The organism is Actinoplanes hulinensis (assembly GCF_019429605.1).
GTDB classification, from domain to species: Bacteria; Actinomycetota; Actinomycetes; order Mycobacteriales; family Micromonosporaceae; genus Actinoplanes; species Actinoplanes campanulatus.
Window position 1 is genome coordinate 1 of record NZ_JAHXZI010000018.1, and the last position, 57,671, is coordinate 57,671.

Consider the following 57,671-nt stretch of genomic DNA (forward strand, 5'->3'; position numbering starts at 1 on the left):
GCCGCCCGCGCTGTCCGGTCCGGTGGGCGCTCACGTCGCGCCGTCCGTGTGCCCGGCCTGCCGCTATGACGCGGGCGGGCGACCACGGGAACCGTAACGTGTGCGCTGGCCGGCGCAAACGAGCCGGCGGAACGGACAGCGGACCGATTGACCAGCAGGGTCAGCTCTGTCTCGAGGCCGTTGAAACAGCTCTGGGAGCCAGCCGGACAAGATCGATCACGGCGCCACGGGCCACCCTGGAATGAACACGCCCCATCACCCAGCTCGGTCCGGCTTGGGCTGCCTGGGTAATGGGGGTGCCTCGTTGTGAGGGTTGTGCCACGGTGTGGGTCATGTCTGGTGATCGGCCGGTGGATGTGGCGGCGCGGCTGGTGCGGGAGCGGTTCCCGGGGGTGCTTGCGGCCTTTCTCGGGGGGAGTGCTCCGACCGGGCGACGGACGCCGTGGTCGGATCTGGACATCGTCGTGGTTCTGGACGGGCCGCCCGCCCCGTTTCGGGAGACGCTGCGGTTCGAGGGCTGGGTCGTCGAGCTGTTCGTGCAGACGGGCACCTCGATCGAGTACTACTGGGGTGTCGACGCCGAGCGGCGACGCACTCCGCTGCTGCGGATGGTGGCCGACGGCGTGATCCTGGCCGGTGGTGACGGCGCGGCGACGGCCTTCCAGAAGCGGGCCGCCGCACTGCTGGCGGCCGGCCCGGCGGCGCCGGACGCCGAGACGGTCGACTACCAGCGGTACCTGCTGACCGATCTGGTGGACGATCTGCGCGGCTGTACCGAGCCGGTGGAACTCGCCTATCTGGCGGCGACCCTGATGCTGGCGGCCTCCGACTTCCTTCTCCTGGCCGGGAATCGGTGGTCGGCGCGCGGCAAATGGCTGCCCCGGCGCGTCGGCGAGATGGACCCGGACCTTCCCGGACGGCTCGTGGCCGGCCAGCGGGCGGTGGTCGTGGACGGCGACCGGGAGCCGCTCATCGCCGCCGTGCTGGCTGCCCTCGACTCCGCGGGCGGACCTCTTCAAGAAGGTTTCGTGCTGTCCGGCAAAGATCCCGCCCGAAACTCAGAGTGACGGCTCCGAAGCCCCACGGCTCCAGAATGCACGTTTTGCCCGGCAAGAACTCGTCGATTTTTGCTCGCTGAATTGTCAACAGGGTGGCGTTCATCACTCTTAGTAATTACCAGACGAAGTCATATCACTACTTAAGAGTGAACTATTTCGATAGGCGTCTCTTTTCGTGTGCGTTACGAAGTTGCTGGAATACGCAACGTCGCGGATCTTGGGTATTGTCTCCTCGCCCCCCACCGTCGCGGCGAACGGAGGAAGAACCGTGACTGGAACCACCGATCACTCCCTGCGGAACGACCTGGAAGACGTCTACGGCCAGTATGAGGAGATGCGTTCCGGAGTGAACGAACTCCAGCGCAGCCTGGCCACCATGCAGGTGAGCGCCGAATCCGAGGACGGCGTCGTCCACGCCACCGTCGATGCGGACGGCCGTCTCGTCGACCTTCGCCTCGACCAGCAGGCCTGCCGGGAATGGAACGTGGAAACCCTGGCTCGCGTCATCGTGGAAACGGTCCAGCACGCCTCTGCTGGCAAATCCCGCGAGATCGAAAGTCTGGTGACCAATCACCGCAGCCCGGACAGCGAGGACCAATAGACCACGTGTCCGTAGAAGCGCGGCGCACGTCCCCACCCCGGACGAATTACGCGCCGCGCCCGGCCACTTTCTTCTTCGGGCGGCCCTACGCCCGTACCGATGAAGATGTCGTTTTCAGATCGCCATGTCGATGAAGCGCGACAGGTGCAGCTGAGCGGCCACCGTCACGGTGTCGGTGGGGCCGTTACGGTGCTTGGCCACGATGAAGTCGGCCTCGCCCGCGCGTGGCGACTCCTTGTCGTAGTAGTCGTCACGGTGCAGCAGGATGACCACGTCGGCGTCCTGCTCGATGGAGCCGGACTCACGCAGGTCGGAGAGCTGGGGCCGCTTGTCGGTGCGCTGCTCGGGGCCACGGTTCAGCTGGCTGACCGCGATCACCGGGCACTCGATCTCCTTGGCCAGCAGCTTCAGGCCACGGGAGAGCTCCGAGACCTCCTGCTGACGGCTCTCGGTCTTCTTCGGCGAGGACATCAGCTGGAGATAGTCGATCACCAGGAGCCGCAGGTTGTGGCGCTGCTTGAGGCGGCGCGCCTTGGCCCGGATCTCCATGAGGTTCATGTTCGGCGTGTCGTCCACGAAGATCGGCGCCTGACTGATCTCGCCCATCCGGCGGGCCAGCTTGGTCCAGTCGTCGTCGGAGAGCTGGCCGGAACGCAGCGTGTGCAGCGGCACCCGCGCCTCGGCGGAGAGCAGACGCATCACCATCTCGATCTTGCTCATTTCAAGCGAGAAGATGGCGCTGGCGTGACCGTGCTGGATCGCGGCGTTGCGGGCGAAGTCCATGCTCGCGGTCGACTTACCGAGACCGGGACGGCCGGCCACGATGATCAGCTGACCGGCGTGCAGGCCGTTGAGGAGGCGGTCGAGGTCCTGGAAGCCGGTGGGCACACCGGTCATCACGCCACCGGAGGCGCCGACCGCCTCGATCTCGTCGAGGGTGGGCTGGAGCATGTCGCCGAGGGCCGCGAAGTCCTCGCTGACCCGTTTCTCGGTCACGTCGTAGATGGCCTGCTGGGCCAGGTCGACGATGTCGTCCACATCGCGACCGCCGTGGCCGTTCGCGCCGTAGCCCAGCTGGACGATCTTGGTGCCGGCCTCGACGAGGCGGCGGAGGATGGCCCGCTCGGAGACGATCCGGGCGTAATAGGCCGCGTTCGCCGCGGTGGGGACGCTCTCGATCAGGGTGTGCAGGTACGGCACACCGCCGATGCGCTGGAGGTCACCGGAGTCGGCGAGGGCCGCCGCGACGGTCAGGGCGTCGGCCGGCTCGCCCCGCCCGTACAGATCGAGGATGACGTCGTAGATCGTCGCGTGGACCGGGCGGTAGAAGTCGGTGACCTTGAGGATCTCCACGACGTCCGCGATCGCGTCCTTGGAGAGCAACATGCCACCGAGGACGCCCTGCTCAGCCGCCACATCCTGGGGTGGGGCCTTGTCGTAGTTGCCGCCGCCACCGTCCTGTGGGCCCTTGCCGTTCCCGCCGCCGCCCCCGTTGAAGGAGCCGCCACCGCCCTGGGACGGCGGCCGCGACTCCGGCCTCGCGTCGTCGGTGATCGACACCCCGGACTCCCCCTCCACTCGGCCATGGCCGCTCGCACGATCGAACCGCCTCGGTACATCTCTTTCGACTGATCCGGCACCGGATCCAGTGGTTCGCTCCGACCAAAGTCCGCACGTGAGGCTGGACCACTGTACGAATCACCAACCCACCCGCCAACTGCACCGGTGGACGAGTCTCTGGACAACCTGTGGACAGCACCGGCGACTCCTGTGGGTAGCCCTGTGCACACCATGTGGATAACTCTCGGAGGCGACGAACCCGAGCAGGGGATTTGCAGTTTTGACCTGTGGAGGGCAGAAAAGGTTCTGGATCTGCGGAAATACCGGCTCGGGTGAGCAAGCCGTCGCACTGAGGCGTTGCGGTTCCGTCTCAGGCACGTCACCCTTTCCAGGTGGACCAACGGGAGTGGGACTACGGCACCCGCATGTCGCGCAGTCGGCGCGCTGCGGGGTCTTGGCCCACCCGGGAACCGGAGATCGCGGAGCCGGAGCCCCGTTGGGCCTCTCTGACCGACACCGGCAGCATGGCTCCCAGCGATGAGGCGCTGACCTGGCAGCGGCGCGCCGACGACTGGGCGCAGCAGGCCGAGATCGAGCCCTACCAGGGTGGCGGCGGCCAGGCCGTGGAGCCGGCCAACCGCTGGTCCTCCGAGGTGACCTCCACCGGGCGGCCGACCTTCCCGGCCGACGGCGTCGGCTGGCGCACCGAGACCGCCGAGTGGCGGGCCACCGGGGCGCGCTGGCGGCAGACCACCGAGTGGCGGTCGTCCACCGGGTCCCACGTGTGGCGTTCCACCACCGAGGCCTGGGAGGACGAGGAGGAGCAGCGGGCCGCCGCGGAGCGGGAGAAACCCTCCATACCCGGTACGGCGTGGCCCACCCCCGAGTTGGAGGCCGAGACGCCGTCATGGCGCCGGAGCGACCCCGACACGTCGTCGTCCTGGCGCCAGAGCGATCCGGACGCGTCGTCGTCCTGGCGGCGCACCGACGGCCCGGCCGTGACCAGCCCGGTCGAGCAGACCTGGTCGAAGAGCAACCCGTCGTGGCAGCAGCCGTCGGCGCAGACACCGAGCCGGCAGCAGCCGCAACAACCGCAGACGCCGAACCGGCAGCAGCCCTCCGCTCCGGCGCCGTCGTGGCAGCAATCCTCCGCCCCGGCACCGTCGTGGCAGCAGCCTTCCGCCCCGGCACCGTCGTGGCAGCAGCCTTCCGCCCCCGCACCGTCCTGGCAGCAGCCGCAGCAGACCCCGTCCTGGCAGCAGCCGTCCACGCAGACGCCCTCCTGGCAGGAACCCCAGCAGACCCCGTCGTGGCAGCAGCCCTCCGCCCAACTGCCGTCCCGTCGGCGGGGCGCGGAGCCCGGGGCCCCGTCCTGGAACCGTTCCGACACCCCGCCGCCGGGGGAGAACACCACTGGCATACCGCGCTGGGAGCGGACCGAGGCGCCCGGCTGGCAGCGTTCGGCCGCCGAGGACGCCCGTCACCTGGTGCGTGAGGACGACCGGGCGGCCTGGCGCCAGGAGGCGGACTACACCGAGCGGCCCACCCGGGTCGGCCGCCGCCGTGCCGCCGAGACCGGCGGCGCCCCGGCCGGTGGCACCGGCTGGACGAACGGCGCCGACGCCGACAACTGGGCCGGCCACACCGACACCGGCAGCATCCCGGCCGTCTCCGACCAGGCGCTCTCCCCGGACGCGACCACCTGGGGCGCCCGGTCCGCACCGCCGTCGCGCCGTGAGCGCGGCCGGTATGCCGAGCCCCCACCGCCACCGCCGGAGCAGCCGCCGGCACAGCGCGCCCAGCCGGAGCCCCGGCCGGGCAAGCAGCGCTACAACGCCAACCCGACGAACTGGCGCGAGGACACCGCCTCCTGGGACGCGGAACAGGACACCAGCAACTGGACCCGGGATCCGGACACCGGCCAGTGGAGCCGTGCGGAGGACGACCCACGCGTCCTCGCCTGGCGCGCCGAGGCGGCTCGTCGCGAGTCGACGAAGGAGGACGAGCCGCGCGGTGACGGCGGGCGTCCCGCACGGCGTGCGGAACCGACCGGTGGGGTGCCCGGCGGGCCGTTGCCGAGCAGCTCCGTCCCCGGCCCCTCCGAGGCCGGTGCGACCTGGCCGACGAGCGCCATGCCCGGCAGCCGTCCACGGAGCGCCCTGCCCGGGCCGATCAGCCCGGTCGACGACACTCAGGCGGGTCGGCGGCGACGCTCCGAGGAGCCGTACCCCACCGGCAGCGGCGGCCGCCGGCGTGCGCCCGAGACGTCCATGAACGAGCCGATCGGCCCGGAGGCGCGGCGGGCCCCGCAGGAGCCCTGGCGCGAACCCGACGACTATCCACCGCCCGGTGGCCGGCCGGGCCCACGGCCGCCGCAGTGGTCGGATCCCGGTGGCCAGGCGCCACGCCGGTCCGCGTACCGGGACGAGCCCTACGGTGGCGGCCGGCGTGAGCTTCCGGCCGGCAGCTCGGGTCCGTCCTACCCACAGCCGGGGCCGGGTTATCCACAGCGCTCGGAGCCGTCGTACCCGCAGCAGTCCGGGCCGTCCTGGTCCGAGCCGTCGCGCCCGGAGCCTCCGTCCTGGTCCGACCCGTCGTGGTCGGTGCAGGAACAACCACAGCGTGGCGCTCCGCCGCGCGGCGGAGCGCCGCAGCAACGGCCCTACGGCACCCCGGCGGGTGCGCTTCCGGCCGGACCGTCCGCCCCGGAGCAGCCCACCTACGGGGGTGGTCCCCGTGAGCTGCCGCCCGGCCGTTCCGGCTACGGCAGCCCGGCCGCTGAGCCGACGTCGAGCGGGCTGTCCTGGCTCGAACAGGAACGTCAGCGGCTCCAGGAACCCCAGGGCCCGGCGTACGGCGGTGCCGGCGGCCCGTCCTGGCTGGACCAGGAACGGCAGCAGCGGTCAGCCAGCGCCCCGACCTCGAGCGGCCCGTCCTGGCTGGACCAGGAACGGCAGCAGCGGTCAGCCAGCGCCCCGACCTCGAGCGGCCCGTCCTGGCTGGACCAGGAACGGCAGCAGCGGTCAGCCAGCGCCCCGACGTCCAGCGGCCCCGCCTGGCTGGAGCAGGAGCGGCAGCGGCCGGCCCAGCAGGGACCGGCCTACGGCAGCGCCCGCGCCCTGCCCGCCGGCAGTGACGCCGGGTCACGCTGGACAGATCCCGCCGGGAGCGGCGGCCCCCGGGCGCTGCCCGCCGGCGGCGGCACGCCGTCCTGGTCGGAGCAGCAGAAGCCGGCGTACGGCGGCGGCGACCTGTCCGGTCGCTGGCCGGACCCGCTGGCGGACCAGTCCGGCCGGGGTGGCTACGGCGACCAGGGCACCGGTGGTGGTTTCGGTGAGCGCCCGCCCATGGCGGACTGGCTCGCCGCCGAACGCGCCAACCGGCGCGGGGCCGACTATCGAGGGAGCGCCGGGCAGGACGGTGAGACCGACTGGCGCCAGGAGCTGTCCCGCCAGAATGATCTCGCCGAGGGCGAGTCTCGCCGTTACGACACGTCGGACTTTCCTCCCTTTCGGCCAAGCGGCTCGGCCACGGTTGCCGGAGCGTCGAATCTGGCCCTGAGCGCCACGTCAGTGATCTCAACCACCCCGGAGGGGGGCTCCCCTACCGGGGACGACACTTCGTGGCCGCCACGGCGTTCCACGGGCGCTTTCCAGGGCACCGGATCGTACGAGCGGCGGCCGATGAGCGGCGATCTCCTCGCCGGCCGCTCACCCGACCTGCTGGACCCGAATGACGACGAGGAAGAGCAGAAGGTCAGCAGCCCGCTGGCCGCGGTCGGCTACACCGTCGTGTGGTATGGCGTACCGGTCGTGCTCTTCGTCCTGGCGATGTTCCTGCTGAACAGCGGGCAGCGTTCGACCGCGCTGGACACGCTGGCCGGCGCCGCGCCCGAGTTCGGCATCGCGCTCGTGCTGAGCATGCTGGTGGCCTTCGGCCTGCGGTCGGCGACGACGGCCTGGAAGTCGCCGAGCATCGGCCTGGCGGCGGCCGTGGTGGGTGGCGGTCTGGCCACCGTGCTGAGTTCCGCCATCACCGGCAACAGCCTCAGCTAGCCGGCTGACGGCCGGGGAACACGAAAGGCGCCCCGGGCGAGCCCGGAGCGCCTTTCCGCGTAGTGCGGAGACTACTTGGCGGCCACCACGTTCACGGGGAACGTCGCGGTCACCTCGGGGTGCAGCTTGACCTGCACGTTGTACGAGCCGGTGGTCTTGATGTGACCCGGGAGCTCGAGACGACGCCGGTCGAGAGCCGGACCGCCGGCGGCCTTGACCGCGTCGACGATCTCGGCCGGGGTGATCGAGCCGAAGAGGCGGCCACCGTTGCCGGAGCGCGCCTTCAGCGTGACCTTGAGGCCGGCGAGCTGGCCCTTGACCTCGTTGGCCTGGCCCAGGTCACGGATCTCACGAGCCTCGCGGGCCCGCTTGATCACGACGACCTGCTTCTCGGCGCCCTTGGTCCACTGGATCGCGAACCCCTGCGGGAGCAGGTAGTTGCGGCCGTAGCCGTTCTTCACCTCGACGATGTCGCCGGGGGTGCCGAGGCCGGACACTTCCTGAGTGAGGATGATCTTCATCTCGGTGCCCCCTCTCAGCGCGCCGTGGCCGTGTACGGCAGGAGCGCCATCTCACGGGCGTTCTTGACCGCGCGGGCGATCTGCCGCTGCTGCTGGGAGGTCACACCGGTGACGCGGCGGGCACGAATCTTGCCGCGGTCGGAGATGAACTTCCGCAGGAGCGCGGTGTCCTTGTAGTCGATGTAGGTGATCCCGTCCTTGTCGAGCGGGTTCACCTTCTTCTTCGGCTTGCGAAGCGCCGCAGCCTTAGCCATTGCTCAAACTCCTGTTAGTGATCCTGGAAAGCCCGGAGGCTCAGAAGGGAGGCTCGTCGTCGAACGAGGAGTTGCCGCCGCCACCGCCGGAGCGGCCGCCGCCGGCCGGAGCAGCCGTGGCCCAGGGGTCGTCGAAGTCGTTGCTGTTGCCACGACCGCCGCCACTGTTGCCGCCGAACTGCCGGTTGCCGCCACCACCGCCGGAGGAGCCGAAACCGCCCCCTCCGCCGCCGCCGGACCTGCTCGCCTTCTGCACCTTCGCCGTGGCGTAGCGCAGGGACGGGCCGATCTCGTCGACCTCGAGCTCGTAGACGGTGCGCTTCTCGCCCTCTTTGGTCTCGTAGGACCGCTGGCGCAGCCGACCCTGCACGATCACCCGAGCGCCACGTGTCAGCGACTCGGCGACGTGCTCGGCGGCGTCACGCCAGATGTTGCACGCGAGGAAGAGTGGCTCGCCGTCTTTCCATTCGCCCGTTTGCCGATCCAAGGTCCGCGGCGTCGAAGCGATGCGGAACTTGGCGACCGCCGCACCCGAAGGGGTGAAACGGAGCTCCGGGTCGTCGGTCAGGTTGCCGACGACCGTGATGGTGGTTTCTCCTGCCATGAACTTCTCCTCGCCGCTTCAGTCGTTGCCGCAAAGGGTCTCAGGACCCTCTGACAAAAACGCCTCAGCGGGTCTCGGGACGGATGACCTTGGTACGCAGGATGGACTCGTTCAGCCGCAGCTGACGGTCCAGCTCGGCCACGGCCTCGGGCGTCGCCTGCAGGTCGACGACCGCGTAGATGCCTTCAGCCTTCTTGTTGATCTCGAACGAGAGCCGGCGACGGCCCCAGATGTCGAGCTTCTCCACCGAGCCACCCGCGGTCCTGATCACGTTCAGGTACTGGTCGAGCGACGGGGCGACGGTGCGCTCCTCGAGCGAAGGGTCGAGGATCACCATGAGTTCGTAATGACGCAAGACGTTCTCACCTCCTGTGGGCTATGCGGCCACGGTATTTCCGTGGCAGGAGGTCTTGTGTCGAACGCAGAAGGAAAGCCGTGGGAGAGAAGCGCCCACGGCGGACACACTGCGAACCGAGCCAGCATACCCACGCAGGCCGCCATGCCAAAAACGACGGCCCCGTCCGGGTGGACGGGGCCGTCGACGGGAGCCGCGGGGCGCCCGTCCCGATTCGTTGGGTGGGACCTGGGGAGGAACGACCACACCGATGAGGTTGGGCGCGCACGCCCCGCGGAGCTTGCAAGGACGAGCTTAGACCATATTTGTACGAGATGCACGTTGTGACGCGATTGCCCGAATCGCGGCAGTCGCCACGCCCAGAACGCAGACCAGTGCGGTCAGGCCCAGCAGGCCGAGCGGGTGTCCCTCGTCGATCCGGCCCACCGCGGCGATCGGCTCGGCGGCCGCGAAACTGCCCGTCCCGGCCGTATCGGTGGCCGGCGCCCCCGCCCCGGCCATCGTGGGCGGGGCGACGTCCTCCCGGGCCGGGGGCCGCGGCGCGGTGACGGCGTCGGGCAGGATCGTCCTCCGGTCTCCGGGCGGCATGCCGGCGAACGCGGGCGCGCCGATCCCCGTACCCCTGATGATCTTGTCTTTGATCCGCGGTGCGACGCCGCCCTGCGGCAGGGCCTGCGCCGCGATGTTCACGTTCCGCATCGCGGTGGCCGGCCTCGGGTCGGAGGGGTGACGGTCCCCCGGGCGCGCGGACTTCGGCGAGGTCCGGTCCGGGCGCGAATGCGGCGCCAGCCCATCGGGCAGGGTCGAGCCGAAGGTACGGGAGTGCGCCGGTGATCCCGGTCCGGCCGGTTTCGCCATCGTCACCCCGGCGCCGTTCCCGTCGGTGGGGGCCGGAGCCGGGTCGGACTGGGCCGTGGAGTCCGCCGGCGTGGTGGCCGTGACCAGCATCGGAACCGGATTCTCATCGAGTGGGCAGTCCGGCGTGAGCAGCACCTCGGTGGTGCCGCGCCGGAACACTACCTCGGCCGTGCCGTCCGCCGGAATGGTGCCCTTCGGTGAGCCGGCGAGCTTGAGCTGGGCGTCGTGCCCGGTCTGGTTGACGACCCGGACGACGCTGCTGGCCGGCACCGTCATCGACTCGACGCTCGGCTTCGACCCGCAGGACAGGCCGAGCATCCCACCGCCGCCGAAACTGACCTGGCGATCGTTCCCTTCGAGCTGTTCGGCACTCGCCGTCCCGTTCGTGAGCAGCGGCACGCCGAAGATCAACGCGCTCAACCCCAGCGCCGCCATCCGGTATCGGAACTGCCGCGACATGCACCATCCCCTAGTCCACCGCCGGGCGGGCCCGGCAATTCGTCAAGCGTGATCAATGAGCTAACGAGGGGCGGCGGAGGCCGGTGACGCGGCGGGAGAGCGTCGTACCCGCGTCGTAGGCTCGTTCCATGCGCATCGGAGCCCATGTCGATTCCGCCGACCCGCTGGCCGAGGCCGCCGCCCGCGGGGCCGACGCCGTCCAGTTCTTCCTGACCGACCCGCAGAAATACAACTCGCCCAAACCACGCGAGGACGCGGAGCGGATCCGGGCTTCCGAGGTGGAGGTGTTCGTGCATGCGCCGTACATCGTGAATGTCGCCTCGCCGAACAACCGGATCCGCATCCCCAGCCGCAAACTGCTGATGGCGCACGCCCGCGCCGCCGCCGAGCTGGGCGCGAAGGGCCTGATCGTGCACGGCGGGCACGTCGGCGCGGGCGCCGATCTCACCGCCGGCTTCACGAACTGGCGAAAGGCCTTCGAGTATGCGGAGAGCGAAGGCGGCCTCCCGCTCCCGGTGCTGATCGAGAACACCGCGGGTGGGGACAACGCGTGCGCCCGCCGTTTCGATGATCTGGCCCGTCTGTGGGACGAGGTCGGTCGCTTCGGGGCCGGGTTCTGCCTGGACACCTGCCATGCGTTCGCGGGCGGGGAGGATCTGACCGGCATCGTCGACCGGATCAAGTCGATCACCGGGCGGATCGACCTGATCCACGCCAACGATTCGAAGGGTGGATTCGACTCCGGCCAGGACCGCCACGACAACATCGGCAGTGGGAAGATCGATCCCGAGTTGGTGGTGGCCGCGATCCGGGCTTCCGGTGCTCCCGCCATTGTGGAGACGCCGGGCGGGGTGGAGGGGCAGACCGCCGACATCGCCCTTCTGCGGGAGCGGGCGGGCAGCTGACGTAGGGCCACCGGGAGGGTCATGACCGAGCAGCCGCAACCGAAGTCGTCCGTGGCCGCCGCGGAGACTTCCGCGCGCCGTGGGCCGCGGCGGTTGCTCGGGCTCCTGCCGTCGCGGCGCGCGACCACGCCGGTGAACACGAAGAACAAACCCGGCGACGGTAGGGCGGAGTCGCCCGGCGACAAGGTCGGCCGCTCGGAGAAGACCACACCCGAAGCGAAGACCGGGACTTCCGAGAAGGCCGCACCCGCCGCCAAGGCCGGGACACTGGAGAAGAAGGCGGGCACGCCGGCGACGGAGAAGTCGCCGACGGCGAAGGACGCCCGCCCGCCCGGCGCGCCACCGGATCCGTGGAGCGTCTTCGCCGCGATCCCGCAGCAGCCACCCGGCCTCCTCCGGCGGGCGCTGCGGGCGCTGAGCCGGTCGGTGGTCCACGAGTACGCGCTCGTCGTCTACGCCGGCTGCCTGCTCGCCGTGATGATGACCTGGCCCACCCTGCGCTATCCGATGCACACCCTGCCGCAGGACCTCGGCGACCCGACCCGCCAGGCGTGGCGCGTCGCCTGGGCCGGGCACGCGGTGATCGACGACCCGGCCCGGCTGTGGCAGTCGAACGCCTACTACCCGCAGAAGGACAGCTTCGCCTTCGGCGACAGCCTGTTCGGGTATGCGTTCGCCGGGATGCTCGGCGACGGCCCGAGTGCCGCGATCCTGCGGTACAACATCCTGTTCGTACTGGCCCACGCACTACTGCTGATCGGCGCCTACGCCCTGGTCCGCCAGCTCGGCGCCCGGCCCACCGGTGCGGCGGTGGCGGCGGTCGCGTTCGCCTACGCGCCGTGGCGGCTGGCCCAGGAGGGGCATCTCAACATCATCTCGGCGGGCGCCATCCCGCTGGCGCTGGCCATGCTCGCGCGGGGGCACGGCTATTCACTCCGCTACGGCTTCCGGTCCGGGCGCCGGCGCGCCGCCTGGGCCGTCACCGGGTGGCTGGTGGCGATCTGGCAACTCACGCTCGGCTTCTCCCTGGGCATTCCTTTCGCGTACGCACTGGGCCTGATCCTGATCACGCTGGTCGTCACCGGGTTGATCAGCGGTTTCCGCCAGTCCCGGCGGAAGAAGCGCGCCGCGGCGGTGCCCGGACGGCGCTGGAGCCTGCGGCGTGGCCGGCGCGCGGCACCGGCCGGCCCGGTCGAGGCGGCAAAGTCGGCTGTGCCGGCGGCCCCGGCCGGCGCCTCCGTGAAAGCGGCGTCCAAGGCTGACGGACCCGAGCCGGAGGTGCGGCCGGTGGCGGCTCCGCTGAAGCCGGGCGTGACCGGGCCGGAGACGCCGCCGGTGACCGATCCGCCGGCGCTCGGCGGGCCGAGGTCCGAGGTTCAGGTGGCCGCGTCGATGGAGGTGGGCAAGGCCACGTCACCGGCACCGCGTACCGATGTGCTGGAGAGCCCACCCCGGCGACGGTGGATCAGTCTGGGCCGTTACCTGGCGGGCCCGCCCAGACCGGAGCGGAAACCGGCCATCGGCTGGCTGCTCACCAACATCAACATCCTGGGCGCGACGATCTTCCTGTCCGTCGGCATCCTGATGGCCGTGCCGTACATCCGGCTCAAGGACACCGGCTCACGGATCGAGGAGATCACCTTCTTCTCGCCACCGTTGCGGAGTCTGCTGATCGGCCCGGCCGAGTCCCGCGTCTGGGGTGCCGCACACGCCACCCCACGGGCCTCGCTCGGCTGGGCCGCCGAGATGTCCCTGCTTCCCGGTTTCGCGCTGTACGCCCTGGCCCTGGCCGGCCTGTTCCTCTCGGTGTGGCGGCTGCGGCACCGCGCGCTGCTGATCCTCGGTCTCGCGGTCACGGTGATCCTCACCCTGGGGACCAACTTCTTCGGCGGCCACTGGACGTACCTTCCGGTGTTCGGCCACTTCCCGGCCGCGTTCGACCTGCGCATCCCGGGCCGCCTGATGCTCTGGGTGACCCTGCTGCTGGCGATCCTGGCGGCGGGCGCCGTGGACGATTTCGTCCGCCGGATCGAGCACTGGGCCGCTCAGCGGATCCCACCGTGGCCCGGCCCATGGCTGCGCCTGGCCACCCTTGTCCCACTGATCCTGGTGGCGCTGGAGGGCTGGAACACCACGGCACACCCGCAGGTGGCCGCGCAACCGCCCGCCCTGCGTACCGTCCCCGGCCCGATGCTGGTCCTGCCCACCGCCGACCTGACCGATCAGACCGTGCAGCTGTGGACCACCTCGCGGTTCCAGCAGATCGCCAACGGCGGCGGCGGTTTCAACGCGGCCCAGCAGAACGAGTTGCGCGCCAAGGCGGCCGGCTTCCCGGACGCGACCAGCATCGAGTACCTGGAGTCGATCGGCGTCCGGAAGGTTCTGCTCCTGCGTGACCAGGTGGCCGGCACCTCCTGGGAGGACGCCGTCGACCTGCCGGTGGACGCGTTGCAGATCCGCCGGGAGGATCTCCCGGACGCCGTGGTCTTCTACCTCAACTGAACGGCCGGGCTGGGCTCGTCCGGCAGGACCGGCGCCTCCTGGGACGGGCCCACCCGGAAGTAGCCGCGGAACCCGGTGAGCCAGGAGGCCTCCGGGCCGTCGAGTGGGCCGGCGTCCGGGTCCGCGCCGCCGTAGGAGCGCCGGACGTCGTCCAGTTCCGGCCGCCAGATCTCGCGGGCCACCAGGAAGAACAGCACCGCCACGGTGACCAGGCGGAAGGTGGAGGCCAGGACGAAGGTGCCCTCCGGGATGACGGTCTTGCCGCCGGCGCCCATCAGCTCGGCGTAGAAGGCGGCCAGATAGCCGATCTCGGCGATGGTCCACGCGATGACGGCACCCCACTTGGGACGGGCCAGTGCGATCAGCGGGAGCAGCCAGAGCACGTACTGCTGGGACCAGACCTTGCTGAAGATCAGGAAGGCGGCGACCACGAGGAAGGCGAGCTGGCTGATCCGCGGACGGCGCGGGGCGAGCAGGCCCAGCAGCAGAATGCCCACACAGGAGAGACCGAAGAGCGCGTACGAAAGGTAGTTGAGGGTCGGGATGTGGTCGCTGAGCCACTGGAACGGGCCCTGGTCGCCCACCGTGCCCGCGTTCCACTTCCCGTCCAGGTAACGCCCGATGTACCAGAACGTGCCCCAGTCGACCGGCCGCTCGGAGTTGAGCCGGAAGAACCGCAGCCAGCTCTCGTGCCAGAAGACCATGACCGGCAGGTTGACCAGCAGCCAGGTCACGCCGGTGGCGAAGAACGCACTGAAGAACGGACGCAACCGCCCGGTACGCAGCGCCACGATGAGGATCGGCCCGAGGATGAACAGCGGCCACAGTTTGGCCGCCGCGCCCAGCCCGAAGAGCACCCCGGCCCCGACCGGATACCGTCGGGCCCAGAGGAACAGGCCGAGAGCGAACAGTCCGATGGCCAGGAAGTCCCAGTTGATCGTGGCGGTGACCAGCACGATCGGGGAGACAGCGAGGATCGCCGCGTCCCATGGCCGACGCCGGCGCAATGCCAGGACCACGGCGACGCTGAGGACCGCGAACAGGCAGAGCACCAGCGCGTTGACGTTGTAGAACCAGCTGCCCTGGTTGATGTTCGGGTGGCTCGCCCCGTAGGCGTGCACCGGCAGCCCCAGCGCGCCCATGAAGTAGCCGGTGACCACCGGGTACTCGACCGGATGGTCGACGTAGGGCACCTTGCCCTCGTTCAGGCCCTCGGCGTAGTACAGCGCCAGCACGTCGGTGTAGCAGTACCGGGTGTACTGGACGTTGTTCTGCCAGTTGCCGTCCATGCAGGGTGACTTCTGCACCCAGGAGAGCGCCAGGACCAGGCAGGCCAGCGCCATCACGATGCGCGGCGCGGTCCAGAACCGGCCGGGCCGGGAGCCCGGTGGCACGGCGTGCGCGCCGAGTGGGCCGCCGATGGCTTGGGAGAGTCCCCGCACGAAACCGTCGGAGGTGGCATTCGCGACGTCAGGCCGATCGGTGGGCGGTTGGGCGCTCATGTCTTGGCATCATGCCGCATCAACCGCCGCGAGGGGTGACAGGCCACCGCGGCGTCCCGATCTTCACAGGTGCCCCATACGAAACGGCGCCCACCTCGACGAGGTGGGCGCCGTTGTCAACGATCCGGGGCGTCAATCGCCGTCTTCGTTGCCGTCTTGGTTGCCGTTTCCGGTGTTGTTGCCACCGTTCGGGCCACCGTTGTTCCCGCCGGGGCCGGCGGGACCGCCGTTGATCTGGCACAGCGGGTTGTTCGGGAAGGTCTGACAGAACTGGCTGTTCTGGTCGGTCGTGGGCACCTCGACCGGGGCGACACCGTTGGCGTACTCGCTTTCCGGGTTACCGGTCGGGATGCGCTCGGGGAAGTCCTTCTCCTCCCACTTCATCGCCTCGGCCGTGGTCTCGATGAACTCTTCCCAGATGGCGGCGGGGGTGCCGGAGCCGAACATCGGACCGCCGTCGGCCTCCTTCAGCGAGACACGGTTGCCGGAGCCACCGACCCAGACGGTCGCGGCCAACTGCGGGATGCCACCGACGAACCAGGTGTCGCCGTTCAGGCTCTCGCCTTTGACCTCGACCTCCCAGGTGCCACTCTTGCCGACCGACTCACGGCCGCTGATGGTGTTGTTGGCCGCCTTCGGGATCTCGGAGAGGACACCGAGCAGGTCGGACATCTTGTCGGCGGCGAAGACCCGGTTGCCGCCCTTGTCCGCGCTGTGGATGACCTTCTCGATGCCGGTCTTCCCGTCGCGCTGCTTGATCGTCTTGATGAAGTGCGCCTCGTGGTGCACACCCTCGTTCACGATGGTGGCGACACCCTCGGCGTGCTCCAGCGGAACCACCCGGTACTGCCCGAACGCGACCTCGTTGTCGAAGTTGTTCTTCCACGTGGCGGCCTTGGTGTTGTCCAGGTCGATCTTCTTGCCGTCGTCGTTCCACATGGTGCCGACACCGGCGGCGTTGGCGGCCGCGATGACCTTGTCCTGGCCGATGCCTTCCGCGATCCAGTAGAACGGGAAGTTGTACGACTTGATGGTCGCCGTCTCCAGGTCACAGTGGGTCTTCTTGCCCCCACAGATCTGACCGATGTCCGCGCCGGCGTTGCTGATCTCGCCGCCGCCGACCTTCTCCTTCGTACCGTCCCAGATCGTCTTGAAGGAGATGTCCTCCTTCAGGCCGGCCGCCAGGGTGTAGATCTTGAAGGTCGAGCCCGGGGACTGACCACCGTTCGCCGGAACGCCACTGCCGTCACCGGACATGTAGCCGGCGTAGTCGATGCCGTTCGGGTCGTCACCGCCGTAGTACCCGAGCACCTCGCCGTTGGTCGGGTCGATACCGATCACCGCGGCCTGGTAGGTCTTCGGCCGCTTGTACATCGGCGAGGTCTTGCTCAGCCTCGACCCGGCCGCCTCCGCGGCCTTCTGCACCTTCGGGTTGATCGTGGTGGTGATGGTGAAGCCGCCCTTCTGGAGCGCCTCCTCCTTGATGCCGAGCTTGTTCAGCTCGTACTTCACGTGCCGCAGAACCATGCCGACCGGCTTCTGGTCGGGGGTCTTCTTAGAGCCGGCTTTCACAATCGGATTGACCTTCGGGTACTTCCGGGCGTCGTACTCGGCCTTCGAGATCTTGCCCATCTCGTACATGTTGGCCAGGGTGTATTCCCACCGCTCCTTGGCGGCTTCCGGGTTGTGGTTCGGGTCGTAGCCGCGGTGTGCGTCGTTCGGGTAGGGCTGCTTGATGATCGACGCAAGCACCGCCGCCTCGTATACGTTGATCGCCTTTTCCTTGGGGGTGCCCGTCTTCACCGACTTGTTGAAGTAACCCTGGGCCGCCGCCTCGACGCCGTACCGTCCCTCACCGAGATCGATGTAGTTCAGGTACATGCCCATGATCTCTTTTTTGTCGTAATCCGACTCGAGCTTGCGGGCGAGCACCGCCTCGCGCAGCTTGCGGCTGTAGCTGATGTCCTTCTCGTCAGCGACGTGCCGTGCGTACTGCTGGGTGATGGTCGAAGCGCCCTGCCGGTCGCCGCCGGTGAAGTTGTTCCACGCGGCGCGGGCGATGCCCTTCATGTCGATGCCGTTGTGCGTCCAGAAGTTCTTGTCCTCGGCGGCCGCCACAGCGTTCATCATGACTTCGCTGATCTGCTGGTACGGCACGTTGATCCGGGGTTCGCCCTCTTTCGCGAGGACGTTCCTGCCGGTGGCGTCGTAGATGATGTTCATCTGCGACTCCGCCTCCGGCGTCTTCAGCTTGACGTCGTCGAAGAAGTAGGTGCCGCCGACGATGCCGACGCCGAGCATGATGACCAGCACGGCGGCGGCCGCGGTCAGGATGTTGGCGCGCCGGTACTTCTTGTCGGCCTTGCTGCGGGGCCTCTTGCCGCCGGACCCACTGGAGCCGCCGGATCCACCACCACCGCCAGGAGGCCCACCGCCGCCCGGTGGCACGGAGGCACGGCCACCGATGGACGCACCGCCCACCGAGGCACGGCCGCCGACCGGAGCGGCGCCTACCGAGGCGCGGCCACCGACCGCGGCACGGCCGGGGGCGGCCGAGCCCACCGGCGCCCGCCCCGGCTGACCGCCTACCGGGGCGGCACCGGATGGACGCCGGTAAGCGTCCGGGCGGGGCCGGGCCTCGTCGGCTGGCTGGTCGTCAGGCGTGGAAGCAGCGGACGGCCCGGGCACTCTGACCCGGGCTCGTGCGGACTGCGGATCGCCGTACGCGTTCATTCCCTCACACCTACCGGTCGCGGGGGCGCGGTCAGGAGGCCCGGACGAGCCGTCCCCACACTGCGCCTCGAGCGGGCGTTATGGGCTGCGGTCCCGGCAGCCCCCTTGTCTTGTGTCTGCGCGGACCGTACGCCGGTCCCAAACCCGTACACGTTAACCAGATCGGTCCGGTTCATCTCCGTCCCTCCCCGTTGTGTGACGAGTCACCTGTCCGGCGGGATCCCCCACCGCCGGACGAGACCATAGCGCCGGAATGCAACGTCTCCTCAGCGGCGAGGCCGTCGCGACCGAGCACGAACCTCTCGACCAGGTGATTCCACGCACAAGCGCGGCACACCTCCACGACGAAGACCTGAAACTCACGCAGCGTCATCGCCATGACGGGCAGTTCGGCCAGTTTGCGGGCCTGCCCGGCGGACTGCTTGAGCTCGTCGCCATAGACGTAGTGCACGAGCGTCAGGTTTTCCCGTCGGCAGATCGGGCAACGCTCGTCGATGGGCTCACCATGGTACGTAGCCGCGTTTCTCAAGTAAGGAGACGCGTCGCAGACTTCGAGCGTGCCTACACGGCCGCTCCGAACGTCACGCAGGACTGCCCGCTTCTGTAGCGAGTAGTCGACCACCTGCCGCTGCGTGCGCATGGCGAAGAGAGTACGCGGTCGTCGCATTCCCGGCGAACGCCATCACGCTGCGTGGCACGGCGACTGCACACGATGCCCGAGTTGCGCCCATGGCCGTCCCGATCTACGGTGACGATGTATCGAGCCGATACATCGGAGCACACATGTGGGGAGGGGCCAATGCTGGAGATGGCGATCCTCGGCCTCCTGCAGGAGGCTCCGATGCACGGTTACGAGCTCCGCAAGGAACTCGCCACCAAACTCGGCACACTCCGCGCCGCGATCAGTTACGGCACCCTTTACCCCACGTTGAAGCGGCTGAAGCTCGCCGGCTGGATCGGTGAGGCAGAGGCCAACAACGACATCATCCCCCCGATGACCAGCAAGCGGGGGCGGGTTGTCTACAAGATCACGGCCGAGGGCAAGGAGCATTTCGCCGATCTCCTCACCCAGGCCGGCCCGGAGACGTACGACGACGCGGGTTTCGGGGTCCACTTCACCTTCTTCTCCAGGACCGATCGCGCCACCCGGCTGCGCATCCTGGAGGGCCGCCGGCGCCGCATCGAGGAGCGCCGCGAGGGGCTGCGGGAGGTGCTCGCCCGCGCCGCCGACCGCCTCGACGCGTACACGCTCGAGTTGCAGCGGCACGGGCTGGACGCGTGCGAGCGCGAGGTCCGCTGGCTGGAGGAGCTGATCACCAACGAGCGCTCCGGCCGTACCCCCGCTTTTCGAAATCGTGCCGGTCTCGCCGGCGCTCTCAACCCCGATCCCCCGGAAACACCGAGTCCGCAACCGGACCGGCCGTGATGAACAACAAGGAGGCAAACGCGATGGGTTCCGTCCGCGTCGCCATCGTCGGTGTGGGTAACTGCGCCTCGTCCCTCGTGCAGGGCGTGGAGTACTACAAGAACGCCGACCCCAACGACCGCGTCCCGGGTCTCATGCACGTGACCTTCGGCGACTATCACGTCTCGGATGTGAAGTTCGTCGCGGCGTTCGATGTGGACGCCAAGAAGGTCGGCATGGACCTCAGCGAGGCGATCGTCGCCAGCGAGAACAACACCATCAAGCTGACCGACGTGCCGCCGAGCGGCGTGACCGTTCAGCGTGGTCCGACCTTCGACGGTCTCGGCACCTACTACCGCGAGATCATCGAGGAGTCCTCGGCCGAGCCGGTCGACGTCGTGCGGGCTCTGCGTGACGCCGAGGTCGACGTCGTCGTCTCCTACCTGCCGGTGGGCTCCGAGGAGGCCGACAAGTTCTACGCGCAGGCCGCGATCGACGCCGGTTGCGCGTTCGTGAACGCTCTGCCCGTCTTCATCGCGTCCGACCCGGTCTGGGCGAAGAAGTTCGAGGACGCGGGCCTGCCGATCGTCGGTGACGACATCAAGAGCCAGGTCGGCGCCACCATCGTGCACCGCGCGCTGGCGAAGCTGTTCGAAGACCGCGGTGTCGAGCTGCTGCGCACGTACCAGCTCAACTTCGGCGGCAACATGGACTTCATGAACATGCTGGAGCGCAACCGCCTGGTCTCGAAGAAGATCTCGAAGACCCAGTCGGTGACCTCGCAGATCCCGCACGAGATGTCGAAGAGCGACGTGCACATCGGCCCGTCCGACCACGTGCCGTGGCTCGACGACCGGAAGTGGGCCTACATCCGCCTGGAGGGCCGCTCCTTCGGTGACACCCCGCTGAACGCCGAGCTCAAGCTCGAGGTGTGGGACTCGCCGAACTCGGCCGGTGTGATCATCGACGCGGTCCGCGCTGCGAAGATCGCCAAGGACCGCGGCATCGGTGGCCCGATCCTCTCGGCGTCCTCCTACTTCATGAAGTCCCCGCCGGTGCAGTACAGCGACCACGACGCCCACGCGGCCGTCGAGGCCTTCATCAAGGGCGACATCGAGCGCTGAAAAGCATCACCCGAGCGAAGCGCAAGCTGAGCGGCAAAGGCCGGCCCACATCGTGGGCCGGCCTTTCGCACACCCGGATTCGGTACGCCGTCAGCTCCAGGCCTTCTGCAGCGCGACCCGGGCCTCGATCTCGAGCAGGATCCGTTTGCGGTCGAGGCCGCCGCCGAAGCCGACCATCTTGCCGCCCGCTCCGACCACCCGGTGGCAGGGGACGATCACCGGGATCGGATTGCGGTTGCAGGCCGTGCCGACCGCCCGGGCCGCACCCGGATCACCCAGCGCCGTGGCGATCGCCCCATAGGTGATCATTTCGCCGTAGGGAATCTTCGCGATCTCGCCCCAGACGGCCCGCTCGAACTCCGACCCGCCGCGCAGCTCGAACGGAACGGTGAAGTCGGTCAGCGCGCCGGAGAAATAGTCTCGCAGCTGCTCGACCGCCGGATGCTCCGTGGACGGGCCCGGCCGGGCGGCGAAACGCACACCCACAACGGCCGGGCCGTCGACGGTCACACCGAGCGGACCGATCGGCGTCTCGATGACGAACATGCCCCAAGTCTGCCCCGGGGGTACGACAGGCTACTTGACCTTGACGCCGTCGACGGCCGTCGCGCCGTTGCGGGCGGTGCTACCGGCGTAGACGACCTGCCACACGCCGCTCTTGGTGGCGGTGAACTTTTTGCTGTAGACGCCCTTGCCGTTGGTGGTGGCGGTGCCCTTGTAGGTGAAGGTGGTGGCACCGGCCGGCTTGAAGTAGACCTTGACCTTGGCGCCGCCGAGCACCTTGCCGTTGACCTTGAGGACACCCTTGGCGGTCAGCTTCTTGCCCTTGACGACCGGCTCGGGAGCGGCGTTCAGGGTCAGCTTGGACGGCCGCTTCAGGTAGATCTTCTTGCTCACGACGTTGGTGAGCTCGGGCTCGTCGTCGCCCGCCCCAAGCTGGGCGCCGTAGACGTTCACCGTATAGCGGCCGGCCGCGTCGGTGCCGCACATCTTGAACGTGCCCTTGTAGGTGGCCGTCGAGCCGACCTGGGCGAATTGGCCGCCGTTGACGGTCTTGCCGCTCGGGGCGTTGATGTCGGCGCCCACACCGGCGATCTTGTAGCCGGCGGTCGGGATCGGCTCGCTGGTGACGGCGGTGATGGTGAACTTCTGGCAGCCGGCCTTGGAGCCGAGCACGAAGACGCTCTTGCTGATCGAGACCGACTTGACGGTGATGTCGAGGGTGGCGGCCTGCGCGGGCGACGCGACGGCCAGCAGACCGGCGGTGGGAACGGCGGCCAGCAGGGCGGCGAAGACGCGGGTGCGAACGGAGGTCATGGTTTGTCCCTGGGGTTCGGAGGGGCCGTTCAGGGGGATGATCACTGCGGTTCAGAACGCTACCGTATCGACGCAACCCCGTTTCCACAGGACATGCAAAGATTCCGATTCTTCCGGCGTCTGTCCTGGTGGAGGTGACCGGTGAAGCAGTCACTGGAAGACGAGTTCACCGCGTTCGTCGCGGCGCGGGGGCAGGCCCTGCTCCGGATCGCGCACGCGCTGACCGGTGATCAGCACGCCGCGCAGGATCTGGTCCAGGGCGCGCTGGCCAAGGCGTACGCCCGCTGGCCGCGCATTCACGGCGACGCCGAGGCGTACGTCCGGAAGATCATCTACAACGACCGGGTCTCCGCCTGGCGCCGTCCCGCGCGCCGCAACGAGGTGCCCGTCGCCGACGTGCCGGACCGGGCCGACGAAGCCCGCCACGACCAGGCCGTCGCCGACCAGATCACGGTGCGCGAGGCGCTCCTGTCGCTGCCTGCCCGGCAGCGGGCCGTCCTGGTGATGCGCTATCTGGAGGACCGTTCGCTGGAGGAGACCGCCGAGGTGCTCGGCTGCCGGCCCGGCACGGTGGCCAGTCAGGCGTCGCGGGCGCTGAGCAAACTTCGGGAACTGGTCGGCGACCAGCCGCTGTCGATGGGAGGGGCCCGATGACGAGGCTGGAGGACATCGTGGGCGAAGCCGTACGGGATCTGGCGGGGAACGCGCCCGCGCCACACGATCTGGCCGCGGTTGCCCGTACCCGTGGCCGTCGTCTGCGCCGCCGTCGCCGGGCCGCGATCGGCACCGCCACGCTGGCTCTCGCCGTGGTCGCGGCCGTTCCGTTCGTACTGTTCCAGCCGGAGCGGAAGGCCCTGCCGACGACGCCGACACCCGCGCCGTCGATGTCGGTGACCGTCTCCCAGCCGCCACGAACCGGCCACTGGTCGGAACAGCCGTACCTACTACCGGGCGGGGTCGTCGTCACGGCGCTCAGCCACAAGGACGTGGGCGGTGACCTGCCCTACGGCAAGACGCTGAAAGACGGCGACGTGGTGCTGGACCGGACCACCGGCCGGTACCGGGTGGTGCCCGGTCAGCACTGGACCGTCTACGGCGCTCCGGCCGGCCCGCACGCCGTCGTCTCCGACGACCACGAGGATCTGATCTCGGTGAACACCGGGCAGCGGTTCTTCACCGGCGGATACCTGCTCAGTCCGATGTGGTCACCGGACGGGACGCGCATGGTGGTCACGACCCAGGCCGGCGGTTACGTGATCTGGGACGCCACGACCGGCGCCGTCATCGAGCAGCCGAACCATCCGGGCATGAAGACCTGCTCGTCACTCTGTTACTACACCTGGCTGCCGAACGGCCAGGAGATCGCGCTGCCGCGGGCCGAGCAGCCGGGCGTACGCGATAGCAAGGTCAAGGACGTGGTCGTCTACTCCGCGGACACCGGCGCTCAGCTGCGGGTCCTCCCGATAACCGGGATCCCGGACAGCTGGTCCCAGGACGGGCGGTACGTGCTGGTCATGGACCCACAGCTCTGGATCAACCCGGTACAGGTGGTCGACGTGCGAACCGGAGCGGCCGTCGCCACGCTGCGCGGCCGTAACCCGAGCTTCCTGCCGGACGGCCGGATCCTCTCCGTCACGGACCGGAAGGCGGAACTCTACGACGTCAGCGGCAAACGGCTCGGAAGCCAGAAACTGCCCGCCGACTTCACCGGCCGGGACCTGAGCATCGGCATGCCGTAGATCAGGAGATGTGGCCCTGGTCCCGGGCCCACTTGAAGAGCTCCGCCTCGGCTTCGTCCCGGTCGAGCGGCCCGTGGTCGAGGCGGAGCTCTTTCAGGAAGCGCCACGCCTGGCCGACGATCGGGCCCGGCGGCACCCCGAGCAGCTCCATGATCGCGTTGCCGTCCAGGTCGGGGCGGACCTTGGCGAGGTCCTCCTCGGCCGCGATCCGGTCGATCCGCACCTCCAGCGCGTCGTAGTCCGCGGCCAGCTGGGCGGCCTTGCGCCGGTTGCGGGTGGTGACGTCGGAGCGGGTCAGCTTGTGCAGCCGGGACAGCAGCGGGCCGGCGTCGGTCACATACCGCCGGACGGCCGAGTCGGTCCACTCGCCCCGCCCGTACCCGTAGAAACGAAGGTGAAGGGCGACCAGGCCGACCACCTCGCCGGTCACGTCCTTGGGGTATTTCAGGGCTTTCATCCGCTGTTTGGTGAGCCGCGCGCCGACCACCTCGTGGTGGTGGAAGCTGACCCTGCCGTCACGCCCGACCGCCTTGGTGGCGGGCTTGCCGATGTCGTGCATGAGCGAGGCCATCCTGAGCACGAAGTCCGGGCCCTCGTCGCCCTCGAGCCGCATCGCGTTGCTCACCACGATCAGCGTGTGCTCGTAGACGTCCTTGTGCTGAGCGTGCTCGTCGATCTCCAGTTTCAGGCCGGAGATCTCGGGCAGGAAGCGGTCGGCCAGCCCGGTGTCGACGAGCAGCCGCAGCCCGGTGATCGGGTCGGCGCTGGACATCAGCTTGGTGAACTCGTCCCGGATCCGTTCCGCGGTGATCCGGTCGAGATCAGCGGCCATGTCCGACATGGCGGTCACGACCGCCGGGTCCACCGTGAACCGCAGCTTCGCCGCGAACCGGGCCGCCCGCAGCATCCGAAGCGGATCGTCGCCGAACGAGATCTGCGGCGCCGCCGGCGTACGGATCACCCGCGCCGCGAGGTCCCGCAGCCCGCCGAACGGGTCGGTGAACTCGTGCCCCGGCACCGAGACGGCCATCGCGTTGATCGTGAAGTCACGCCGCGACAGGTCGTCCAGCAGCGACGTCCCGTAGGACACCACCGGATTGCGCGTCACCCCGTCATAGGCCTCGGCCCGGAACGTGGTGATCTCGATCCGCAGGCCGTTCTTCTGGATGCCGATCGTGCCGAACTCGCGCCCGGTCTCCCAGATCGCGTCGGCCCACCCGTTCACCACGGTGAGGGTCTGCTCGGGGTGGGCGTCGGTGCAGAAATCGAGGTCGTCGCCGAGGGTGCCGAGCAGCGCGTCGCGGACCGAACCGCCGACCAGATGCAGCTCGTGACCTGCGGCGGCGAACCGCCGGCCGAGCTCGTCGGCGACGGGGGACACGCGGAGCAGCTCGGCTACCGCTTTCTGCTGGGCGGAATTCAACACAGACATGGGGTTACCAGGGTATAGGCCGTGGCCGTGGGGAGTGTCGCCGGGCAGGATGACAGGATGCCCGTTTCCGAGGCGCTGCGACGCCTGGCCGAGACCCCTGCCTTCTGGACGGGTGAGCCGTTCGACACCGAGGGCCTGCCCACCGAGGTGCACCTCTCGTTTCCGGTGGTGGGCGGCTACGCGCTGGTGCTCGACATCGAACTGCCCTCCGGCGACCGCGCTCTCGGGCTGCGACGGCCGTCGGCCAGCGAACCGGTGCAACTGGGCTGGGCGCCGCCGTCGGGGCCGTACCCGGCGGCTCTGCGCTGGTGGGAACTGGAGCGCTTCGCCCGGGTGATCGCCCTGTCCGACCCGCTGCTGCCGCATCCCGGCCTGGTGGTGGCGTTGCTGTCGCCGTTCGCGCCGGCCGCCGCCGACGACGATCCGGCGGAGATCGCGGCGGTGCGCGAGGCCGCGTACCGGTCGCTGCACCGGGAGATTCCCTTCGACGAGCAGCTGGCGGGCCTGACGAGCGGTCCGGAGCAGGCCCCGCTGCCGCTCTTCACGAGCGAGCGCTGGTGGCCGGCGCCGCGGGTTTCGTCGCCGCAGGTGCTGGACGAGGCCGCGATCGCGTCCCTGAGCACCCCGGCCCAGGCGCGGCTCCAGGTCCGTGCCGGGCATCGCTTCCCGCACGAGGACCTTTCCGATCTGGTACGGCACGCGAGCGCTCTGCTGACCGAGATGCCGAACAGGGACTGGTACGCCGCGACGCGCTCGCTGGCCGGCCGGATCGTCGGCTCGGGCGACCTGACGGCGGTGCCGGCCCTGCTCGGCGCGCTGACCGGGGCGGGCTGCGACCACCCGACCGTGCTCGATGCCCTCAGTGAGCCTCTCGTTCCGCTGGAGGCGTGCTGGGTGGTGGAGACCCTGGCCGGGGCCGAGCCCGGCACCCTCCTCCGTCACCACGTGTGATGTCTGCCTTTATGGTGGCTCCATCATCGGTAGGGCTCGGGAGGCTCGGGTGAACGGCGGCCTGTACCGCAGCACGCATGCGACACCGGACGGACGACCGACGGCGCAGGAGGGCGTCACCGTCGTCTCGGTGGACAGCCCGGACCCGGAGCCGCAGCAGCCCGCGCCCGAGGGTGGAAGCACCGCCGGCCAGAGCGCGATCATGGCGATCGGCAGCCTGGTGAGCCGCGTGATCGGGTTCGTCCGCAACGCGCTGATCGGCATGGTCCTCGGCCAGGCGGTCGGCAACGCCTACACCGGCGCCCAGTTCCTGCCCGGTCAGATCTACGAGCTGCTGCTCGGCGGAATCCTCTCCAGCGTGCTGATCCCGCTGCTGGTCCGGCGGCGCAAGGCCGACCCGGACGGCGGCCAGGAGTTCACCCAGCGACTGCTCTCGTTCGCCGTGGTCATGCTCGGCATCGCAACCGTCCTCGTGGTGCTTGCCGCACCACTGATCACGGCGATCCAGACGAGTGGCGACAACACCGACCCGGACTTCCGCGATCTGGTCACGAACTTCTCGTACCTGATCCTGCCGATCATCTTCTTCACCGGACTGTCGGCGCTGATCGGCGCCGTGCTGAACGTGCGCGGTCACTTCGCGGCCCCGATGTGGGCGCCGATCCTCAACAACATCGTGGTGATCGCGGTGTGCGGAGTGTTCCTGCTGGCCTTCGGGACGGACAAGGAACTGACCGCGGCCAACATCAGCACCGCCGAGCTGGTCCTGATCGGGGCCGGCACCCTGCTCGGCATGGTCGTGCAGGCGGTCGGCCTGCTACCGGCCCTGCGCAAGGTCGGTTTCCGGTGGAAGTGGCGCTGGGCGCCGCGCGAGCTCGGGCTCCGCGAGATCGGTCACCTGGCCGGCTGGATGCTCTGCTACGTCGCCGCCAACCAGATCGCGGTCTTCGCATTGGTCCGGGCCCTGAACAGCGCCGGTGGCGAGGACAACCCGGGTGCCCTGGCGTTCAACAACGTCTTCCTGCTGATGATGATGGCGCACGGGATCATCGGCGTCTCGGTGATCACCGCCCTGTTACCGAAGATGAGCGCGGCCGCCGCCGAAGGCCGGCTCAACGAGGTGATCGACGACCTGAGTCGCGGTATCAAGTTGGTGGCCGCGGCCCTCGCCCCGATCGTGGTGGCCTACGCCGTGCTGAGCGGGCCGATTGCCGTCTTCCTCTTCCAGGGCGGGCGCATCACCAACGCGGACGCGCTGGACATGGGCACGGTCCTGACCGTCGCGGCGTTCGCCGTGCTGCCGCTGTCGATCAGCTTCCTCTGCACCAACGTCTTCTACGCGCTGCAGGGCAACAAGACCGCCGCGCTGATCAACCTGCCGGTGGTCGCGGCCCGGATCGCCGGGTACTTCGTGCTCGCCGCGGTCCTCGACAAGTCCCTGACCGCGGCCGGGATGACCGCCGCAAACGGCATCTCCTACCTGCTGTCCGCGCTGATCTCGCTGGCTGTACTGCGGCGCCGGATCGGCCGGCTGAACCTGGGCTCGGTGCTTGTGGCCCTGCTCAAGGTCGCGGCGGCCGCCGGTGCGGCGGCCGGGCTGACGCTGCTTGTGATGCGGCTGCTGCCCGGCTCGGGTGAGCCGGACGGCCGGGTCGAGGCGATCGTGCAGCTCGCCGTCGGTGGTGCGGTGATCCTGATCGCCTACCTGGGCACGGCTCTGCTGCTGCGTGTTCACGAGGTGAGCCAGGTGGTCGGGATGGTTCGCCGGAAGATCGGTCGCTGATCCCCCGATAAACGTCCTGAACAGGTGATTCTCGACTGATCAGTCACTGATTCAGCCGATTCGTGTCGCCTGGCGCCGATGCCGCGCCGGGGGGACGACCTGCCAGACCATGGCCGAGTACGGGTATGGTCGGTGTCGGCATGTGCGCCGGATCCTCGTGTCGTTCAGTGCCCGAGCCTGTAGCACCCGAGAAGCACACCGAGGAATGCACCACCGAGGGAGGACTGGTGACCCAGGTCGGCGAAGGCCACGAGACCGCGGCCGACGGAGCCGGGCCGGTCATGACCTTCGGTGCCCCCGCCGTCGGTGAGATCCTGGCCGAGCGCTACCAGCTGGAACAGCACGTCAACAACGACAGTGCGGGCCGGCAGGTCTGGCGCGGCATCGACGTCATCCTGCGCCGGGCGGTCGCCGTCGTTCTCCGGCATCCGGGCGGTGACTCCGCCACCGAGATGCTCCAGGCCGCCGTCGCGGCGAGCCGGGTGATCCACCCCAACCTGGTCGGCGTCTATGACGCGATCGACGAGCAGCAGCGGGCCTACGTGGTCCGGGAGTGGGTGGACGGCGAGTCGCTGCGCGATCTGATCGGCGCCGAGGGCCCTCTGGACCCGGCCCGGGCGATCGCCATCGCGCACTCGGTGGCCGACGCGCTCACCGCGGTGCACGCCACCGGCATGGTGCACGGCAATGTGCATCCCGGCAGCACCCTGATCGCCGACGACGGCCGGGTCGTGCTGGCCGACGCGCGGGCCGATGCGGCCGGCAGCGCCGAGTCGGACGTCCGCTCGGTCGGCGGCATCCTGTATTTCGCTCTCACCGGTCACTGGCCGCACGACGAGGTGGGCCAGTCCGGCCTGCCGGATGCGAATCGCGACAGTTCCGGCAACCCGGCGGCTCCGCGTCAGATCCGGGCCGGTGTCCCGGCGTACCTCGACGATCTGACCATGGACCTGCTGGACCGTCGCGTCGCCGCCCCGGCGTCCGACGCACTCACCGCGGAGCTCGGCCGGCTGGACGCCGCCTCCGAGGACGACGAGTACGAGGACGTCGGTCCCCTGCGCTTCGTGCAGGGCGGCGGCTCGGGCTCCGGCGAGCCGGTCCGCAGCGCGCCGAAGATCCTGCTCGGGGTCGGCGCCCTGGTGGTCATCGCGATCATCGGCCTGATCTTCGGCATCAACGCGATCAACGACACCAGCTCCAGCGCCGACAACGGCCAGTCGACGACGGCCGACGGCGGCGCGGGGCAGACCGACACCCCCGACGTGACGCAGACCCAGGCGCCCGTGCCGAAGCAGATCAAGCTGACCGCCGACATGGTGCGCATCGTCGACCCGCCGCCCGGCGACCGTGACGACACCGCCGAGGCCAAGCTCACCGTCGACGGTGACAAGGAGACCGCGTGGAAGCTGGCGTGGTATTCGCAGCCCAAGTTCGGTAACAACAAGAAGGGCATGGGCCTGCTGATCGACCTGGGCGAGGCGCGGTCGCTGTCCGAGGTGCAGGTCTTCACGTCGATGCCGGGTGTGGTGATGGACCTGCGGGTCGGCACCAGCGACCCGGGTGACAGCTCCAACGGCGACAAGAAGGTGCTCGAGCAGTTCACGTCGCTGAGCGACGCCGAGGGCGGCCCGACCAAGAGCACCGGCACCAAGCACGTGCTCTCCGTCGCCGACTCGACCCAGAAACACCAGTACGTCATGGTCTTCCTGAGCGAGCTGCCGCGTAACGAGGACACCCCGGGCTACCAGGTCAACGTCAACGAGATCGAGCTGTACGGATACTGAGACCTCACGGCCTGTTCCCCTGCACTAGATTGCTGACGTGACTTTCCGGGACGGATCAGGTGCGACGCCGAGCGACGCCGAGCTGATCCGTGCCCACGTGGCCGGCGACCGGGAGGCGTTCGCCGAGCTGGTCCGCCGCCATCGGGACCGGCTCTGGGCGGTGGCGCTGCGGACCGTCGGCGACCGCGAGGAGGCCGCCGACGCGGTTCAGGACGCCCTGCTCAACGCGCATCGCAATGCGGCCCGGTTCCGCGGCGAGGCAGCCGTCACGACGTGGCTGCACCGGATCGTGGTGAACGCCTGCCTCGACCGGATCCGCCGGCGGCAGGCGCACCCGACCGTGCCGCTGCCGGAGAGCAACCGCGACGACGACCGTCCCTCCGCTCCGGAGCCGGCCGCACCCACCCCCGACCAGGACACGGTTCTCGTGGTGCGGGAGGCGCTGGCCGCACTGCCGGTCGAGCAGCGGGCCGCGATCGTGCTGGTCGACGTGCAGGGGTACGGCGTGGCCGAGGCGGCGGCGATGCTCGGCGTGGCGGAGGGCACGGTGAAGAGCCGGTGCGCCCGCGGCCGGGCCAGAATGGCGGTGACCCTGGGATATCTCCGGGGGAACCAGACCGACGGTGGGACCGTCCCATCCAGGTCGGAGTCGGCGAGACCGCTGCCGACCGGACCGGAACGGAGGGACCCACGGTGACGGGCGCCGAGTTCGACGGGGTCGACCTCGACCTTCTCGCCGACTATGTCGGTGGCGCCCTGGACGGCACCCCGGACCAGGAGCGAGTGGCCACCCTGGTGTCCGGGGACCCGGCCTGGCGCAGGGCTTTCGAGATGCTGGAACCCGGCATGATCGCGGTCGAGGCGGCACTGCGGGAGTTCGAGCCCGAGCCGATGCCCGACGATCTGGCGACCCGCCTGGACGCGATGTTCCGGGTCCCGGAGGAGATGCCGGGCGCTGCGGGCGCCGTACCCGCGAAGGTTGTTGACCTTGATGGGGTGCGCCGTGCGCGGGCACGACGGTGGGCCGCGCCGATCGGAGTGGCAGCCGCCCTGCTCGCGTTCGCCGGATTCGGCGCGAGCCAGCTCTCGGACGCGAACATGATCGACGACAGCGCGGAAAGCACCGCGGCCGGAGGCGCCGCCGACCAGAGCGCCCCGATGATGGCCGGCATCCCGGCGGACAACGTGATCTTCAGCGACACCGACTACACCGCCGGCACGCTGGTCGCGACGAGCGCGAAACGGTCCCAGGCCGGTGTCCTGTCGGAGAAGAGTTCCGAGCCGGCGGCCGCGGAGCAGGCCAGTGGTTTCAGTCCGCTCGCCCGGCTGATCGACCCGTCCGGGCTGATCAGCTGCCTCGATGCGATTACGCGGAACAACGGGGGCGGCCAGATCGCGGTGGAGCTGGTGGATTACGCCAGGTTCGATGGGAAACCGGCGATGATCGTCCGGTTCAGCGCGGCCAACGGCATCTGGGTGTGGGCGGTGGGTCCGGAGTGCGGCGCACCCGGTGCTGGCGCGGACACCGTCGAGCAACTCCCGGTACGCTGACCGAACCCCCTTCGCGTGAGGTCCGACACGGGCCCGGCCGGGGAATGGCGAATGCCTAGCATGACGTTTTAGCGTGCAGTGTCGCCGACTGAAACGCGTGCGACGAAAACAGACTGAGGAGTCGGCAGTGGACGAGGTCCGCAATCTGATCATCATCGGTTCCGGACCGTCGGGCTACACCGCGGCGTTGTACGCGGCCCGCGCCAACCTGAGCCCCCTGGTGATCGAGGGTGTCAACTCCGGCGGCGCCCTGATGACCACCACCGAGGTGGAGAACTTCCCGGGTCACCGGGACGGGATCATGGGCCCGGCGCTGATGGACAACATGCGCGCCCAGGCGGAGCGGTTCGGCGCCGAGTTCCTGACCGACGACGTCACCCGGGTCGAGCTGACCGACAAGCCGACCGAGGCCGGCACCGAGGGCCTCAAAACGGTCTGGGTCGGTGAGCAGCAGTTCTTCGCCCGTGCCGTGATCCTGGCGACCGGCTCCGCGTGGCGGCCGATCGGCGTCCCCGGCGAGCAGGAGCTGCTCGGCCACGGCGTCTCCTCGTGTGCCACCTGTGACGGCTTCTTCTTCCGCGGCCACGACATCGTGGTGGTCGGCGGCGGTGACTCCGCCATGGAGGAGGCCACCTTCCTCACCCGGTTCGCCGAGACCGTGACGATCGTGCACCGCCGTGACTCGTTCCGGGCCAGCAAGGTCATGCAGAAGCGTGCGCTGGACAACCCGAAGATCAAGATCGAGTGGAACTCGGTGGTCGAGGAGATCCTCGGCGAGGACGGCAAGGTCACCGGCGTCCGCCTGAAGAACGTGCAGTCCGGCGAGGCCAAGGTCCTCGACGTCACCGGTGTCTTCGTGGCGATCGGCCACGACCCGCGCAGCGAGCTCTTCAAGGGCCAGATCGAGCTGGACGACGAGGGCTACGTGAAGGTGCAGTCGCCCAGCACCCGGACCAACGTCCCGGGCGTGTTCGCCGCGGGTGACCTGGTCGACCACACCTACCGGCAGGCCATCACCGCCTCCGGCACCGGCTGTGCCGCCGCGCTCGACGCTGAGCGCTTCATCGCTTCATTCGTAGAGCTGTAAGACCCGGGAGGTCCTCGTGGGAGCAACCAAGGTGGTCACTGACGCCACCTTCGCCGATGACGTGCTGCGTTCCGACAAGCCGGTGCTGGTGGACTTCTGGGCCGAGTGGTGCGTGCCCTGCAAGAAGGTCGACCCGCTGCTCGCCGAGATCGCCGCAGAGATGGGCGACAAGGTGGAGATCGTCAAGGTGAACATCGACGAGAATCCGCAGACCGCCATGGCGTACCAGGTCATGTCGGTGCCGACGCTGACCATCTTCAAGGACGGTGAGCGAATCAACTCGGTGGCCGGCGCCAAGCCCAAGAGCTTCCTGGTCAACTTCATCGAGTCGGCGCTCTGACGCTTTCGAGCACAACGCCCCGCGCCCGTTCGGGTCGCGGGGCGTACTCTCCGGAGGGTCGTCCTTTCTCGTCCTAGGGAGTCGTGAGTGCGGTCCATCCGACGCGGAGACACCGGCCCAGCTGTTTCCGAGATTCGGTCGATCCTGGTCGGCCTGGAATTGCTCGACGAAGCTGAACCCGACGTCTTCGACGAGGCGCTGGAGACCGCGGTCCGCGCCTTCCAGCAGAACCGTGGTCTCGGTGTGGACGGGATGGTCGGCGACGAGACGTGGGGCGCGCTGGACGCGGCCCGCTGGCGGCTCGGCTCCCGGACCCTGTTCCACTCGGTGCCCGACGCCCTCGTCGGCGAGGACGTCCGGGCGCTCCAGGAGCGGCTCCTCGAAATGGGGTACGACACCGGTCGCCCCGACGCCGTCTACGGTGCCCGGACCGCCCGCGCGGTGGCCCAGTTCCAGCGCGAGGTCGGCCTCGTCCAGGACGGCTCCTGCGGCCCGCAGACCATGAAGGCGCTGCGCCGGCTGGGCCGCAAGGTGGTCGGCGGCCGCCCGCAGTGGCTGCGCGAGGCCGAGGCGTTCCGGCAGTCCGGTCCCAACCTGGTCGGCAAGACGATCGTCATCGACCCGGGCCACGGCGGCGGCGACGACACCGGCGTCCTGGTGCCGGACGGGCCACTCCGGTGGAACGAAGCCGACCTGGTGTTCGACCTGGCCTCCCGGCTCGAGGGCCGGCTCTCCGCGGCCGGCATGCGGGTGCACCTGACCCGCGGTCCGTCGCCGGCCGCCCCGATGAGCGGCGCCGAACGGGCCGCCCTCGCCAACAGCCTCGGCGCCGACCTGCTGATCTCGCTGCATCTCGACGGGCACACGTCCGACGCGGCCGAGGGCGTGGCGACCTACCACTACGGCACCGGAAACGGGCTCAGCTCGACCGTGGGCGAGCGGCTCGCGGCCCTGGTGCAGCGGGAGATCGTGGTGCGCACCGGGATGCACGACTGCCGGACCCACGCGAAGACCTGGGACCTGCTGCGCCTCACCCGCATGCCGACGGTCCGGGTCGACCTCGGTTACCTGACCTCGCCGAAGGACCGGGAGCGGCTGATCGACCCGATGTTCCGGGAGCAGATCGTCGAGGCGCTGCTCGCCGCGGTCCAGCGGATGTACTTCCCGGTGGAACGGGACGTGCCTACCGGGTCGATCGACGTACGCCAGCTTCGTCTGGCCTTGGCCGACAAGGCCTAGCCCTTAATTGTCGGCGGACCTGGTCGCGGTCACCGGCCGGACCGGGCGCAGCAGCGTCTCCGGGCTCATCGAGCCGAGCAGTTTCTCCAGCGCGTACTCGACGTCGGACTTCCAGGACAGGGCCGTCCGCAACTCCAGCCGCAACCGCGGGAACCGGGGGTGCGGGCGGACCGTCTTGAAGCCCACCGACAGGAAGAAGTCGACCGGGGCCACACACGTCGCGTCGGCCTCGTCCGGTTTGGCGTCACCGAAGGCCTCCACGGCTTTCACACCGCGCTTGGTGAGGTCACGGGCGACTCCCTGCACCAGCATCCGGCCCAGGCCACCACCGGCGAAGGCGGGCACCACCTTGGCCGTGGTGAGCAGAGCGGCGTCGGCGCTCACCGGGGATGTCGGGAAGGCCATCGAGCGGGGCACGTAGGCGGGTGGCGCGTACATCACGAACCCGGCCGGCATGCCGTCCACATAGGCGAGCTTGCCGCAGGAACCCCACTCCAGGAGCGTCTGGGAGACCCACGCCTCCTTCTCCAGACCCGGGTCGCCGGTGGCGCAGGCCCGCTCCGCGGAGACCGGATCCAGCTCCCAGTAGACGCACTCACGGCACGGCCGGGGCAGGTCCTCGAGCGTGTCGAGGGTGAGATTGACCAGGCGTCGCGACATGGCGGCCCCCTTGCAGCTCGCTCACGGGACAGGACCGGACGCCGCCGCGCCCCCGCCGAATCCTACGTCGGAACCACCATGAACGGGAGCAGGTCGGGCAAGAGCCAGACCCGACTAGGATCGCTGTCAGTCTCGTTGATGAAGAGGTGATTCGCATGACCGGTACCACCCAGGACGATTACACCGATCGGTACGCGCGACGCGTCCGCGGAATGACGACGTCCGAGATCCGTGCCCTGTTCGCCACGGCGAGCCGCCCCGAAGTGGTGTCGCTGGCCGGCGGCTCACCCTACATCGCCGCGCTGCCCCTCGACGCGGTCGGGCAGATGCTCGGCGACCTGGCGTCCCAGCACGGCGCCACCAGCCTCCAGTACAGCATCGGCCAGGGCACCGTCGAGCTGCGCGAACGCATCTGCGAGGTGATGACCCTCTCCGGCATCCACAACGCCTCGCCGGACGACGTGGTGGTCACCGTCGGCGGCCAGCAGGCCCTCGACCTCCTGGCCCGGTTGTTCCTCGACCCGGGCGACGTGGTGCTCGCCGAGGGGCCGACCTACGTCGGCGCACTCGGCGTCTTCCAGGCCGCCCAGGCACAGGTCCGGCACGTGGCAATGGACGCCGATGGCCTCATCCCGGAAGCGCTCGAGGAGGCCATCGAGGCCACCGCACGGGCCGGCCGCAAAGCCAAGTTCCTCTACACGATCCCGACCTTCCAGAACCCGGCCGGTGTCACCCTGTCGGAGGAACGACGGGAACGCGTCCTCGACATCTGCGAGCGCGCCGGTCTGCTGGTGGTGGAGGACGACCCGTACGGAATGCTCGCCTTCGAGGGTGAGGCACCGCTGCCGTTGCGGGCCCGCCGCCGTGAGGGCGTCTTCTACTGCTCCACCTTCTCCAAGACGTTCGCGCCCGGTCTGCGCGTCGGCTGGATCCTGGCGCCGCACGCCGTCCGGGAGAAGCTGGTCATGATGAGCGAGGCCAACGTGCTGTGCCCGAGCGCGTTCGCCCAGGGCGCCGTCACCCAGTACCTGTCCACCATGCCGTGGCGCGAACAGCTCAAGGTGTACCGGGAGATCTACCGCGAGCGCCGGGACGCGCTGCTCGGCGCCCTCGATGACCTGATGCCGGCCGGCACCACGTGGACCCGCCCGACCGGCGGCCTGTTCGTCTGGGCGACCCTGCCCGAAGGCCTCGACTCCAAGGCGATGATGCCGCGCGCCATCGCCGCCCGGGTCGCCTACGTGCCCGGCACCGGCTTCTACGCCGACGGCACCGGCCGCAACAACATGCGCCTCAACTTCAGCTTCTCCGCGCCGGACCGGCTCCGGGAGGGCATCCGCCGCCTCTCCGGCGTCATGGAGCAGGAGCTGGCCATGCGCGCCGTCTTCGGCGGGGGCGCACTGCAACAGAGCCATCAGCGCCGTCGCGGTCCGGCCGCTGCCGACGCTCCCGGCCCCGACTTGGCATGATCTCAACCATGGATGTACGAGTTCTCGTCCTTGCCGGTGGACTGTCCTACGAACGGGACGTGTCGTTGCGGTCCGGTCGCCGGGTGCTGGACGCGCTCCGTGCCTCCGGCCTGACCGCCGACATGCACGACGCGGACGTCTCACTGCTTCCCACGTTGCAGGCCGATCCGCCGGACGCCGTCGTCATCGCGCTGCACGGCGCCACCGGTGAGGACGGTTCGCTGCGCGGGGTGCTCGACCTGTGTGGAGTGCCGTACGTCGGCGCCGACGCCCGGACCGCCCGCCTCGCGTGGGACAAGCCGTCCGCCAAGTCGATGCTGCGTGAGGCCGGGATCCCGACGCCGGACTGGGTGGCGCTGCCGCACGACCGGTTCTCCGAGCTGGGTGCGGTGGCGGTGCTCGACCGGATCGTGTCCCGGCTGGGGCTGCCGCTCATGGTCAAGCCCGCGCAGGGCGGGTCCGGGCTGGGTGCCGCGGTGGTCCGGGATGCCGCGGACCTGCCGGCGGCGATGGTGGGTTGTTTCGCGTACGACTCGACCGCGCTGGTCGAGCAGTTCGTGACCGGCACCAACGTCGCCGTCTCGATCATCGACCTGGGGACGGGGCCGGAGGCGCTGCCGATCGTCGAGATCGTGCCGCGGGACGGGGTGTACGACTACGCGGCCCGCTATACGGCCGGTCTGACCACCTGGCACGTGCCGGCGCGACTGTCACCGGAGGTGGCGGCGAAGGTGTCGGAGACGGCGCTGGCGGCGTACAAGGCACTCGGTCTGCGTGACCTGTCCCGGATCGACGTGATCGTCGGGGAGGACGGGGAGCCGCGGGTCCTGGGATGCAACGTGTCGCCGGGGATGACGGAGACCTCGTTGTTGCCGCTGGCCGTTCAGGCTGCCGGGGTCGACCTGGGTGCGGTGCTCAGTGCGCTGGTGGAGCGGGCGGTCGCCCGCAAGGGTTAGGCGTTGCCTCTTGTCGTAGCGGGGGGCGGTGGATCGTACTGATCCGCCGCCCCTTGTCGTACCCGGGTTTCTCAGTAGCCGTTGTTCGCGTTGTGAATGCCGGAGCTGCCTGCCGGGTTCTCGCCGGTTTCCACATCCCCGAGAGTGACCGGTCGCTCGTCGACCGCGTCGACATCGGTTGGGACCGGCACGTTGAGCGTGGCCGGCGATTCCCACTCGATGTGTGCCGGCTCCGCGTTGGCCTTGCCGCCGAAGTCGGCGAGCCAGGCGGCGACCAGGGCGAGATTCTCCCGCCACTGGGACTCGGGAACAACCGGCAGTATGTCGTCCCAGAGTGAGAGGAACGTCCCGCGGAGCTGGAGCCGGCCGTAGGGGCGGGCCAGGAACCACATGTGCAGGTGGGCTGAGCCGTCGCCCCACCGATTCACGTGAACCCTCGCGACACCGTCCAGCGACCGGATCGCTCGCTCCAGGCGCACGGTCATCACACCGAGCTCCGCCGCTAGCAGGTTCGGCAGGTCGCCGAGATCCAGGTGCGATCGGCACTCCAGGATGAGGACCATCGGCAGGCCGGTCGGACGGTCCATGGCGCGGACCCGCCACCGCTCACTGACCCAGATGTAGGCGTCATCCGACGTGCTGCACGCCACACAATCCGAGGCGTCTTCGCCGCTGCGGGGTGGCTCGACCTCTACCGGTGGTGCGAGCTTCTTCACCCGCATATCGCCCTCGAAGGGAAACGACGGCCAGCGTGTGAAATCAGGAAGCGGGGTGGTGTTCTCAGACACTTCGTGACCTTAGCCCAGCACGGGACAGGCTGTCCTGGGTCAATTTCGCACGACGGAGGGATGTCGTTATACCCGCTGGAGCCGGGCACGTGACGTAGACAACGGTGACGCTCCGTTTCTCCACACAACCGTCCCCAAGTTATCCACAGGAGTTATCCACAGGCACTCCCGTTTCACGTGAAACACGACGTAGGAGGCTTGCGCGCCCTGTGGATAGACCGGTGGACGACCGACACGACATCGGCGTCGTTTCACGTGAAACAGCGATGGGCACACCATCAACAGGTGCAACACACAGCCTGTGGATAGTGGTGTCCACGCATGTCCGTCACTCATCCGAGGTCCGCCGTGGATTCTCGCCCTGGTGGCGGTCGTAGGCCTGTGAGTTGCTCCTGAGGATGCCTGCGGGATCGATGGTTCCGGTCACGATCATCGGACTGAGATGTCGGCGGCTCGGGCTTGTGATCGACTCTCTCCTCGCGGGGCACTGTGCGGGTCGTGCCACGATGGCTACGCCGTCCGCCTGTGTCCAATCAGGACGGCAGCGGGCATGCCGATCACCTGTGTACAACTACCGACGGTAGGGGTTCGATCTCTCAGTGCATCGGGCGTCCAAGGCAGACGCTGCGCATCCCGGGCCTACGTCATGGTGTTGCCTGGATCCGGCAACGCCCATGGGCGGTTACGCCGGTTGCATCTGGATCCACGGGACGACCGTGACTCGGACCCGCCTCGTCCGCCCGTGCTTGGATCGGCCCATTCGGCGATCTCTACAGCGATTTTCGCCTTCTCGCCTTCCCGCTTTCTCAGCGGCAGGATCGTTTCGAACCCTCGTCATGGGGGCCTCTGCCGACCGAAGCCACTTCTGTTGGCGCCATCTTACGATGGGTCATCGCGGCCACCGGGGGTCTGCGGGCGGCCGCGAGCACACCTGGCACGGGTTCTTTGAAGGCCGAGGCCCGATGCGATGGGCTTGGCCGTTAGCGAGTTCTGGACCGGTTGCGACAATCGTCAGCTGCCATGCGGATGTCTCTGGAGTCAATGACGGCTTTCGCGTGCAAGGCTGATCAGCGCCACGACGCCGCCGTCAGCCAAGGAACAGGACGCCGTCGAGGACGCTGTCGGGCAGGGCGAACTCTCCGGGACCGTCGCAGTCGTGCCAGCCCATGTCGGTGGGATGCAGACAATCGAGGGCGCGCCTCGACATGGCTGAGCGGGAACTCCGCTTCGATACGTCACCTGTGTTCGTCGCGCCGTTGTTCGCTGCCGCAAGCCAAACTCGTCGCTCTTCTTCCTCGAGGCACCGAAGCACCTCGCTACGGGGCAGGTCGAAGCCGGCTCGACCGCACATTCGACCTTTGATCATCTTGAGGCGGTTGACGTTCCCTTCCACCGGGCCGGAGCTGTACGGCAGAGCCAGGAAGGTCGCGAAGCCGGTGATACCGGATACCGGGCAGCCCGGTCTGTTGGGCGGCGGTAATCCCGTCCTCAAGGCGGGCGCCCTGCAGGGCGATGAGCATGGTGGCGAACGAACGCACCAGTTCGGTGGCGGTGGCCAGGTCGGGACAGCGGTCGCGTCTGCTGGCGTCAACGCCGTCGAGACTGTCGGGGTGCCAGCAGATCCAGCCGGCCACCTGCCGCACCGACGGCGATTTGGCCCGTGCGACGAAACCGGCTTTGGTGCTGTTCCATGAACGCTCGGACAATGAACCCTTGCCGGTAGCCCTGGGTTATGACCTCACGGTGCACGGTGATCGTGTTGAGGTTGCCCTCACCGATACGACGGAGCAGATGGCCTTGAACGGGTCGAGTTGGCTGGGGCGAATTTCTGCCCGCCGATCATTTCCTGCCAGGCGGCGCGGGCTCTCGACGGAGCCCTGCCAGCGACATGCCGCGGCGGGCTGGTCGTCACACGGGGAACCGATCAAGCGCCGCCACGAATGCCCCGTTGATCAGTGTCGGATCAGCCCGCTTAGCAAAAGCATCCTGGCGCGCGATGCCCACATACACATGCCGCCCATGCTGAGGAACGTAACCCATGACGCTGCGGAGCCTCAGCGGCCTGGAGCCGGCCAATTCAAGGTCGAGTCATCGGCTCGCAACGCCGGTCTGCGTACGCCAACAAGCACGACATCAAACACAACCTCCATGACTCTTGCGCATCCTCCGCCTTTCGATCACAACCCTGTAGAAGTCGGGTGTCGGGTACCGAACGACATGCCGCCCCAACGCCCTTGCGATCGTCGACCACCAGAATCCTGACCTGCATCACGGCCAGCCCGCCTCGATTCCTACTCCAGCTGGTTCTCCCGCTGCCAACGGTTGCCACAATCTCCCGAATCAACCCACCGCCGAGACCACCCGCTATGCAGAGCCCGAAGAGGACTTCACCGCGGGCGTGGTTAATAAGAACAGCCCGCCCCGCTCGGGCAGCACGGCTCGTCCCCCGGCCGTAGCAAGAGTTCCCCGTACCTCGACCAGGACAGCCATACACACCACAACGAGGGCCGCCGCCCGTCGATGCACGATTCGTGGGTAGCCGAACTGCATCCACTACCGCCAACTCGGTCATGCACGGCTGGAACATCCAGTGCCGGCCCGCCTGTCAGGACTCTCTGCCGGAACGACCACGCCGCCGGATTACGTGTTGAGATTCTTCACCGGCAAGCCCATCGTGGTGACCCGCCGGTTCGCCACGCCACGCCGGCACGGGTCCGGCCGCTGGGGCGGGTCATCCACTTCTCGATCTTTCCTCGATTTGTCGATCGGCTGGACACCGCTTCGCACGCTCCTACGGGCGGTCGGCTTCGGTTCTCGGTTCACTCACCACGTCACGGTGTAGTGGTCGCACGCACCTGGCCAACCCTGCCGCCACATGACAACGCCTTCGGTCACGATGAGTCCCGCGCCGGCCCGCATTACTCGTATGCCCACCGACCCTGAAGTTCCAATGATCTTCCTCAGCGACTCCTCGCATCGCCGAAGTTCCCGCCGATCGGCAACTGTGTTGATCAACGAAAGACGTCTGGCCGTTGAGCGGAGAAGCCCAAACCATTGCGGGAGGCTCAGTGCCATGGCACTGGCAGCCGGAAGCGACGGCTCCACCCGCTGCGGGTCGGGATATGACGGCCTAGCCGAAATTTCATGAGCTGGCCGCGAGCGCTCGTCGCCTGTCGTCGCCTGTCGTCGGCAGGTGACGAGCGGCGGGCGGCAGGCGGCAGGCGGCAGGCGGCAGGCGGCGGATACCTCCTGGCGTCGCCGGGCGTTTAGGCCCTGGAATGCTTTGCCGTAAGAGCTGTTCGTAGTGAGCACCGAAACCTCGATCCTGGACGCAGCGGCGACCTGCTCCACGTCGAGATCTCTCCTCAGTCCCGGCTCACCAACGTCGCTACGACTGATATCTGCTTTGCCCAACTACGACAACATGGCCGCTTGCCTTCCAACCCCCACCCGATGGCGCCGATTACCAACGCGGCCAAGGCAACTCCATCAAGGTGCCCAGTCCGCTGCGCCACCCCGTCCGTCCTGTATCTGTCTACAGCCGGATGCGCGGCCTCAGCCCGAATAGGTTGGACTACCCGTAGGAACGCCGACACAACCCGGGCCGTCTCAGGTTCCGCACAACAGAACTCACGCGGCACCCGTCGGCCGTCCGCACCGTCTAGTCAACGGCCAGGCCAGCAATCGGCGGTAGACACGGGATGAAGCAGCCAGCCATTCGCGATCATGCTGCTCGGTGTCCACCGCAGCACTGGCGCGTCAGCGCCGCGGTCTGAATGCTCGCGTCGGAGCCTTGCCCATCACGCCGGCTACACCACCGAGGTTTAGCGCACCCGGAGCGCGGCCCATCACCGAATGCGCGGCATAGTGATAATGCTGCCGCCAACTCCGGCCGCACTTGGCTTGGGATGGTTTCCAGACCCCAATCCGAGCGGACCACCGGCATGGAAGGTCTAGCGCCGCCTGTCTGTGTTTCACGTGAAACGGCGCACCGCGCTGGATTCACACCCAGGGCAACTCAAGTTCAAACCGCCCGTTCTTCGACGTGACGGACCACAGCGCCGGGCAGGCATCCCCCAGGGGACGGCAGCCATGGCCAGCCATCTGGCGCCTTCCCAAACCCGCAGCCGATCGCCTGCTTGGGCAGCCGAGTCCAGCGTCTTGGACCATCCCCAATCCACCGGGCACCGGGCACCGGGCACCGGGCACCGGGCACCGGGCACCGGGCACCGGGCACCGGGCACCGGGCACCGGGCACCGGGCACCGGGCACAACTTCTACCAAGCCCCCTGGTTTCACGTGAAACGGCCACGACCATATTGCATCCATCGGACTCGGTCCTAGGCGTTCCTGCAACGCGTCCCGATCAGCAGCATCCTGGTTCCGCGACACGACCAGAGCCTTGATAGCGCCCGTCTCGGAACACTCCAGTGCCCACAAGCCACAAGACGGCTAACCGGTGAACGAGAGCCATTTGGAGGAAAAGCACGAACAAGAGGCCTCACGGCCTCGCCCGACTCCTGGCACCTCCGGCTCAGTGGCAACCCAAAGAAGCCGGCAGTCCGTATCGGGACCGCGCCGAGTTTCCCCGCCGCTGAACACCCTCTGCAGGGTCAGAGATATCTCGGCCTACAGCAGCTTCTACCGACCCGGGTGTCAGCGGCCGACGCTGGCACAGGTTCGCCGCCGCGCTGTGCATCGGACATACCGACCAACATCTGCGTTAGTTGTCAGACGACTCAGGTGGCCATGTTTCACGTGAAACCGAAGCCCGTGATGGCAGACGCGGATCACATGGTCATGTCTGGGCGCGCCTCATTCTCCGAGGAACTAACAGCCTCCGTCCGACCGGGCCGAGCCCCATGACGAAACGCAGCCTCCCACGCCCACACCTTCATCGGGAGCAAGCCGCGGGCGTCGAGCACCAACATGTGTGCTCGCCGCGGTTGCGGACTGGTCGATAAGTACCCAGAATTCGTCGCCTAGCACGGACGGCACCCTATCGGCGCTGTGCCGTAGATCAGGATCGGCAGCAGCACTGCCGCAACGCCATTGGACTGCCGTGATCCGGTCCCGCTGAGGCGGGGGAACTCGGCAAGGCTTGCAGGAGGCGGTAGGTTGGCGAGATGGTCGTTGTCAGCCACAACGCCTGTGTAGTCGAGGAGCAGGATGCCGAGGGGTGGGCGATGGAGCCCTGCCTTCACCTCAAGGAAGGCCTGCAAGTCCAGGCAATCATGCTTCGTTTCCGCTCGACTTGATCCGAATATCGTCCAGCGCTACGCACCCGCACTGACACCTGCCAACAGATGGCCGCCGGTCAACGTTCGAGAAGCAGCCTCTGAGCAGTTGTACTGAATTGGAAGTGGCTGTCGCCGACGTGCTGATGACCGGCCATCAGCACGGTCGCCGTCGACTCAGATGCGGAGCGTCCGGAGTGTGGAGGCCGCAACGGGGCGCCGGCCATCCCATGCTGGCACCGTCCGGAGATCAGGTACCTGCCGCAGCCGTGGTCCGGGCGTCGCCAGGTTCTCGTTGCTGGTGGTGCCCGAGTCGGCAGCCCGGGGTCAGCGAAGACCTCGACGGTGCGTACGTTCCGGGCAAATAGCCAACGTCCTGGTAGGCGCCAGTCGGCAAGGTGGGGGGTTGAACCTCGCGTAGTACTGATCGGTCGCGGGAACCAGCGATCGAACCAGGCTTGCAACCCAAACTGGGTCAGGGGCTCCTTGGCGTCATGAAGCTCTGCCTGGCAATGGTGGGTCGAGGCCTAATAGCGGTGATCCCGCCACGCACGTCAACGGCCGGGACGCCGGCCTTGAAGCGCAGGATCAGGAGCATCACGTTGTTGATGTAGGCGACGGACAGGCGGCGAATCCAGCCGCGGGCTCAAGCGATGGGCTCAAGCAGTAAGTCCAACGCCGTGCTCAAGCGGCGGGAAACAGGTCGATTCTTCGCCAGCACGGCTGTCGGTTACCACGGCTAGGCCGGGCGATTGACCTCACCGTGTTAAGGGCCTGATCCAAGGTCGACAACCAGTTTGGTCAAACGGTGCCGGTCTTGTGGGTGCGCCTTGTTGAACAGGCCGACGCATCGCCGCGAGGACCGCTGTGGGAGTCACCGGTATCGGTGTGCCGTGGTGTCGCCAGCGAATGCCGCCAAGACGCAGGCGGACGAACTCATCGCTACCCTGCTGGAGAACAGCCAGAAGCCAGGGAACGCACGAACCAGCTCATACGAGTAGTACTGGCCAGACTGTGTGATCGGCGGGCTCGCCGATGGTCAGCCCAAAAAGTGGGTCTCCCTGATGTCATCGACAATCACGCCGGGCCCGGTCGGCCCGACCAGGCACGGGCGAAGCGCTGCATCGCTCGACAGCCCGCGTTGCGGTCCGGAACGCGGGTCCGCCCGGCCCGTGCCCACCTGGCCGCGCCCCGGGAACGTTCCGGAGCACGTTGATCATCCCGCCTTGGTCGTTCGCGGTTAGCGGCTGTCTCGGCTCGTCGCTGAGGCGACGGCGAGGGGCACCAGACGAGGACGCCTGTACGTCAATCAGCCCGCTCGGAACGGGACCTCACTGCCGCTGAGGTGGAGAGCAGGTCAAGCTCTCTTTCAACCGTGGCGTCTGCACGAGGGCAAGAACTGCGGAACAGCCAATAGGGGCATAACAGAATTTCAACGTGAATCATTTTGAAGCTTTCACAAGCCACGATAGGAACAAGATGCTCTTTAGCCGCGTCGGGATACGGCCTTCATCGCGTTCGGCCGCTCCGCGAAATCTCAGGAGAATCCGTCTGACAGAACCGGATCAGGCCGCAAAACAGGGAGGGCGCGTGATCACTCACGCGCCCTCCCTGGCCGATTCACCGAGTAAGTCTCACTCTTCGGGCGGTTCACCGTCCCGAGGAGCGCCTTCCTCCTCCACACCGATCATGCCGACGATCCGCTCAAGGTCGTCCACCGTCGCGAACTCAATCGTGATGCGGCCCTTGTTCCGCCCGATGTCCACCTTCACCCGGGTGTCGAACCGATCCGAGAGCCGCTCGGCGAGATCGTTCAACGCCGGCGCGTGCACCTTGGCCCGACGGGTAGGCGCCGCCTTCTTCGCCGGCGCCTCGAGAGCCGTCAGCTGAACGATCTCCTCGGTCGCCCGGACCGAAAGCCCTTCCTGAACGATCCGCGTGGCCAGCTTCTCCTGGGCGTCACTGTCGTCCAGGCCGAGCAGCGCTCGCGCATGCCCGGCGGAGAGAATCCCCGCCGCCACCCGACGCTGTACCGGTGCCGGCAGGTTCATCAACCGGATCGTGTTGGAGATCTGTGGACGGCTACGGCCGATCCGGCGCGCAAGTTCCTCGTGCGTCGCGCCGAATTCCTCCAGCAACTGCTGGTATGCGGCCGCCTCTTCCAACGGGTTCAGATTCGCCCGATGAATGTTCTCGAGCAGGGCATCACGCAACATCGCGTCGTCAGGCGTATACCGGACGATTGCGGGGATCGTCTCCCTGCCGACAGCCTGCGCGGCACGCCACCGCCGCTCACCCATGACGAGCTCGTACCGGCCGTCGCCGAGTTCACGGACCACGATCGGTTGGAGGAAGCCGACCTCCTGGATGGAGGTCTTCAGCTCCTCCAGCGCCTCCTCATCGAAGACGTGGCGCGGCTGCTTGGCGTTCGGCTCGATCGCGGACACCGGGAGTTCAGCGAAACGCGCGCCGGGCACCGGTGCGAGGTCACCGTCGACCGGGGCGGCCGGGGCAGGAACGGGCGGCGGGGTGACCGGCGTGGACTGAACGGTCGGAGCAACGGCCGGAGCGACGGCCGACTCGACGGCGACCGGCTCAGGAAGCGTCTCTACGGAGGCTGCCACCTCCGCGGCAGGCGCTGTGGGAATCAACGCGCCCAGGCCGCGGCCCAGGCCACCCCGCGGACGGTTCTTCATACCGTGCCTCCCGTGTTGACCCCGCGCACCGCGATCTCCAAGGCCGCCTCGAAGTAGCTGGTAGCCCCTCGTGATCCCGGATCGTAGGTCATCACCGACTGACCGTAGCTGGGAGCCTCCGAAACACGCACGTTCCGGGGGATCACCGCGTTCAGCACTTTGGCACCAAAATGATTCCGTACATCCTGTTCCACCGCATCTGCCAGACGGGTACGCCGGTCGTACATCGTCAGCAAGATCGTAGAGACATCGAGGGTGGGATTCAGGTGCTGACGCACCAGGTTGATGTTGTTGATCAGCTGATTGAGACCTTCCAGCGCGTAGTACTCACACTGAATGGGAATCAGCACCTCCTGCGCAGCACAGAGGGCGTTCACGGTCAGCAGCCCGAGAGAAGGCGGGCAGTCGATGAAGACGTAATCGAACTTCTCGGGATGCCCCGCAATGGCCCGGGCAAGCCGGGACTCACGGGCCACCACCGAGACCAGCTCGATCTCCGCGCCGGCTAGGTCGATGGTGGCCGGCACGCAGAAGAGGTTCGGGATACCTTCGACCGGTTGCGCGACCTCGGCCAGCGGCACGTTGTCGATCAGGCAGTCGTAAACATCGGGTACGCCCGCGTGGTGCGGGACGTTCAGACCGGTCGAGGCGTTGCCCTGGGGGTCGAGGTCCACTACCAGCACACGGTTGCCGTGGAGCGCCAGCGCCACGGCAAGGTTGACCGTCGTGGTCGTCTTCCCGACGCCGCCCTTCTGGTTGGCGACGCAAATCACCCGCGGGTGGTCTGGGCGCGGCATGATGATCTCGCCGCTCGGGTTGAGGATCTGCACAGCTCGCAACGCTTCCATGGCTAGGGGCGGATCGTCCTCATCCGCTACCGGCGTTTCACGTGAAACATGCTCGGTGGACTGAACGGGCGCCCCTGAAGAAGGAGCGGCCGCCATCTGACGCCCCGACGGCACGGACGCACGCCCTCGGGCCTCGTCCGAGGAGTGGCCTGGCATCGGAGCTCCGTACTCGTACGCCGACGGGGGCCCATAGGCGCCCGCCCGGGGCTGCGGAACGTCCTGTTCGCCCGCGTGCAGCCCGCCCACGCTCATTCCCGACGGCCTGTCGAGAGGCGACTCGGTTTCACGTGAAACACCGTACTCATGCACCGCTTCATCCCTGATGGCTAGGAAGGGGTTGACCGGCAGAACGTGTGCCCGGCAGGGGAGATCCGGTCCACACTATCGACATCCGGCCAGCCTACGGGTGTCGGGCATGTGTCGCCATGGTCCTAAGTTCCGATGGGTCGAGCACAACGCTGCTCCATCGTCCGTCAGCAGCGACCCGAACACCATGACGCTCGGCACAGACATCCAGGCTTCACCCATTCATGCCGTCGACCGACCCAAACCCGAAGATCAACCCCCATGGTGTACGCCCGAAAGCACGCCACCATGACAAACCTCTGCCGCCCGGCCTTCCCGAAACCGGCAGCCCGCGTGAGTGCCATGCGGCATACCGCCAGGGCCGCCACCACGCTAGGCGGTATGGCGGCTGACGGCGTCGGACCTCGGGTACGGCGTCAACTGTCACCGCCGAGTCAGAGAGCCGAGCCCTCGAAGATGAGACCCGGAAAAGGCCGCTCACGACCACGAACGGCGGCGGCGGCGATCGAGGACCAGCCGTCCAAGGACCCGACGATGCGGAAGCGATCCGAGCCAGACGAGGCCACGCCCCTCATGGCCGCCGAGACGCGTCCACAACACAAGATGCACCACGGGTGCATGGAAGATCCCGAAACCCCGCCAACGGCCGAATGGGGCCCATCCGCAGGGTGGTGTAACCACCTTGACGCACCACTGCTCCACCTACCGAACGAAAATGGGATCGGGACCAAAAACCAGTCGGCGACCCCGAACCGGCCGTTGTCCCCAAGCGCGCCCAGCCGGCCATGAGCCTGTGGACAAACGCGCCTGGAGCCCACCCGCCAGACCGCGGTCGAGGGCGTCCCCCGTTGCACGTGAAACATGGGTCACACCCGGTGGACGTCACGCCGAACCGCGGCATACGAGCGCGCTACCCCGTACCGAAAAGGCGGTCCCGGCCCGAAAATCGGACCGGGACCGAAAGTCGCGGAATGGCTAACCCCGGCGATCCCGCCGGCCACGCTGGGATGCAGACCCACGGCCCGAGCGAACCGAAGCGGCCTTCTTCCGGCCGGGCACCACATGCGCCTCCTTGACGATCTCCACCACCGTGGTCGGGGGCTCGATCAGTCCAGCCCCGCAGAGGTGGACGACCGGTTCGCCACCACCGAGAGCCGCGATCGCCGCCGCGTGTTCGGCGATCTCCTCAGCAGCGGACGAGCCCTTCATCGCGAGAAGACGGCCACCAACGGCGGCGAGCGGCAGACACCACCCGGCGAGCTTGTCGAGCGCGGCCACAGCCCGGGCCGTGACCACATCGGCTCCGGGCAGCGCGTCGACGACCTCCTCGGCCCGGCCGCGGAGAACGGTGACGTTGTCCAGGTCCAGGTCTTCGACGGTCTCGGTGAGGAACGCGGTCCGGCGGGCGAGCGGCTCGACCAGGGTGACCCGCAGGTCCGGGCGGGCGATCGCCAGCACCAGGCCGGGCAGCCCGGCACCGGAGCCCACATCGACCACGTCGGCGCCAGGGGCGATGAGCTGCGCCATGACGCCGCAGTTGATCAGGTGTCGCTCCCACAGGCGGGGCGCCTCGCGCGGGCCGATCAGGCCCCGGATCACGCCTTCGGTGGCGAGCAGTTCGGTGTAGCGGGTGGCCAGCTCGAGCCGTGCCCCGAAGACCTCGGCGGCGGTGGCCGGTGGGCGAAGGTCGGGCGCCGGGAAAGACGACGGCCCGGGCGTTTCGACGCCCGGGCCGGAGTCACCCGCGCCGTGGCGGGAGGTGGTCACGATCAGTCCGCCACCCGCACCACGATGCGGCGGCTGGGCTCGACACCCTCGGATTCGCTCTGCACGCCGGGGATCGCGTTGACCACGTCGTGCACGCACTTGCGCTCGAACGCCGACATGGCCTCGAGGCGGACCGGGTCGCCGTGTTCCTTGACCTTCTCAACGGCGTTGCGGGCGACCGCGCCGAGTTCCTTGCGCCGGGCGGCACGGTAACCACCGATGTCGAGCAGCAGCCGGCTCGGCGAGCCGGTGGCCCGGAAGATGGCGAGGCGGGTCAGTTCCTGCAGGGCCTCGAGGGTGGCGCCGCGCTGGCCGACCAGCGGCTGGAGACGGCCGCCGACCACCTCGACCATCGGCCGGCCCGCGGAGACGAGCTCGTCGATGTCGCCGTCGTAGTCGAGGATGTCCAGCAGACCCTCGACGTAGTCGGCGGCGATCTCGCTCTGGCGGAACAGGTCGCTGTCCGAGGCGACAGTCTCCGACTTCTTGGCCTCTTCGGTGCCGGCCGGCTCGGCAGCGGTGGCTTCGGCTGACGAGTCGGCGGAAGGGGGAGTGCTGGTGTCGGTCACGGTCTCATCTCCGTTGTCATTCGGCCGGACCGAGATCGGTCCGATGTTTCCCGCGCGCGGCGCGGGCAGGTCTCGAGGGGCGCGCTCAGGCCCTGCCGGGTGTTGGGCCTGAGCCGCGATCATCCCTTGGGTTTGTTCGCCGGCCTGGCGCCCTTCTTGGGATTCACCGGTTTGGCACCGGGCTTGGGACCGAGGGCCTTGGTGTCGACCACCGGGCTCGCCGGCTCGGGGGTGTTCTTACGACCGAACAGACCACCGGTACGGGCGGGCTGCACCGGGTTCTTGCCACCGGAGACCTTGGTCCCGGGCGCCACCCGGCCCGCCGAGCCACCCTTGTTGGCCATCTGCGGCGGCGGGAACTTGCGAAGCACCCACTGCTGCTGCGCCAGCGTGAACAGGTTGTTGGTGACCCAGTAGATGACCACACCGATGGGGAAGAGCGCACCGGAGATGAGCAGCGAGAACGGGATGCCGTAGAGCATCAGCCGCTGGATCATCAGCTGCTGCGGGTCCTCGGCCCAGCCGGTCTTGAGGATCATCTGGCGCTGGGTGAGGAACGTGGTGGCCATCATGACCAGGACCAGGATGCCGGCCACCACCTTGACCGTGGTGCCGTCCGCGCCGAGGACGGACAGCTCAGCGGCGGAGGAACCGAACTTGGCGCTGATCGGGGCGTTGAACAGGTGCGCGTGGGCGGCGCTGTTGAACTGATCGAGCGGCCAGCCGTAGAGCTGCTTGTTCGCGTCCGAGATGTTCGGGTCCAGGTGCTGGAGCACGTGGAAGAGACCGAAGAAGACCGGGATCTGCAGGAACATCGGAAGGCAGCCCATGAGCGGGTTCGCCTTCTCCGTCCGGTACAGCTCCATCATTTCTTTCTGGAGCGTCTCCCGGTCACCCTTGTGCTTCTCCTGCAGCGCCTTGACCTTGGGCTGCAGCGCCTGCATCGCACGCTGGCTCTTGATCTGCTTGACGAAGACCGGGAAGAGGATGACCCGCAGCGTCACCACCAGGCAGAAGATCGCCAGGATCCAAGCCCAGTTGGTGCCGATGACACGATCTTCGGGTATGCCGATCGCATCCCAGAAAGAATGCCAGCGCAGAAGAATCCACGAGATGGCGTAGTAGATCGGGTCGAGACTCAATCTAATCTCCAGTCACATCGGCAGGACGGTGACGGATCGGGTCAGGCACCGGGTCGTACCCGCCAGGGTGGAAGGGATGGCATCGGAGGAGCCGCCAGATCGCCAGGCCCGTACCCCGGATCGCGCCGTGACGCGCCAACGCCTCCAGGGCATAAGCACTGCACGAGGGGTAGAACCGACAGCGGGCCGGCAGCACCGGACTCAAGTATCGACGGTACGCGACGACCGCTGCGGTCAGGACCCGGGCGGCCAGGGTCATCGCGGTCGCCGGGGTCTGCGGGCGGCCGCAAGCGCACTCTCCAGGTCGGCGGCCAGCGTGACGGACGTCGCCGCGGCCGCCGGTGGCAATGCTCTGACGACCAGGGACGCGCCCCCGGGCAGCTCGTCGAGCAGTGGCCGGACGAGATGACGTAGTCGGCGGCGCACCCGGTTGCGGACGACCGCGTTGCCCACCGCTTTGGAGACGACGAAGCCGGCGCGCGCCGTGGAGGCACACGCCGGCTCATCGAGAAGCAGGTGAACGACCAAGGTGCCGCGACCGGCACGGCGGCCGCCGCGAATCGCTGCGGCGAAGTCCGCGCTACGCCGCAATCGTTGCACCGCGGCCAGCACGACTACCTGGGCATTCCGACCCGACTAGCGGTCGGCTCAGGCCGACAGCTGGCCGCGGCCCTTGGACCGGCGGGCAGACAGGATGGCGCGACCGGCACGGGTGCGCATGCGCAGCCGGAAGCCGTGGGTCTTGGCACGCCGGCGGTTGTTCGGCTGGTAGGTGCGCTTGCTCACGTCAAAACTCCGTCTTCGTACTACGACTCTGGGGGCATCATGGGCTGCAAGACGCCACTTTAGCAGAGCGCGGCGGAGCAACCGCCCAACCCTACGCAGGGCCCCCGGGGCGGTCAACCATATCCTTGGTCGGCACGCCGACATGGGCGGGCAACGAACGCCTGGCAGGTCTTTCCGTGCACAAAGTGAATCTTTTCCCGCGCGCGTGCGGTGGATGGCCAAGACGGCGGTTGAAGTCCACCTGTCGCCGCTGTTAGCGTGCGCGGTTGCTGGTCTCATCCGGCCGTTCGCAGCCCGCGAAGCAGCGGCCAAAACCGGACAAGCAGGTGGATCGTTCGCCACGGTGAGCCTGTTTACCGCCCGCGCCGACTACAGGCTCCGGTAAATCTGCCGACCATCCGGCCGGGAGCGGCCACCGGCACTGACCCAGGTTGTGGATAACCTGTGGATAGCTGGTGGCGCCGTGCGTGTTCAGCACGTTAACTGTGCTGGGTTGGGGGACGCCGGCCGGTTGCCCGTCACGGGACGCCGACAGGCACAGGCGAAAGGCCGGACAAGGCCCACCGGGGTCGGTGGCGATGGGGGTGGCGCGGCGGTGGCCGAGCAGGTCGACCTGGGCAAGTTGTGGCGCGAGACGTTGGACGAGCTGTCCGACGAGATCGCGTCACGGCAGCAGCGCGCCTATCTACAGTTCACCCGCCTGCGGGCGATAGTCGAGGACACCGCTCTCCTATCGGTTCCGGACACGTACACCCGCGACATCATCGAGTCGCGGCTGCGCCCGGCGATCACCGAGGCACTCAGCCGCCGACTCAGCCGGCCCATACAGGTCGCGGTCACGGTCCGGCCCCCGGAGGACGGCTCCGGCATGCCGGGCACCGTCTACGGCACCCCGGCCGAGCCTTCCGCCGGTCCGATGGTGGACCCGCAGCCACGGCACTACGCCGAGAACGGGCCCTTTCAGCCGGAGCTGCCGGGCTATCCGGGCTCGCCGCGGATGCCCGAACCGCCGCCCTACCAGGGGCCTGCCTTCGGTCCGGCCGAGCACGCGCCGGAGCCGTACCCGACCGGGTCGGCGCAGCACTCCGCTCCGCAGGCGCCGTTCCCCCGTGGGGTTCCGGCCGCCCACGACGGCCAGGAGGCGCTCTTCGCCGACCCGATGCCTCCGGTGCCGCCGGTGAACCGGTCCCCGGCCGCGCCGCCGGCCGAGAAGGAACAGCCCAACGACGCGGTCGCGCACCGGATGGCGGCCGACGCCGCCCAGTTACGGCAGAACGACCGGCCGATGCCCGGTTCGGACCGCCGCGACGACGTACCGAGCCGGGCCGGCGACAACGGGCCGGGCCGTCCGCCGATCGATCTGCGGGGTCCCGGCACCACGCCGCGGCCCGGTGGGCAGGACGGCAACCGGCTCAACCCGAAGTACATGTTCGAGACGTTCGTCATCGGCTCGTCCAACCGGTTCGCGCACGCCGCGGCGGTCGCGGTCGCGGAGTCACCGGCGAAGGCGTACAACCCGCTCTTCATCTACGGCAGCTCCGGGCTGGGCAAGACCCACCTCCTGCACGCGATCGGGCACTACGCCACCACCCTGGGGCACGCGCGCTCGGTGCGCTACGTGTCGACCGAGGAGTTCACCAACGATTTCATCAACAGCCTGCGGGACGACAAGACGCAGGCGTTCCAGCGCCGCTACCGCGACGTCGACATCCTGCTGATCGACGACATCCAGTTCCTGGAGAACCGCGAGCGGACGCAGGAGGAGTTCTTCCACACGTTCAACACGCTCCACAACGCCAACAAGCAGATCGTGATCAGCTCGGACCGCTCGCCGCGCCAGCTGGCCACCCTCGAGGACCGGATGCGCACACGCTTCGAGTGGGGTCTGCTGGCCGACATCCAGCCGCCCGACCTCGAGACCCGTATCGCGATTCTCCAGAAGAAGGCCGCGCAGGAACGGATGTACGCCCCCGACGACGTGCTCGAGTTCATCGCGTCCCGGGTCTCCAACTCGATCCGCGAACTCGAGGGCGCCCTCATCCGGGTGACCGCGTTCGCCAGCCTCACCCGCTCGCCGGTGCAACTCTCACTGGCTGAGGAGGTGCTGCGCGACTTCATGCCGGACGGCGCCGGCCCGGAGATCACCGCCGACCAGATCATGGTTTCGACCGCCGACTACTTCGGCGTCTCCCTGGAGGACCTGCGCGGGCACTCACGCAGCCGGGTGCTGGTCAATGCCCGGCAGGTGGCGATGTACCTCTGCCGGGAACTGACCGATCTCTCGCTGCCCCGCATCGGGCAGGCGTTCGGCGGCCGCGACCACACCACGGTGATGCACGCCGACCGCAAGATCCGCCAGCACATGGCCGAGCGCCGGTCGCTCTACAACCAGATCGCCGAGCTCACCAACAGGATCAAACAGAACACCTGAGGGGTACGGGGACGCGCGCTCGACCACACCACGCGGCCGGCGCCCCGCGATGCCCGGCAAGCTGCCGGGGCACGCCCTCACGCACCCGCCGGGCGGTGCTGCCCACTCACTCCGCAACCCGCCACGCCCTCGCACGGGTCGGTGTGGACGGGGCTGGGCGGGCTTCCCTCGTACCCGATGGATCTTTGTCTGAGCCGGATCGGCTCGCTCACCGGGACCGTCCACGGGTTATCCCCAGCCGCATCAGGCCGTGCGGGCCTCAAAAGGCAGTTACCCACAGGGTCGCACAGAATGTGCGACGCGATGCGCACAGCCTCTGAGCTGCGGTTTCTCTACTTACCCACAGTTTTCCACGAGTTCTGCACGGGGTTTTCCACAAGTTATACCCAGATCATTAGTGAAACCTGAAGACATTGAAGACAATGACTGCCTTCTCGTGAGGGCCCTGAAGGACAAGTTGTCAACGTCGCGACGTGCCAGTTTCGTGCCAACGTTATCCACACTCATCCACAGGCATCCACAGGCTGGCTCCCCAGACGGTGGATAACTCCTGACACCTCAATCCACAGAAGTGGACAACTCCTGTGGAAATCGATGTGGACAGTCACGAACAGTAGTTATTGATCTCACAGGCTGTGGACGCCTGTGGATTACCTGTTGAAGGTTCTGGGGACAACGTGTCGGTAGCGTCCCTGCGTTATGCACAGGGCGGGGGATAAACCCGGTGGATAAGCTGGGGATAGCCTGGGGACAGCGGTGGACAACTCTCGCTGCGTCGGCGACTGTGGACAACGACCCGGGTTTATACCCCGGTTACCCACATGTGAATCACCGGTGGATAACCCTGTCACCAGCGCAAACGCGAGTTATCCACAGAATCCACAGCCCCTATGAAGACGATGAAGTTATCTCTTCTAAGAAAACAAAAACCAATCATCAGCGTTGTGGAAGGTGTGGATGGGCTGGTTCCGGCTCGCCACGCCTCGGGCTCGACTGCACAGCACCGGGGTCGGGCACACGGGGATACCGCCGGAGCCATAGAGTTCAGTGGGGTCCAAGCCCCCTGTATGAGGACGCATCGCGGAGGAAGCATGAAGTTCCGGGTGGAGCGAGACGCACTCGCCGACGCCGTGGCCTGGACAGCCAAGAGCCTGCCCAGCCGGCCCTCGGTGCCGGTGCTCGCCGGCGTTCTGCTGCGGGTCACCGACGGCCGCCTGCAGGTGTCGGGCTTCGACTACGAGGTCTCCAGCCAGGTGACCGTCGAGGTGCAGGCCGACGCGGAGGGGGCCGCCCTGGTCTCCGGCCGCCTGCTCGCCGAGATCACCAAGGCACTGCCGGGCAAGCCGGTGGACATCGCCGCCGTCGGCGCGCATCTCGAGCTGGTGTGCGGCAGCGCCCGGTTCACCCTGCCGACCATGCCGGTCGAGGACTACCCGAGCCTGCCGGACATGCCGTCCAGCGCGGGCACCGTCGACGCGGCGGTTTTCGCCTCCGCCGTCTCGCAGGTCGCGATCGCCGCGGGCCGGGACGAGACCCTGCCGATGATGACCGGTGTGCGGCTGGAGCTGAACGGTTCGACCATGGCACTGCTGGCGACCGACCGCTACCGGCTCGCCATGCGGGAGATCGAGTGGACCCCGGACGACCCGGAGATCAGCCACAACGCGCTGGTGCCGGCCAAGACGCTGAACGACACCGCGAAGGCCCTCGGCCCGACCGGTGGCGCCGTCACCCTGGCACTGACCCAGGGCAAGGCCGGTGAGGGCATGATCGGGTTCGCCGGTGGCACCCGGCGTACCACCAGCCGCCTGCTCGACGGGGCGAACTACCCGCCGGTGCGCTCGCTCTTCCCGGCCTCGCACAATGCCGAGGCCCGGGTCGGTGTGGCCGCCCTGGTCGAGGTGGTCCGCCGGGTGGCCCTGGTCGCCGAGCGCCAGACCCCGGTGCTGCTGAGCTTCAGCGAGGACGGTCTGGTGGTCGAGGCCGGTGGCACCGAGGAGGCCCGTGCCAGTGAGGCGATGGAGGCCGAGTTCACCGGTGAGGCGCTGACGATCGGCTTCAACCCGCAATATCTGATCGACGGTTTGCAGAATCTCGGCGCTCCGACCGCGGTGTTCGCCTTCGTCGACGCGTTCAAGCCCGCTGTGATCTCGCCCGCTGGCGAAAGCGGCGAAATCATCCCGGGTTACCGCTATCTGATCATGCCGATTCGAGTGACTCGCTGATACTGAGCTTGAACCAATCGCTCATCTAGGGAGATCACCATGCAACTCGGCCTGATCGGTCTCGGCCGCATGGGTGGCAACATGCGGGAACGACTGCGTGCAGCGGGGCACGAGGTCATCGGTTTCGACCACAACGCGGACAAGAGCGACGCAGCAAACCTGGCTGAGCTGGTGGAGAAGCTGGCGGCCCCACGTGTCGTGTGGACCATGGTGCCAGCCGGCAAGATCACCGAGGACACCATCGACGCGCTCTCGGAGCTGCTCTCCGAGGGCGACATCGTCATCGACGGCGGGAACTCGAAGTTCACCGACGACGCCCCGCGGGCCGCGCGTCTCCGGGCGAAGGGCATCCACTACCTCGACGTCGGCGTCTCCGGCGGCGTCTGGGGCATCACCAACGGCTACGCGCTGATGGTCGGTGGCGATGCCGCCCAGGTGGAGCACTGCAAGCCGATCTTCGAGGCGCTCAAGCCGGCCGGCGAGTTCGGTTTCGCGCACGCCGGCACGCACGGCGCCGGCCACTACGCCAAGATGATCCACAACGGCATCGAGTACGGCATGATGCAGGCGTACGGCGAGGGCTACGAGATCCTCATGGCCTCTGAGCTCGTCGACGACGTGCCGGCCGTCATCAAGAGCTGGCGTGAGGGCAGCGTCGTCAAGTCGTGGCTGCTGGACCTGCTCGACCGGGCGCTCGACGAGGACCCGACCCTGGCCAACCTCAAGGGCTACGTCGAGGACACCGGCGAGGGCCGCTGGACGGTTGACGAGGCCGTGCGTCTCGCCGTTCCGGCCCACGTCCTGGCCGCGTCGATCTTCACCCGCTTCGAGTCCCGCCAGGACGACTCGCCCGCCATGAAGGCCGTCGCCGCACTGCGCCAGCAGTTCGGCGGCCACGCCGTCAAGCGCTGATCCATGCACGTACGCCGGGTCGAGCTCACCGACTTCCGTTCCTACGAGCGGGTGGCGGTCGATCTCGATCCCGGTGTGTCCGTGCTCGTCGGCCAGAACGGCATGGGCAAGACCAACCTGGTCGAGGCGCTCGGCTACGTGGCGACTCTGGACAGCCACCGGGTGGCCACCGACGCCCCGCTGGTCCGGGCCGGCGCCTCCTCGGCGGTGATCCGCTGCGCAATCGCCCACGACGGCCGCGAGCTGCTGGTCGAGCTGGAGATCGTGCCGGGCCGGGCGAACCGTGCCAGGCTCAACCGCTCACCGGTGCGGCGGCCGCGGGAGGTGCTCGGCGCCCTGCGGATGGTGCTGTTCGCTCCGGAGGACCTGGAGCTGGTCCGCGGCGACCCGTCCGAGCGCCGTCGGTACCTCGACGACCTGCTCGTCGCCCGGCAGCCCCGTTACGCCGGGGTGCGGGCCGATTACGACCGGGTGGTGAAGCAGCGCAACGCCCTGCTGCGGACCGCCTACCTGACCCGCAAGGTGGGCGGCACCCGTGGACAGGACCTGTCCACCCTGGCGGTCTGGGATCAGCATCTGGCGTACCACGGCGCCGAGCTGCTGGCCGGGCGGCTGGAACTGGCGGCGGCGCTGGGGCCGCACCTGACGAAGGCGTACGACGCGGTTGCCGCCGGACGGTCGGCGGCGGTGATCGGGTACGCGTCACGGTTGGGCGAGTCGCTGCCCACCGACCGGTCGGCACTGGAGGCGATGATCCTGGAGTCGCTGGCCGAGCGCCGGGCGGCCGAGATCGAGCGCGGGACGACGCTGGTCGGCCCGCATCGCGACGACCTCTCGTTGCAGCTGGGCGAGCTGCCCACCAAGGGGTACGCGAGCCACGGTGAGTCCTGGTCGTTCGCGCTGGCGTTGCGGCTCGCGGCGTACGACCTGCTGCGCTCGGACGGGATCGAGCCGGTCCTGGCCCTCGACGACGTCTTCGCCGAGCTGGACACCGATCGCCGCGAAAGGCTGGCGGCCCTGGTGTCCGACGCGGCACAGTTACTGGTGACCTGCGCGGTGCCCGAGGATGTGCCGGCCGGCCTGCGGGGCGCGCGCTACGACGTCGGGACGGGAGCGGTGACCCGTGTTTCCTGACCCTGACCGGGAACGGTCAGCCGGAC

The 57,671-nt window shown here is 68.5% G+C and carries 44 protein-coding genes and 1 pseudogene; 23 read left to right on the forward strand and 22 right to left on the reverse strand.

Annotated features, from left to right (window positions below; all coding sequences use genetic code 11):
- The first annotated feature begins 332 nt into the window (after positions 1–332).
- Together KZ829_RS30245 and KZ829_RS30250 are read left to right on the forward strand one after the other, a co-directional pair.
- Positions 333–1,067 (forward strand): nucleotidyltransferase domain-containing protein, encoded by a 735-nt coding sequence (locus KZ829_RS30245; protein ID WP_220147297.1) that lies wholly within the window; start codon positions 333–335, stop codon positions 1,065–1,067.
- 259 nt (positions 1,068–1,326) lie between these two features.
- Positions 1,327–1,659: a YbaB/EbfC family nucleoid-associated protein gene (locus KZ829_RS30250; protein ID WP_308285723.1), complete on the forward strand. Its 333-nt coding sequence runs from the start codon at positions 1,327–1,329 to the stop codon at positions 1,657–1,659.
- 114 nt (positions 1,660–1,773) lie between these two features.
- On the opposite strand, the gene dnaB is transcribed toward KZ829_RS30250, so the two are convergent.
- Positions 1,774–3,219 (reverse strand): replicative DNA helicase, encoded by a 1,446-nt coding sequence (dnaB, locus tag KZ829_RS30255; RefSeq protein WP_204296544.1) that lies wholly within the window; start codon positions 3,217–3,219, stop codon positions 1,774–1,776.
- A 524-nt stretch (positions 3,220–3,743) separates the two neighbouring features.
- Here dnaB and KZ829_RS44185 point away from each other — a divergent pair.
- Positions 3,744–7,274: a hypothetical protein gene (locus KZ829_RS44185; RefSeq protein WP_220147298.1), complete on the forward strand. Its 3,531-nt coding sequence runs from the start codon at positions 3,744–3,746 to the stop codon at positions 7,272–7,274.
- A gap of 71 nt (positions 7,275–7,345) precedes the next feature.
- Here KZ829_RS44185 and rplI read toward each other — a convergent pair whose 3' ends face one another.
- The 5 genes from rplI to KZ829_RS30285 all read right to left on the reverse strand — a co-directional run bounded on the left by rplI (position 7,346) and on the right by KZ829_RS30285 (position 10,325).
- On the reverse strand, positions 7,346–7,795 hold the full coding sequence (rplI, locus tag KZ829_RS30265) for a 50S ribosomal protein L9 (protein WP_043529634.1): 450 nt from the start codon (positions 7,793–7,795) through the stop codon (positions 7,346–7,348).
- A 14-nt stretch (positions 7,796–7,809) separates the two neighbouring features.
- On the reverse strand, positions 7,810–8,049 hold the full coding sequence (gene rpsR / locus KZ829_RS30270) for a 30S ribosomal protein S18 (protein WP_007073789.1): 240 nt from the start codon (positions 8,047–8,049) through the stop codon (positions 7,810–7,812).
- 40 nt (positions 8,050–8,089) lie between these two features.
- Positions 8,090–8,653: a single-stranded DNA-binding protein gene (locus KZ829_RS30275; protein ID WP_183226521.1), complete on the reverse strand. Its 564-nt coding sequence runs from the start codon at positions 8,651–8,653 to the stop codon at positions 8,090–8,092.
- A 64-nt stretch (positions 8,654–8,717) separates the two neighbouring features.
- Positions 8,718–9,008 carry a 30S ribosomal protein S6 gene (gene rpsF, locus KZ829_RS30280; RefSeq protein ID WP_183226522.1) on the reverse strand — a complete coding sequence of 97 codons (291 nt, stop codon included), beginning with the start codon at positions 9,006–9,008 and terminating at the stop codon, positions 8,718–8,720.
- Positions 9,009–9,302: 294 nt separating this feature from the next.
- Positions 9,303–10,325, reverse strand: coding sequence for a hypothetical protein (locus KZ829_RS30285; protein ID WP_220147299.1), 1,023 nt, complete (start codon positions 10,323–10,325; stop codon positions 9,303–9,305).
- A 128-nt stretch (positions 10,326–10,453) separates the two neighbouring features.
- Between KZ829_RS30285 and KZ829_RS30290 the strand changes: the two genes are divergently transcribed.
- The gene (locus KZ829_RS30290) at positions 10,454–11,230 is read left to right on the forward strand and encodes a deoxyribonuclease IV (protein WP_183226524.1); all 777 of its coding nucleotides are present in this window, start codon (positions 10,454–10,456) and stop codon (positions 11,228–11,230) included.
- Positions 11,231–11,251: 21 nt separating this feature from the next.
- On the forward strand, positions 11,252–13,732 hold the full coding sequence (locus tag KZ829_RS43410) for a hypothetical protein (RefSeq protein WP_246636535.1): 2,481 nt from the start codon (positions 11,252–11,254) through the stop codon (positions 13,730–13,732).
- Here the strand turns inward: KZ829_RS43410 and KZ829_RS30300 are convergent.
- From KZ829_RS30300 to KZ829_RS30310, 3 genes are all read right to left on the reverse strand, one after another.
- Positions 13,720–15,234, reverse strand: coding sequence for a glycosyltransferase family 87 protein (locus KZ829_RS30300; RefSeq protein WP_220147300.1), 1,515 nt, complete (start codon positions 15,232–15,234; stop codon positions 13,720–13,722). The genes KZ829_RS43410 and KZ829_RS30300 overlap by 13 nt on opposite strands.
- A gap of 132 nt (positions 15,235–15,366) precedes the next feature.
- Positions 15,367–17,796, reverse strand: coding sequence for a transglycosylase domain-containing protein (locus tag KZ829_RS30305; RefSeq protein ID WP_308285724.1), 2,430 nt, complete (start codon positions 17,794–17,796; stop codon positions 15,367–15,369).
- A gap of 343 nt (positions 17,797–18,139) precedes the next feature.
- Positions 18,140–18,607, reverse strand: coding sequence for a DUF5318 domain-containing protein (locus tag KZ829_RS30310; protein WP_220147302.1), 468 nt, complete (start codon positions 18,605–18,607; stop codon positions 18,140–18,142).
- Between the two features lie 159 nt (positions 18,608–18,766).
- Here KZ829_RS30310 and KZ829_RS30315 point away from each other — a divergent pair, with 159 nt between their 5' ends.
- Positions 18,767–19,393, forward strand: coding sequence for a PadR family transcriptional regulator (locus KZ829_RS30315; RefSeq protein WP_183226527.1), 627 nt, complete (start codon positions 18,767–18,769; stop codon positions 19,391–19,393).
- A gap of 23 nt (positions 19,394–19,416) precedes the next feature.
- Positions 19,417–20,496 (forward strand): inositol-3-phosphate synthase, encoded by a 1,080-nt coding sequence (locus KZ829_RS30320; protein ID WP_220147303.1) that lies wholly within the window; start codon positions 19,417–19,419, stop codon positions 20,494–20,496.
- A gap of 90 nt (positions 20,497–20,586) precedes the next feature.
- Here the strand turns inward: KZ829_RS30320 and KZ829_RS30325 are convergent, their stop codons facing one another.
- On the reverse strand, positions 20,587–21,042 hold the full coding sequence (locus KZ829_RS30325) for a methylated-DNA--[protein]-cysteine S-methyltransferase (protein WP_188120461.1): 456 nt from the start codon (positions 21,040–21,042) through the stop codon (positions 20,587–20,589).
- Positions 21,043–21,072: 30 nt separating this feature from the next.
- Positions 21,073–21,813: a hypothetical protein gene (locus KZ829_RS30330; protein ID WP_220147304.1), complete on the reverse strand. Its 741-nt coding sequence runs from the start codon at positions 21,811–21,813 to the stop codon at positions 21,073–21,075.
- A 141-nt stretch (positions 21,814–21,954) separates the two neighbouring features.
- On the opposite strand from KZ829_RS30330, the gene KZ829_RS30335 reads away from it, so the two are divergent.
- Both KZ829_RS30335 and KZ829_RS30340 read left to right on the forward strand, forming a co-directional pair.
- On the forward strand, positions 21,955–22,467 hold the full coding sequence (locus KZ829_RS30335) for a SigE family RNA polymerase sigma factor (protein WP_220147305.1): 513 nt from the start codon (positions 21,955–21,957) through the stop codon (positions 22,465–22,467).
- On the forward strand, positions 22,464–23,552 hold the full coding sequence (locus KZ829_RS30340) for a WD40 repeat domain-containing protein (protein WP_220147306.1): 1,089 nt from the start codon (positions 22,464–22,466) through the stop codon (positions 23,550–23,552). The genes KZ829_RS30335 and KZ829_RS30340 overlap by 4 nt, the downstream gene beginning before the upstream one ends.
- 1 nt (position 23,553) lies before the next feature.
- Here KZ829_RS30340 and KZ829_RS30345 read toward each other — a convergent pair whose 3' ends face one another.
- Positions 23,554–24,984 (reverse strand): CCA tRNA nucleotidyltransferase, encoded by a 1,431-nt coding sequence (locus KZ829_RS30345; protein WP_220147307.1) that lies wholly within the window; start codon positions 24,982–24,984, stop codon positions 23,554–23,556.
- 57 nt (positions 24,985–25,041) lie between these two features.
- Here KZ829_RS30345 and KZ829_RS30350 point away from each other — a divergent pair, with 57 nt between their 5' ends.
- The 8 genes from KZ829_RS30350 (at position 25,042) to KZ829_RS30385 (ending at position 33,719) form a co-directional block, all read left to right on the forward strand.
- Positions 25,042–25,935: a hypothetical protein gene (locus KZ829_RS30350; RefSeq protein WP_220147308.1), complete on the forward strand. Its 894-nt coding sequence runs from the start codon at positions 25,042–25,044 to the stop codon at positions 25,933–25,935.
- Between the two features lie 49 nt (positions 25,936–25,984).
- Entirely contained in the window at positions 25,985–27,718 is a 1,734-nt protein-coding gene (gene murJ, locus KZ829_RS30355) for a murein biosynthesis integral membrane protein MurJ (RefSeq protein ID WP_308285725.1), read from the forward strand.
- A 167-nt stretch (positions 27,719–27,885) separates the two neighbouring features.
- Positions 27,886–29,502, forward strand: coding sequence for a protein kinase family protein (locus tag KZ829_RS30360; RefSeq protein ID WP_372453914.1), 1,617 nt, complete (start codon positions 27,886–27,888; stop codon positions 29,500–29,502).
- Between the two features lie 37 nt (positions 29,503–29,539).
- Positions 29,540–30,199, forward strand: a complete 660-nt coding sequence (gene sigM / locus KZ829_RS30365) for an RNA polymerase sigma factor SigM (RefSeq protein WP_308285727.1) — start codon at positions 29,540–29,542, stop codon at positions 30,197–30,199.
- Positions 30,196–31,053: an RsmA family anti-sigma factor gene (locus tag KZ829_RS30370; protein ID WP_220147311.1), complete on the forward strand. Its 858-nt coding sequence runs from the start codon at positions 30,196–30,198 to the stop codon at positions 31,051–31,053. The genes sigM and KZ829_RS30370 overlap by 4 nt, the downstream gene beginning before the upstream one ends.
- A 127-nt stretch (positions 31,054–31,180) precedes the next feature.
- Positions 31,181–32,140, forward strand: coding sequence for a thioredoxin-disulfide reductase (trxB, locus tag KZ829_RS30375; protein WP_220147312.1), 960 nt, complete (start codon positions 31,181–31,183; stop codon positions 32,138–32,140).
- Positions 32,141–32,156: 16 nt separating this feature from the next.
- A complete protein-coding gene (gene trxA, locus KZ829_RS30380; protein WP_183226537.1) occupies positions 32,157–32,480 on the forward strand; it encodes a thioredoxin in 324 nt (107 codons plus the stop codon).
- A gap of 87 nt (positions 32,481–32,567) precedes the next feature.
- Entirely contained in the window at positions 32,568–33,719 is a 1,152-nt protein-coding gene (locus KZ829_RS30385; protein ID WP_183226538.1) for an N-acetylmuramoyl-L-alanine amidase, read from the forward strand.
- Between the two features lie 3 nt (positions 33,720–33,722).
- On the opposite strand, the gene KZ829_RS30390 is transcribed toward KZ829_RS30385, so the two are convergent.
- On the reverse strand, positions 33,723–34,379 hold the full coding sequence (locus KZ829_RS30390) for a GNAT family N-acetyltransferase (RefSeq protein WP_183226539.1): 657 nt from the start codon (positions 34,377–34,379) through the stop codon (positions 33,723–33,725).
- A gap of 155 nt (positions 34,380–34,534) precedes the next feature.
- On the opposite strand from KZ829_RS30390, the gene KZ829_RS30395 reads away from it, so the two are divergent.
- Both KZ829_RS30395 and KZ829_RS30400 read left to right on the forward strand, forming a co-directional pair.
- On the forward strand, positions 34,535–35,848 hold the full coding sequence (locus tag KZ829_RS30395) for an aminotransferase-like domain-containing protein (protein ID WP_220147313.1): 1,314 nt from the start codon (positions 34,535–34,537) through the stop codon (positions 35,846–35,848).
- Positions 35,845–36,804 (forward strand): D-alanine--D-alanine ligase family protein, encoded by a 960-nt coding sequence (locus KZ829_RS30400; protein ID WP_220147314.1) that lies wholly within the window; start codon positions 35,845–35,847, stop codon positions 36,802–36,804. Before KZ829_RS30395 ends, KZ829_RS30400 begins: the two co-directional genes overlap by 4 nt.
- An 80-nt stretch (positions 36,805–36,884) precedes the next feature.
- On the opposite strand, the pseudogene KZ829_RS30405 reads toward KZ829_RS30400, so the two are convergent.
- From KZ829_RS30405 to rpmH, 9 genes and pseudogenes are all read right to left on the reverse strand, one after another.
- A pseudogene (locus KZ829_RS30405) lies at positions 36,885–37,526 on the reverse strand (hypothetical protein); the annotation flags it as partial.
- A gap of 6,937 nt (positions 37,527–44,463) precedes the next feature.
- On the reverse strand, positions 44,464–45,525 hold the full coding sequence (locus tag KZ829_RS30410) for a ParB/RepB/Spo0J family partition protein (RefSeq protein ID WP_220147315.1): 1,062 nt from the start codon (positions 45,523–45,525) through the stop codon (positions 44,464–44,466).
- A complete protein-coding gene (locus KZ829_RS30415) occupies positions 45,522–46,529 on the reverse strand; it encodes a ParA family protein (protein WP_443611889.1) in 1,008 nt (335 codons plus the stop codon). The genes KZ829_RS30410 and KZ829_RS30415 overlap by 4 nt, the downstream gene beginning before the upstream one ends.
- Before the next feature lie 1,125 nt (positions 46,530–47,654).
- Positions 47,655–48,317, reverse strand: coding sequence for a 16S rRNA (guanine(527)-N(7))-methyltransferase RsmG (gene rsmG / locus KZ829_RS30420; protein ID WP_246636548.1), 663 nt, complete (start codon positions 48,315–48,317; stop codon positions 47,655–47,657).
- A 131-nt stretch (positions 48,318–48,448) separates the two neighbouring features.
- Positions 48,449–49,015: a Jag family protein gene (locus tag KZ829_RS30425; protein ID WP_308285728.1), complete on the reverse strand. Its 567-nt coding sequence runs from the start codon at positions 49,013–49,015 to the stop codon at positions 48,449–48,451.
- A gap of 119 nt (positions 49,016–49,134) precedes the next feature.
- Positions 49,135–50,157, reverse strand: coding sequence for a membrane protein insertase YidC (yidC, locus tag KZ829_RS30430; RefSeq protein ID WP_220147317.1), 1,023 nt, complete (start codon positions 50,155–50,157; stop codon positions 49,135–49,137).
- A 1-nt stretch (position 50,158) separates the two neighbouring features.
- Positions 50,159–50,416, reverse strand: coding sequence for a membrane protein insertion efficiency factor YidD (gene yidD / locus KZ829_RS30435; RefSeq protein WP_204296571.1), 258 nt, complete (start codon positions 50,414–50,416; stop codon positions 50,159–50,161).
- On the reverse strand, positions 50,413–50,769 hold the full coding sequence (gene rnpA, locus KZ829_RS30440; RefSeq protein WP_220147318.1) for a ribonuclease P protein component: 357 nt from the start codon (positions 50,767–50,769) through the stop codon (positions 50,413–50,415). Before rnpA ends, yidD begins: the two co-directional genes overlap by 4 nt.
- A gap of 36 nt (positions 50,770–50,805) precedes the next feature.
- Positions 50,806–50,943 carry a 50S ribosomal protein L34 gene (gene rpmH, locus KZ829_RS30445; RefSeq protein ID WP_183225835.1) on the reverse strand — a complete coding sequence of 46 codons (138 nt, stop codon included), beginning with the start codon at positions 50,941–50,943 and terminating at the stop codon, positions 50,806–50,808.
- Between the two features lie 595 nt (positions 50,944–51,538).
- Between rpmH and dnaA the strand changes: the two genes are divergently transcribed.
- The 4 genes from dnaA (at position 51,539) to recF (ending at position 57,645) form a co-directional block, all read left to right on the forward strand.
- Entirely contained in the window at positions 51,539–53,374 is a 1,836-nt protein-coding gene (gene dnaA, locus KZ829_RS30450) for a chromosomal replication initiator protein DnaA (protein ID WP_220147319.1), read from the forward strand.
- A 1,091-nt stretch (positions 53,375–54,465) separates the two neighbouring features.
- A complete protein-coding gene (dnaN, locus tag KZ829_RS30455; protein ID WP_220147320.1) occupies positions 54,466–55,599 on the forward strand; it encodes a DNA polymerase III subunit beta in 1,134 nt (377 codons plus the stop codon).
- A 39-nt stretch (positions 55,600–55,638) separates the two neighbouring features.
- Complete coding sequence (gene gnd, locus KZ829_RS30460; RefSeq protein ID WP_220147321.1) at positions 55,639–56,511, forward strand: phosphogluconate dehydrogenase (NAD(+)-dependent, decarboxylating); 873 nt, start codon at positions 55,639–55,641, stop codon at positions 56,509–56,511.
- Between the two features lie 3 nt (positions 56,512–56,514).
- Positions 56,515–57,645 (forward strand): DNA replication/repair protein RecF, encoded by a 1,131-nt coding sequence (gene recF, locus KZ829_RS30465; protein ID WP_220147322.1) that lies wholly within the window; start codon positions 56,515–56,517, stop codon positions 57,643–57,645.
- Positions 57,646–57,671: the final 26 nt, after the last annotated feature.

Excerpts from the sequence above, each read along its gene's own strand:
- KZ829_RS30310 (WP_220147302.1), bottom strand. The coding sequence starts at position 18,607 with ATGCGCACGCAGCGGCAGGTGGTCGACTACTCGCTACAGAAGCGGGCA.
- KZ829_RS30325 (WP_188120461.1), bottom strand. The coding sequence starts at position 21,042 with ATGTTCGTCATCGAGACGCCGATCGGTCCGCTCGGTGTGACCGTCGAC.
- KZ829_RS30415 (WP_443611889.1), bottom strand. The coding sequence starts at position 46,529 with ATGCCAGGCCACTCCTCGGACGAGGCCCGAGGGCGTGCGTCCGTGCCG.
- KZ829_RS30350 (WP_220147308.1), top strand. The coding sequence starts at position 25,042 with ATGCCCGTTTCCGAGGCGCTGCGACGCCTGGCCGAGACCCCTGCCTTC.
- KZ829_RS30345 (WP_220147307.1), bottom strand. The coding sequence starts at position 24,984 with ATGTCTGTGTTGAATTCCGCCCAGCAGAAAGCGGTAGCCGAGCTGCTC.
- yidD (WP_204296571.1), bottom strand. The coding sequence starts at position 50,416 with ATGACCCTGGCCGCCCGGGTCCTGACCGCAGCGGTCGTCGCGTACCGT.
- KZ829_RS30410 (WP_220147315.1), bottom strand. The coding sequence starts at position 45,525 with ATGAAGAACCGTCCGCGGGGTGGCCTGGGCCGCGGCCTGGGCGCGTTG.
- KZ829_RS30320 (WP_220147303.1), top strand. The coding sequence starts at position 19,417 with ATGGGTTCCGTCCGCGTCGCCATCGTCGGTGTGGGTAACTGCGCCTCG.
- rpsR (WP_007073789.1), bottom strand. The coding sequence starts at position 8,049 with ATGGCTAAGGCTGCGGCGCTTCGCAAGCCGAAGAAGAAGGTGAACCCG.
- dnaN (WP_220147320.1), top strand. The coding sequence starts at position 54,466 with ATGAAGTTCCGGGTGGAGCGAGACGCACTCGCCGACGCCGTGGCCTGG.
- KZ829_RS30285 (WP_220147299.1), bottom strand. The coding sequence starts at position 10,325 with ATGTCGCGGCAGTTCCGATACCGGATGGCGGCGCTGGGGTTGAGCGCG.
- KZ829_RS43410 (WP_246636535.1), top strand. The coding sequence starts at position 11,252 with ATGACCGAGCAGCCGCAACCGAAGTCGTCCGTGGCCGCCGCGGAGACT.
- KZ829_RS30390 (WP_183226539.1), bottom strand. The coding sequence starts at position 34,379 with ATGTCGCGACGCCTGGTCAATCTCACCCTCGACACGCTCGAGGACCTG.
- KZ829_RS30400 (WP_220147314.1), top strand. The coding sequence starts at position 35,845 with ATGATCTCAACCATGGATGTACGAGTTCTCGTCCTTGCCGGTGGACTG.
- gnd (WP_220147321.1), top strand. The coding sequence starts at position 55,639 with ATGCAACTCGGCCTGATCGGTCTCGGCCGCATGGGTGGCAACATGCGG.
- KZ829_RS30290 (WP_183226524.1), top strand. The coding sequence starts at position 10,454 with ATGCGCATCGGAGCCCATGTCGATTCCGCCGACCCGCTGGCCGAGGCC.
- KZ829_RS30300 (WP_220147300.1), bottom strand. The coding sequence starts at position 15,234 with ATGAGCGCCCAACCGCCCACCGATCGGCCTGACGTCGCGAATGCCACC.
- KZ829_RS30245 (WP_220147297.1), top strand. The coding sequence starts at position 333 with ATGTCTGGTGATCGGCCGGTGGATGTGGCGGCGCGGCTGGTGCGGGAG.
- KZ829_RS30275 (WP_183226521.1), bottom strand. The coding sequence starts at position 8,653 with ATGGCAGGAGAAACCACCATCACGGTCGTCGGCAACCTGACCGACGAC.
- KZ829_RS30315 (WP_183226527.1), top strand. The coding sequence starts at position 18,767 with ATGCTGGAGATGGCGATCCTCGGCCTCCTGCAGGAGGCTCCGATGCAC.
- rplI (WP_043529634.1), bottom strand. The coding sequence starts at position 7,795 with ATGAAGATCATCCTCACTCAGGAAGTGTCCGGCCTCGGCACCCCCGGC.
- KZ829_RS44185 (WP_220147298.1), top strand. The coding sequence starts at position 3,744 with ATGGCTCCCAGCGATGAGGCGCTGACCTGGCAGCGGCGCGCCGACGAC.
- recF (WP_220147322.1), top strand. The coding sequence starts at position 56,515 with ATGCACGTACGCCGGGTCGAGCTCACCGACTTCCGTTCCTACGAGCGG.
- KZ829_RS30395 (WP_220147313.1), top strand. The coding sequence starts at position 34,535 with ATGACCGGTACCACCCAGGACGATTACACCGATCGGTACGCGCGACGC.
- KZ829_RS30330 (WP_220147304.1), bottom strand. The coding sequence starts at position 21,813 with ATGACCTCCGTTCGCACCCGCGTCTTCGCCGCCCTGCTGGCCGCCGTT.
- KZ829_RS30340 (WP_220147306.1), top strand. The coding sequence starts at position 22,464 with ATGACGAGGCTGGAGGACATCGTGGGCGAAGCCGTACGGGATCTGGCG.